We start from the raw sequence: 57,671 nt of genomic DNA on the forward strand, positions 1-57,671 counted from the left end.
TGTAATCATATTTATTCATTGATCTAGGTGCGAATGTCAATGGATTGTAATCCTTGATTTGGCCAATTGTCGCTTCTAGCTGATTCCGGAGCTCGTAGATTGGCAATTCGGCGGCCAGAGCCGATTGATATGCGCTTTTGACAAACGAAATCAATTTATCATACTCTTCATGAAAAGTAGAATATTTGTTTGCTCCCGCTTCATCAGACAATGATTGTTCGCTTAACGAGCTTTTATCGACAGCCGGTTTGGCGGTTCTTTTAGATTCGACTTCCCCCGTATCCACCTCGACATATTGCACCATAAAGGCACGCAAAATATCCAGTTCCCGCGGAAGCAAAACTGTACCTTTGCGGAATAACATGCCTCCCAGCGGAGTATACACTTCTTTTGACAGCTTAACACCCGGTTTCAATTCTACAATCGATATACTGGCCATAACAATGATTCCCTCGCTTAGTTCCACTTATGAATAATGGCAATTTACTCCATTATATTACTTATAGTAGACCTTATCCACATTAGTACGGAAGAAAAATTTCGATCGATGTACTCTCTATATAAACGGAACGCTTTTAACAGTAGTTTCACTTACTAAATCGGGGTGGGCCTAGGATCATACTTCTTTATCTATAAAATAACCCCACAAAGTGGAGCCTATGCTTCGATGCTTATTCCAAATACTTTGCGGGGACCCCCAAAAAAACTTATAAATTCTATACTGCTAAAAAAAGAGCACAGCTCTTGAATATTCAAAAGCTATGCCCTTTAGGATCTATTTCTTATTCGTCTTCGGAATTTCCGTCATTGCCGCCTTCATCTACATGCTCTGCAGGCTCATTTTCATCTGTTGAAGGTGTTAAGCCATTCTCTTCAATCTCGGCTCCTTCTTCCCCTTCATCAGGCTCTTCGCTCTTATCCGCGCGGCAGACGGTAGCAACAGAATCATCGTCGCGGATATTGATCAGTTTTACGCCTTGCGTATAACGGCCCATAATGGATATTCCCTCAATGCTTGTACGGATCAAGGTACCGCTGGATGTAATAATCATAAGGTCTTCATCCGGTCTTACTACCTTCAAACCGACGACAGGACCATTTTTCTCGGTCACATTCAGCGTTTTAATGCCTTTACCACCGCGGGTTTGGGAACGATAATCGCTAAGAGGCGTCCGTTTACCGTAACCCTTGGCCGTAACGATCAAAGCATCCAAATCTTTGTCAACGACATCCATTCCGATGACCTGATCGCCATCATCAAGCGTAATTCCTTTGACACCGGTCGCGCTTCGGCCCATAGAACGCACATCATTTTCGGAGAAGCGGATCGACATACCTTGAGCCGTACCCATAATTAGCTCTTGCTGCCCGTCTGTCAGCTTCACTTCAATTAGCGCATCATCTTCACGGAGATTAATAGCAATCAAACCGCCCTTGCGGATGTTAACGTAATCCTCAAGCGGCGTCTTTTTGACGATCCCGCTCCGTGTAACAAAGAACAGATATTTATCCGCTTCGAATTCCTCTACAGGGATAACGGCGTTGATCGTCTCCCCTTGTTCGATTTGAATCAGGTTGATGATCGCCGTTCCGCGGGCAGTCCGGCTGAGTTCAGGGATCTCATATGCCTTGAGCCGATATACCTTACCTCGATCGGTAAAGAACATCAGATAGTGGTGAGAGTTGGTTACAAACAGATGCTCAACAAAGTCCTCATCCTTGGTATCCATCCCTACAACCCCGCGTCCACCGCGTTTTTGGCTGCGATAGGTGTTAGCCGGCAGGCGTTTGACATAACCTGTATGCGTAATGGTGACAACTACTTCCTCACGCGGAATCAGGTCTTCGTCCAAAATGCTTTCTTCACCGATCGTAATTTCAGTACGGCGTTCGTCGGCATAACGTTCCTTGATTTCGAGCAGCTCGTTGCTGATGATTTCCAACACCAGATGCTCATTAGCCAAAATTTCCCTATATTCCAGAATTTTAGCCATTACTTCCTCATATTCACTTTCGATCTTCTCGCGTTCGAGTCCGGTCAGGCGCTGCAAACGCATTTCGAGAATCGCTTGGGTCTGCTCATTGCTGAGTCCGAAGCGCTCGATCAAACGCTCGCGAGCAATATCAGTCGTCCGGGAAGAACGGATAATCGAAATAACTTCATCCAGATGATCCAGAGCTACGCGCAAGCCTTCGAGAATATGGGCGCGGGCTTCAGCTTTTTTCAGATCATATTCCGTACGCCGGCGGATGACTTCAATCTGATGCTCCAGGTAGTAGCCCAATACATCCCGCAAGCTCAGAACTTTTGGTTCATTTTTCACAATCGCCAGCATGTTGATTCCAAAAGTGGACTGCATGGCCGTATGTTTGTACAAATTGTTCAGCATGACGCTTGGATTGACATCGCGGCGCAGTTCAACCACAATGCGCATACCGGTACGGTCCGATTCATCACGCAGGTCGGTAATGCCGTCAATTCTTTTCTCACGCACCAGTTCAGCGATTTTTTCAACCAAACGCGCTTTGTTGACCTGGTACGGAAGCTCAGTTACAACGATGCGTGCCTTGCCGTTATTATCCTCAATTTCAGCTTTGGCCCGCATCGTCACGGACCCACGTCCGGTCTCGTATGCCTGGCGGATGCCTTGGCGTCCGAGTATATAACCACTTGTCGGAAAGTCCGGGCCCTTAATATATTCCATCAAATCCAGCGAGGTCAGATCCGGATCTTTGATCAGGGCAAGTACTCCGTCAATGACTTCTCCCAGATTATGAGGTGGAATATTGGTTGCCATCCCGACAGCAATACCGGATACACCGTTGACCAAAAGGTTAGGGTACCGTGCAGGAAGCACAACCGGCTCCAGTTCTTCGCCGTCATAGTTTTCCGTAAAATCAATGGTTTCTTTGTTGATATCGCGCAGCATTTCCTGGGCAATCTTCGAGAGACGCGCTTCGGTATAACGCATAGCTGCCGGTGCATCGCCGTCAATGGAGCCGAAGTTACCGTGGCCTTCAACAAGCATGTAACGCATCGAAAAATCCTGGGCCATACGAACCATCGTTTCATAAGCAGGCGCATCACCGTGTGGATGGTACTTACCGATGACTTCACCAACGATTCTCGCCGATTTTTTAAACGGCTTATCCGGTGACAAGCCAAGCTCAGACATCGCATAGAGCACACGCCGGTGAACCGGCTTGAGTCCATCCCGCACATCCGGCAAAGCCCGGCTTACAATGATGCTCATCGCATAATCCATAAAGGATTCGCGCATTTCCACACCAATGTCCCGCGCCTTAATCTGGGGATTTTTTTCTTCCGCCATGGTGGACCTCCTCCATTTCCCTCACAAACAACATACTCAATCTATCTAAAAGGGGACTAAAGATAAATGAATCTTAGTCCCATACGGGCATAAAACGGCAAGCCGCAATTCACCGACTTCGCGGAAGAAAAGCAGCACCGTCCATGAGCTAAAAATATGATAAAACCGCTAATCTTTATTATATTACTTTCACAAAAATAGCACAATTAAACGTTTAGCCTTTTTCTTTCGGTCAATCATCGCCCAAACTTGCCCTTGAATTGGGGATTCGCCCTCCCCTCTTTGCTCAGTGAACATATACTGATAGGCAAAAGGAGGTTCTTCACAAGCCCCATATTCAAATATCACATATCTTCACATTATACCATTCATTCAGCTCCTTGTCCTATGTTTTGTGCATTACCCAACCTATGACCAACCTTTCAGGCTGCCCAGCAGCCCCTTCGGTATACTCCTTTTAAAGAAAGGATGTGATAACTTGTCCATACAGCGTGTTTCAAGCAAATGGGCTAAAACCAAGGTCCTTTTACGCAACAAACAGATCATGCACTTTATCCCCACGACTTTAAAATATTCACTGGAAACGCTGAGCGATATGCTGAGGGACAACATGCTTGTATATATTAAACCCGATACCGGTACTTACGGTAACGGCGTTATGTGTGTTGAACGTCTGAATGTATTGATATCCGAGGTCAATGAACCCGTTGAACATTACAGATTGCAGTACGGAACCCTCAGCGAATCCTTTGATTCCCTAAACCATCTGCACCTCGCCATCATGCACCGTATTGAAGATAAACCCTATCTCATACAAAAGGGCATTTTCAAGCTAAATTATGACAACCGCCCGTTTGATTTAAGGATTTTAACGCAAAGAACCCCCAGTGGAACCTGGGAGTCGACTGGAGTTGTCGCCAGGGTGGCTGGCCGCAATAAAATCATTACCAACTACCATAGCGGCGGTACGGTCAAAATGCTGAATGAGGTGCTCAGCGAACATGCCTCCCAGCGAAAAATCAGTGCGCTCGAAAAACAGCTTTATACGCTTGGCGAGGATACGGCCAGACAACTGCAAAAAACCTATCCCCGATTGAAGGAAATTGGACTGGATGTCGCGATCGATCAGGATTTGTACCCATGGATATTGGAAGTGAACACTCTCCCTGCTCTTTTTCCTTTCAAAAAGTTTATTAAAAATAAAGACGTATACCAGCGGATCGAACGTTATGCCATCGCCTATGGGCGGCTCTCCGCTTCTACCAAAGGCAAAAGGAAATCCAAAGCTTAAATTCTATAATCGTAAGAAAAACGTCTATCGACGTACTCTCATAGAAGACAGACCGCGTTTAGCGGTAATTTTTCTTGCGATATAAGGATGTGAGATCTCCGAAGTTTATACTTTCTTATATCTTAAGAAAAACGTCTATCGACGTACTCTCATAGAAGACAGACCGCGTTTAGCGGTAATTTTTCTTGCGATATAAGGATGCGAGATCTCCGAAGTTTATACTTTCTTATATCTTAAAAAAAGAAGGTGCCTGCTATTGGACACCTTCCCGCTTTGTTTAAATATCCAGATTCTTAACATGTTTGGCATGTTCATGGATGAAATCACGACGAGGTTCAACATTGTCCCCCATCAAAGTATCGAACAACATATCCGCCTGCATTGCATCTTCGATGGTCACCTGCAGCATGGTACGGCTTTCGGGATCCATGGTCGTTTCCCAAAGCTGTTCAGGGTTCATCTCGCCCAGACCTTTGTAACGCTGGATCGTATATTTCGCATTTTCCCCAAACTCGGCGATGATTTCATCGCGTTCCTTCTCGGAGTTTGCGTAACGAATCGTTTTGTTGCGTTCGACTTTGAACAGTGGCGGCTGCGCGATGTACACATAACCCGCTTCAAGCAGCTGCCGCATATACCGGTAGAAGAACGTCAAGAGCAGTGTCCGGATATGCGCGCCATCGACGTCGGCATCCGTCATAATAATGAGTTTATGGTAACGGGCCTTGCTAATGTCGAAGTCTTCGTCACCAATCCCCGTTCCCATCGCCGTAACCATGGCCCGGATTTCCATATTGGACAAAATGCGGTCCAGTCTGGCTTTTTCTACGTTCAAAATTTTACCGCGGATCGGCAGAATCGCCTGAAAATGACGATCCCGACCTTGCTTCGCCGAACCACCCGCAGAGTCGCCTTCGACGATGTAAAGCTCGCAGATGGATGCGTCTTTAGAAGAGCAGTCTGCCAGCTTACCCGGCAGGGCGCTGATCTCAAGCGCACTTTTACGACGTGTCAGCTCACGGGCTTTGCGTGCGGCTTCACGCGCACGGCTTGCCTGCAGAGCTTTTTCGAGTACCCGCTTGGATACAGCCGGATTTTCGCCCAGGAATTCCTGCAACTTCTCGGAGAAGAGAGATTCCACAATCCCGCGGACTTCGCTGTTGCCCAGTTTCGTTTTGGTCTGGCCTTCGAACTGTGGCTCCGGAATTTTAACGGAAATAATCGCCGTCAATCCTTCACGGACATCATCACCTGTCAGGTTTCCGTTGCTGTCTTTGATCATACCGCTCTTGCGGGCGTAGTCGTTAATAATCCTCGTCAATGCGCTCTTGAAGCCGGATTCATGCGTGCCGCCCTCATGCGTATTGATATTATTGGCAAAAGAATAAATATTCTCGGTATAGCTGTCGTTATATTGCAGGGCAATTTCCACCTGAATCATGTCGCGCGAACCTTCAACGTAAATCGGCTGCTCATGAAGAGGTTCTTTCTTCTCGTTCAAATACTTGACGTATTCAATAATGCCGCCCTCGTATTTGAAGTAGTTGGATGCTCCTGTCCGTTCATCCGTTAGAGTCAGGGCAATCCCTTTGTTCAGGAAAGCCAGCTCCCTGATCCGGGTAAGCAGCGTATTATAGTCATATTCGGTCGTCTCGGTGAAAATTTCCGGATCAGGCAGGAACGTTACCGTTGTACCGTGGTCGTCGGAGTCACCGACAATTTTGATATCATATTGCGGAACGCCGCGATGGTACTCCTGCTGGTAGATATGGCCGTCAAGTCTAACCTGCACGACCACCTTGGCCGACAGCGCATTAACAACGGACACGCCCACGCCGTGCAGACCGCCGGAAACCTTGTATCCGCCGCCTCCAAATTTACCACCTGCGTGCAGGACAGTCATGACAACTTCAAGCGTGGATTTTTTCATTTTGGGATGTTCTCCGACCGGAATGCCCCGCCCGTTATCGACAACTGTAATGCTGTTATCCTTGTGAACGATGACCTCGATATGATCGCATATGCCGGCCATGGCTTCGTCGATACTGTTGTCAACGACTTCCCATACCAAATGATGAAGGCCTTTGGCGCTTGTGGATCCGATATACATACCAGGACGTTTGCGGACGGCTTCCAGACCCTCCAGAACCTGAATCGAATTCTCATCATATTGCGGTTGATTCATAGACATGCCTGTCACCTACTTCTATAAATTCTATATCCCTGTTACGAATCACTGCGGTTTATTTTGCAAAACTGAACATTCTTTCTTGCTATCTTCAAAAGAAAAGTCCGCAAAGGTGCGGCCTTCATTACGCCATACGAACGTCGGTTTACTTTATCTTACGATACCAGAAAGTAAACTCAAGGGAAATGACTCCTGATACAGCAGAAAGAACTTCCGTCAGCATCCGGAGCCTCTCTACCAGCCGTCGATAGACGTTTATATATATCAAGCGTTGGCTACGAATACCTTCGCCCGTTTTTTGAGTGTGGATGAGGAAATCGGGGAATAATACACCGTACTTTTCGTAACGACGATCGACTTCGGTTCTTCTTCGCCGATATATTCCACGTTTTTTTGTTGGCAAGCGTGGCTGACAAATTGCTTGGATATCTTCGATGATTTTTCAATCGATACGTCAAAAATAGCGACCAATTCCGAGGAGCGGATAATTCTTTCACCGCCCAGATGAATATACATAGTCCCAACTCCTTAAGAGCCAACCTGCCCGCCCTGGACGTGGTAAATGCTGGCCTTTTTCAGTTTATCCGCATTCAGGCTCTCGATTCCCGTCGCCGTAATAAAGGTTTGTACCTTGCTCTGAAAGGTCTCAATCAGTTGTGTCTGGCGGTAAGGATCCAGTTCGGACAATACATCATCCAGAAGCAGGATGGGATACTCCCCAATCTCTTCCCGAATGAGTTCAATTTCCGCCAGTTTCAGTGACAACGCCGTCGTGCGCTGCTGCCCCTGAGATCCATAGGTATGCACTTCCTTGCCGTTGATGTAAAAGGCAAAATCATCACGATGAGGCCCGGCAAGAGTCATACCGCGCCGAAGCTCCTGATCTTTCAGTTGTGATAATTTTAACATAAATTGTTCAAAAAGATAAGCTTCATCTTCCTCCGCCTCTTCACCAAACGATGGGAGATAGACAAGTTTCAGGTCTTCGCTGCCGTTTGTAATGCCGTGGTGGATCGTTTCGGCCCAGCTTTGCAGTTTTATTATGAATTGTTTCCTCTTTTTAATAATTTTAACACCATGCTCCGCCAACTGCTGATCCCATATTTCCAATAGCCCCTGCGCAGGTTTATCCTTGCCCCATAACTGCTTCAGCAAATTATTGCGCTGATTCAGCACCTTTTGGTATTGCTGCAGATGATACAAGTATCCAGGCTGAACCTGGCCGATTTCCATGTCAAGAAAACGCCGGCGCACGCCAGGCGTTCCCTTCACAATTTCCAAATCCTCTGGCGCGAACATAACGACATTAAGCGATCCGATAAAATCGCTCAGCTTCCGCTGTTCGAGGCCGTTGATTTTAGCCCTTTTTCCTTGAGGCGATAAATTCAGGTCGAGCGTCAGCGGTCCGTATTTCTTCTCCACGACAGCCGACAAATGCGCGCTTTTATCCTGAAAGGAGATCAGTTCGCGGTCCCTGGAGGTCCGATGACTTTTGGTCAATGCGAGGACAAAAATTGCCTCCAGCAGATTGGTTTTTCCCTGGGCGTTTTGCCCGATCAGCAGATTGACATCGCCGAAAGAATCGAGCTGCAGCTCTTCATAGTTGCGATAATGCCGCAGGCTGATGCTTTTAACAAACACCTTTGCTTCCTCCTCATCTCCCGCCTGTCGTCAATGTAAGCCGCAGTTTAGCGAGGAGCGAATTTCAGGACTGCTTGATGACGGTAAATTCGCCGCAGTCCTCCACATTGATCCGGTCTCCGGGATAAAGCTTACGCCCCCGGCGTTCTTCGGGCTCTCCGTTCACAAGCACCTGGCCTTCCGCCAGCAGCGCCTTTGCCATTCCGCCTGTGGATACGCAGTCAGCCAATTTTAAAAACTGGTCAAGTTTAATATATTCACTGTGGATAACTATTTCTTTCATCGTTTACTCCCTTCCTGTGTATAAGTTCGGGAAGCTTCTAGTTGGTCGTCCGGTATGGAAGAATGACGTACGAACTTTGGCTGTCATCCATCGGCTTGAGGATAATTGGGCTCATCATGCCGGTAAAGGCGATCATCAGCTGTTCGCTTTCCACGATTTTCAGCACATCCAGCATATATTTGGAGTTAAAGGAAATACGCAGAGGTTCCCCTTTAAAATCAATGACGTCGAGTTCTTCACGCACTTTACCCAGTTCGGATGAGCTGGAGGAGATTTCAATCCCGCCGTTTTCCATCGTCTGCAAACGCACGATATTCGTTCTTTCCTCACGGGACAGCAAATAAGCGCGGTCGATCGATTCGCTGAATTTTTTTGTGTCCAAAATTAGTTCTGTTTTGTAGGTTGTCGGAATAATTCTAGAAGTATCCGGATATACCCCATCCAGAATACGGGAATAGAACAATACACGATCCAGTTTGAACAACACCTGGTTGTCCGCTACGACAATATCCACAAGCGCATTTTGGTCGGGAACGATTTTGCTCAGCTCGTTTAGCGTTTTACCTGCAATAACGACATTGCTGAACTTGACATCATCCGTGCCATCCAGCTTCGCGGAACGTGTCGCAAGACGGTGGCGGTCCGTTGCTGTAAATTTCAATTGATTATTTTCCAAATTCCACAACACGCCCGTCAAAATAGGGGTCGTTTCATGCGTAGAAATGGCAAATACCGTCTGGCGGATCATATTTTTCAGCAGTACTCCAGGAAGGGAAATGGTTTGGTTGCCTTCAATGGCCGGCAGTACAGGGAATTCTTCGGGATCAAGGCCCACCATTTGGATTTCCGTCGCTCCGGATGAGATGAAGGTCTGAAACTGGTCTTTAACCTCCATTTGAACTTCTTGGGAAGGGAGCTTTTTGATAATTTCCACGAAAAACTTGGCTGGCAGTACGACGCTGCCGGTTTGCTCCACCTGCACGATCGTACGGTCTCCGTCTTCAATTGGAATAAACGATTGGATGGAGATGTCAGTGTCACTGGCCGTTAATGTAACGCCTTGGTGCGTAACATCAAGTTTGATACCTCCCAAGATCGGGATGGTAGTACGGCTGGAAATCGCTTTGGATACATGCTGAATGGATTCGTTAAGAACATTTTTAAGAATGTTGATTTTCATCTTTTCACTCCTAGCAGGAAATTCGGGCAGGCAAGCGAGTATGCCTTAGACTCGCAGGTATGCCTCTTTATATGAATATATTTTTTAAAATTCTTTAATAGCAGTAGCAGTAGGGGCCCTGAATATGTGGATAAGCCCTGGAAGCCTCAACAAATTAAGCCTATCCACATGTGTATAGATTGTGCATAGGCTTTGAACTTGTTCAGGTTGGATTTTTTATTTTTTCTGTAATGTTATTGATTACTTTGTAAAGCTCCTGGTCATTTTGCAGCGACTGGGAGATTTTCTCATGGGCATGAATGACGGTGGTATGGTCTCGTCCGCCAAAAGCTTCCCCGATTTTGGGCAGCGAAAAATCAGTCAACTCGCGTGAAAGATACATGGCAATTTGCCGGGGAAAAGCGACGGCTTTCGTCCGTTTGCGCGCTTTGAAATCCTCCAGCTTCAAATTGTAGTACTCCCCGACCTTTTGCTGAATGTCTTGGATGGTGATCATTTTAGGTCTGCTCGAAGGAATGATATCCTTCAGCGCTTCGGCAGCCAGATGCGTTGTCACATCTTGATTGGTAAGCGACGAATAGGCGACGACGCGAATAAGCGCACCCTCGAGCTCGCGAATGTTGGTGTCGATCTGATTGGCGATATACATCATCGCTTCGTTCGGGATGTCGAGATTTTCGGCCTTCGCTTTTTTGCGTAAAATGGCGATCCGCGTTTCCAGATCCGGCGGTTGAATATCGGTGATGAGCCCCCATTCGAAGCGGGATCTTAGCCGGTCTTCAAGCGTCGGAATTTCCTTGGGGGGCCGGTCGCTGGAGATAATGATTTGCTTCTGTTCCTCATGCAGCGCGTTGAATGTATGGAAAAATTCCTCCTGAGTCGATTCTTTCCCAGCCAGGAATTGAATATCGTCGATCAGCAGTATATCCACGTTGCGGTATTTGTTGCGAAAGCTTTCCGCCCGGTTGTCCCGGATGGAGTTGATGAATTCATTCGTGAATTTCTCGGAAGAAATGTATACGACGCGGCTTGCAGGGTTGTGCTCCAGAATATAGTGGCCGATGGCATGCATCAGATGCGTTTTTCCCAGTCCTACCCCTCCGTATAAAAACAAAGGGTTATAAGCTTTGGCCGGCGCCTCTGCTACGGCGAGCGAAGCCGCATGGGCGAACCGGTTCCCGGATCCAATAACGAAAGTATCAAAGGTGTATTTCGGATTCAGCATATGGTTGAATGCTTCTTCTTGGGTCACCTGAGGCATTGGAGTGGGCTGCTGGGGAACGACATCTGCCGGCTTGTTCTCTTCGATGACGAATTTCACGTCAACCTGTTTGCCAAGCACTTCATAAATTGTCGAGCTGACAAGCTTGGTATAGCGGCTTTCCAACCATTCAACAGCAAAGGTCGTAGGCGCGGAAATGACAACGGAGTGGTCACTCATTTGGATCGCTTTCGTTGCTTTAAACCAGGTGTCGAAGCTTGGCTTGCTAAGTTTGGTATGAATAATAGATAGGATTTCCTGCCATAATTCGGAAGTATGGCTGTCCACAGACTGTCACTCCTTTAAATCTTCCAAATGCGGCCTTGGCCTCCGCTACTTGAGTGGAATTGTCGAAAAAAAATGAAATCTGAAGTATTTTATCCCCAGTTTCACCGTTTTAGAAAATAAAAAAAAGTGGATAAATTAAAATTGTTCACAAGTTTATCCACAGCTTGTTGATAATTTTATGGGTGAAGACACATATTCACAACCAAAAGTAATATAATCATAGCAAAAGAATCCCTTTTTATCAATGTATGCGGCCAATTTATCCACAAATTCAATAAGTTGTGTATAATTAATACTCACAACACTATATATTGTTTATAATTTGTTTAAGTTTCGACAGCATTTCCAAAAACGGAAAAATAGTTGTGCACAGCTTATGCCGGAAAAAAGAGATGTACGGCAGTTTTTGTGAACAAGTGGATAAGTAGCTATTGTGGATTTTTACATTAGATGAGAGTGAAAGGCTGTGGAAAAGTCAGCTGGTCCCCTGGATCGCAAAATCTATATACGTTGAATTAAGAAAAGAATAAGGAATAAGCAAGAGGGGGCAAGATTTTAAAGAAGGAGCGTTTTAGAATATCGAACTTAGGAGAAATGATTTCTTGCGAAGCTGAGGGCTTTTGAAAAAAAAAGCTGCTTCGGAGGCGTATTTATCCGTTCAATCATTAGTTCGACTTATATAGAGGGGAAAATGCTGCTGCGGCGTTCTTAGAAATTCGAGGTTTCGGGTTTGGAATAAAGAGGGCAGGGATTCGGAACAAAAAAGAGGAAGGAAGCAGGCTTTGGCGGCAGCGATTTCAATGCGAAATAGAGGAAGGGTTTAGTTGACTTTTGGGCATTGACATGGTTAAATGTATAAAGGCATTTTCTGTGTAGATGAAAATGAATTAACCATAAAGGTTATGAAATCCTGTAAGGGGGTGCGCAATACATGAGACCGACATTTAAACCAAATGTGAGCAAACGCAAAAAGGTTCATGGTTTCCGGAAAAGAATGAGCACGAAAAACGGCCGTAAAGTGCTGGCTGCTCGTCGCCAGAAGGGCAGAAAAGTATTGAGTGCGTAAATTTCGTGCATGAAGACCACTGCGGTGGTCTTTTTTTCTTCAATTTGGATGGAGTCGCGTGAAATAAGAGGGGGATGACCCCCGGATCGTACTTTGAATGATGTAAAAAGAGGGACGAATGCATGCCTGTCGGTTTATGATGAAGCGGGATTGACAATAATGTTGATGCATTTCCCTTATATATATGAAGCAAAAATTTTTAACGTCCTTTATCTCAGGTGGGAAACGGTTGCAGTGCTACTCTAAAATTGCCCGCTTTACCCAAATGATCATTTAGAGGATGCTGATGATAAGAGTCTTAATCATATTTTGACTCTTGCGAATTTGTCAAGAAATGACCGCTTGGTATTACCGAGCGGAGGAGCAGGCAGGGGATAGGGTTGCAAAAAAGTTTGCGATTACGAAACCGCGCTGACTTCAGTCGCGTATATCGTCATGGGAAGTCTTTCGCGAACCATCAGTTCGTCGTGTACTGGTTTCGTAAAAAAGATGTAGAAAAGTTTCGAGTAGGAATTTCCGTCAGCAAAAAAGTAGGGAATGCTGTTGTTCGCAACCGAATGCGCCGACTCGTCAAAGAAATTGTCCGGCATCATGAGGACAAGCTGATCGAGCACGTGGACCTTGTGTTTATCGTCCGCAAAGGCGCGCTCGATATGCCATACAAGGACTTGGAAAAGAGCATTCTTCATGTGCTCCGTAAAGCATCGCTGCTGCGGCCGCCGGGGCTTTGAAAGTTGGTTTCTTTGTCCTATTAATTATGGTATGATTTACGTTGAACGCCAGTAGTCAGAGAGGGGTTATGAAGTGTCGCTATTCAAGACGAGACGAGGCAGGAAGTGGATCCTCCTCATTGCTGTAATGCTGCTTGCTGTAATGGTGTTAACAGCATGTGGTTCGAATTCGGTAACGTATACGACCGAGGATATGAAAAGCAGCGGCAGTTTCTGGCAGAGAAACGTCGTTTATTATTTCTCGCTTGCACTAGATACGTTCGCACATTGGTTTAATGGTGCATATGGATTGGCCGTCCTTGTGATGGTGATTATTGTACGTACGCTTATTTTGCCACTGTCCATCAAACAGGTTCGAAGCTCCAAAGCGATGCAGGCGATTCAGCCTGAGCTCGCAAAAATCAAGCAAAAATACAAGGATAACCCCGAGAAGCAGCAGCAGGAAACGATGCGCTTGTTCCAGGAAAACAAGGTTAATCCGATGGCAGGATGTCTGCCGCTAATTGTGCAGATGCCTGTTTTTATCGCTCTCTATAATTCGATTATTCACAATAAGTATTTGTATGAACATTCTTTCCTGTGGCTCCAGCTTGGTAAGCCGGATCATACGTTTATTCTTCCTCTGCTGGCTGCAGCGACGACATTCCTGCAAACACGTATGATGATGAAGATGAACCCAAGCCCGCAGCAGGGCGCCATGCAGTTTATGATGTTTGTGTATCCGGTGCTGATCTTCTTCATGTCCTATCAGTTCCCGTCCGCACTGCCGCTGTATTGGTTCTTGAGTAATCTGTACACGATCGTGCAGAACTATTTCCTGTACCGCAACAACAACTCCACCGCTAATGTTGCGGCCGTGTCCACGGCCGGTGACGGCAATGCCAAAGGCGGCAAAAATAACGGCGGCCAAAGCAACAAAGGCGGCAAAAACAATAAGGCCAATGCGGGAAAAGGTAAAAAGGAGGCCAAAAAAACTAAATGAGCAAAGTCGTCGCTTCAGGAAAAACCATTGAAGAAGCTGTAAAAAAAGGGTTGGCCCAGCTTGGTGTAAGCCAGGACCGCGTTTCGGTCAATATCATATCACAGCCGTCAAAAGGATTCCTGGGACTGATTGGCGTCAAGGAAGCGAAGGTCGAGCTGACATTGCTGCCTGAGCCAGATCCTAAGCCAATCCAAGTCAAGACGGCATCAACATTGCCTTTAGATCCGGTACTGCCGGAGGCCGAAGAGATACAACCTGGGCTGGATCCTTATGAGGAAGCCGTAAAATTCATCAAGGATGTCGGCAATAGCATGGGATTGGAAGTCACCGTAGACGTGCAGCATGCCAAGGATGTTACAACACTTCATATTTTCGGACCCGATTTGGGCCTGATTATCGGCAGAAGGGGGCAAACCCTTGACGCCTTGCAATATTTAGCTAATATCGTAGCCAATCGCTATTCGGATAGCTTCATCCGCATCGTACTTGATGCTGAAAATTTTCGTGAGCGACGCAAAAAAACGTTGGAAGATTTGGCGGATCGCCTTGCCGGGCGCGTAATCCGGTCCCGCAAGGAAGTTGTGCTCGAGCCGATGTCCCCACAGGAGCGGAAGGTCATCCACTCCAGACTGCAGGATCATCCGCAGGTAAAGACGTACAGTAAAGGCGAAGAGCCTAACCGCCGTATTGTCATTACATTAAAGTAGATGAGATAAGAATCTGGCAGCGTCCTGTGGATTAATAATGATCCTTAAGATGATGTGCAATGACTTTATTTAGCTCTCGCAGCTGATGAAGTCATTGCTTTTTTCGTAGATATGGAGCTGCATCCCAAGTCTTGGTCTTTCCCGGGTTGGATAAGATAGAGATGGGGGCAACGGAAGAAGAAAGCATGAAGAAGAGGTGAGTAAAGTTGCTTAGTGATACAATTGCAGCTATCTCAACGGCAGTAGGGGAAGCGGGGATTGCGGTTATACGCGTAAGCGGACCTGATTCCATTGCCGAGGTGGATGGTGTTTTTCATAGTAAAACCAAGCTGGCCGATGCAGCGACGCATACCGTTCATTATGGTCATATTGTTGATCCGGACAGTAACGAGCGCGTGGAGGAGGTTTTGGTTACGGTCATGCGGGCTCCGCGTTCTTTTACGACAGAGGATGTGGTGGAGATCAGCACGCATGGCGGCGTCATATCCGTAAAAAGAGTGATGGACTTGCTGCTGCAGCAAAATATCCGTCTGGCCGAACCAGGGGAATTTACTAAAAGGGCTTTTTTGAATGGTCGCATCGATTTGTCGCAAGCTGAAGCTGTGATCGATTTGATCAGGTCCAAATCGGATCGGGCATTCTCCGTGGCACTCAAACAGGTGGAAGGAAGTTTGTCCGAGCAAATCAGACAGCTTCGCCATACGCTGGTGGAGACCATGGCTCATATCGAGGTCAATATCGATTATCCTGAACATGATGTAGAATCCCTCACAGCCGAGTTTATTAAAGAAAAAAGCAAGGAAGTTATGCATGGCATTGCCAAATTGCTGAAAACAGCGGAACAAGGAAAAATTTTGCGTGAGGGGATAACGACGGCTATTGTCGGACGGCCTAATGTAGGCAAGTCTTCGCTGCTGAACGCTTTGGCCCACACGAACCGTGCGATTGTTACGGATATTCCGGGAACGACACGTGATGTGATTGAAGAGTTTGTTACGATTAATAATATTCCTTTGAAGCTGCTGGATACCGCCGGTATACGCGAAACGATGGACGTCGTGGAGCAGATTGGGGTGGAACGTTCCAAACATGCCGTGACAGAGGCCGATTTGATTTTGCTTGTGCTGAATGGCAGCGAGCCGCTGCATGAGGATGAATTGGAATTAATGGAACAAATCCGCGGTAGACAATCCATTGTTATTATGAATAAAATGGATTTACCTCAACAACTGGATAAGGATATCCTTGCCCGTTATTATGCGGAAGATTTGATCGTGCCGATGTCCGTAAAAACACAGGAAGGGATCGATGCGCTGGAAAAAGCGATATCGGAGCTCTTTTTCAGCGGCAGCATTGAAACAGGCGATCTTACGTATGTCAGCAACGTGCGTCATATCGCCTTGTTGAAAAAAGCGAATAAATCGCTGCAGGATGCTTATGAAGCTGCCGAACAATTCATTCCGATCGATATGATCCAGATTGATGTTCGTTTGGCATGGGAGCAGCTCGGCGAGATCGTTGGCGATACGGCGTCTGACTCGCTGTTGGATCAAATTTTCTCGCAGTTCTGCTTAGGCAAATAAGGAATATCTTATAGAGCCGGTTAAATCATTGATGCTTGATTATGAGGCATACCATCCAGAATTCCTTTTGAATAGTTTCGGTAGTATTAGTTTTATCTTCTAACCTGAGTATTAAGCCAGGTCGCTTATATAGAAATTTATTTTTTTAAAATTAAAGGAGGTTATATTATGAGTTACGATGGCGGCAGCTATGATGTCATTATCATCGGTGCGGGTCATGCCGGTTGTGAAGCTGCCCTCGCCGCAGCCCGGATGGGCTGCAGCACATTGATGATAACGATCAATTTGGATATGGTCGCTTTTATGCCATGTAATCCCTCGATTGGAGGACCGGCCAAAGGCCATGTCGTTCGTGAAATCGACGCATTGGGCGGCGAAATGGGACGCAACATCGATAAAACTTTTATTCAAATGCGCATGCTGAACACAGGAAAAGGGCCGGCCGTGCATGCATTGCGCGCCCAAGCCGATAAATTTTTGTACCAGCATACAATGAAAGAAACGATGGAGAAGGAACCTAACTTGACCATGCGCCAAGGTATGGTGGAAGAGTTGATTGTAGAAGACGGTGCATGTGTTGGTGTGATCACCAAAACCGGAACGGCATACCGCGGCAAGTCGATCGTGCTAACAACAGGCACTTATCTGCGCGGCAAGGTCATTATGGGTGAGATGACGTACGAAAGTGGTCCGAATAACCAACAGCCTTCAATCAAACTGGCTGAAAATCTGCGTCAGCTTGGTTTTGATCTCGTCCGCTTTAAAACAGGAACGCCTCCGCGCGTTCATAAATCGACCATCGATTTCTCGAAAACGGAAATTCAGCCAGGGGATGAAAAACCGAAGTTTTTCTCGTATGAGACAGAAAGTTCCGATAACGAGCAGCTTCCTTGCTGGCTGACCTATACGTCGCTTGAAACGCATCAAATCATTAATGCGAACCTGCACCGTGCGCCAATGTTCTCAGGCATTATCGAAGGAACAGGGCCGCGTTATTGCCCGTCTATTGAGGATAAAATCGTTCGTTTTAGCGATAAGCCGAAACATCAAATTTTCCTCGAACCGGAAGGCAAAAACACTTCTGAATATTATGTCCAAGGCCTCTCCACCAGTATGCCTGAGGATGTTCAGCTGGCGATGCTCCGCTCCATTCCAGGTCTGGAAAAAGTGGAAATGATGCGTAACGGATATGCGATCGAATATGATGCGATTGTGCCCACCCAGCTATGGCCTTCACTTGAAACAAAAATGATTCAAGGCTTGTTTACGGCCGGACAAATCAACGGCACCTCGGGTTATGAGGAAGCCGCCGGTCAAGGCATTATGGCGGGAATTAACGCCGCGCGGCGCGTACAAGGCAAAGAGCCTGTTATTTTGGATCGTTCCCAAGGGTATATCGGTGTATTGATTGATGATTTGGTCACAAAAGGCACCAATGAACCCTATCGTTTGCTCACATCGCGTGCCGAATACCGGCTGCTTCTGCGCCATGACAACGCCGATCTCCGTTTGACTCCGGTCGGGCATGAAATCGGTTTGATTACCGATGAACGTTTCGCCAAATTCCTGGATAAGAAGGAAAAGGTAGAACGGGAAATTGAACGACTGCAGGCAGCGAAAGTTGGACCATCGCATGTCAATGAACTGCTGGAACGTTTGGGTTCCGCTCCGATCCAGGATGGAAGCAATTTGCTTACTATTTTGCGCCGGCCTGAAGTAAGCCATGATCATGTGGAAGAGATTTCTCCATCTCCATTTGAATTAACCGAAGAGATGAAAGAGCAGGTTGAGATTCAAATCAAATATGCCGGATATATCGAAAAGCAGCTTGCACATGTGGAACGTCTGAAAAAGATGGATAAGAAAAAGATTCCGGAAACAATTGATTACAATGAAATTGAAGGCATTGCCATTGAAGCGCGGCAGAAGCTCTCCAGTATCCGTCCGATTTCCATCGGTCAGGCTTCCCGTATTTCGGGCGTTACGCCTGCGGATATTTCTATTCTGCTCGTTTACCTGGAACACTATAACCGGGTAACGGCTGCAAGAGGTTAAGCGATGGATCAAATACAAGAATCATTTACAAAGCGGCTGCATGAGAAAGGCATTACCATCGATTCATCCCAACTCGATCAGTTCGAAACCTATTACAAAGAACTGGTGTCATGGAATGAAAAAATGAACCTAACAGGAATTACGGAGCGGGAACAGGTGTATACGAAGCATTTCTACGATTCGGTATCCCTTGCATTTTATGTGAATATGAACAATGTCAAGACGATAGCCGATATCGGTTCCGGGGCCGGTTTCCCCGGAATTCCGCTTAAAATTTGTTTCCCTCATTTAAAGCTAACCATTATTGATTCGCTTAATAAGCGAATTAACTTTTTGCAGCATATTGTGCAGGAAACCGGCCTTGAACATGTTCAGTTACTGCATGGGCGGGCCGAGGATTGGGCTCGGAAACCAGAGCACCGGGATCATTATGATCTCGTTACAGCCAGAGCTGTTGCGAAGCTTGCGGTTCTGAATGAATTTTGTTTACCCTATGTTAGGGTAGGGGGCATATTCGCGGCGATGAAAGGAAGCAGTCCGGATGAAGAAATCAAGGAAGCTTCGCACAGTTTGAAGGAGCTCAAAGGAAAACTTCAACGGGTGGAACGTTTCACTCTCCCAGTGGAGGATTCGGAGCGGCATATCGTCGTGATCGATAAAACGGCCGCTACCCCCAAAAAATATCCGCGCAAAGCGGGTACAGCTCTGAAAACACCGTTGTAATAAAACTCATGACCTCGGACAGCATAGAGGAAATGATAGATTGAAAGATAGAATGAAGGGGATGTTTCACGTGAAACATTCCCTTTTTTTATCCTAAGCCTTATAGTGATACCACTATCAAATGAAATAATAGTTTATTGCCCAGGGCGGAAATTTATACTTAGGGGCATATCCATACATCGCGAAAAGAATCTACAGATAAATAGTATGTATAACTCTTGAATGTTACATAAGTACGAATGTTTCACCCACCTTTTAAAGCTTCCTTTATATAACATTGGAGAATGTATCCTGCAACCTACACAATTCCATTTTTAATGCCACCACTGGAAATGAGATAATTCAATAGCATAAAAACATGCTTCAAACGTTGTAACTTCTAATAGATTGAGAGCTTTCATATTTAAAAAAAATAGTGTTTGGCAGGAAAAAAAGGGGACTTTGGAGAATAGGATTATATGAAAAAAAGTGGTAGAATAGAGAGAGTATTATGACTTGATTCAATACGAATAAAATTGCCTCTGAAGGACGATTTTTTATGCCGTTTTATAAATTGAACTGAAGTGTAATTTTCCATCTCTTTCAAAAATTCTATTTAAAAGAAGACTGGTTTTTCTTTAATTCAATTTATATTCGCATGCTGATTTTTGTGCAAGCAATGGTCAAAGTGCAGGTGACTAAAAATCAGTTTTATAACATATTAACCTGTACAGCGATAATGGATGGTTTCACTTTAGAATCCGTCGATGTTAAGGGCGGTCTGCAAGACGGATTGAATCATGGTTTAGATGAACAAGCAGTCAAATGCAATATCAATGCTGGCCAAGCGCTTTGCCAAAGTGCTATTACGAAATTAGGTGGTAGTGTACGGAATGAAAGAACAATTTTCTAAATTGTTTGGTTTGACGGAGCGCAACAATAATGATGAGGTAAAACAAGTTCCGGTGGGAGAGATTGTCAGCAGCCCTTATCAACCCCGTACGATTTTTGATGACGAGAAGATTGATGAGTTATGCCAAACGATCAAAACCCATGGCGTTATCCAACCTATTGTTGTTCGAGTCCGCAATTCCAAATATGAAATCATTGCCGGAGAACGTCGCTGGCGTGCTGTAACTAAACTCGGCATGGATACGATCCCCGCGATTGTTCGCGAATTTAATGACTCTCAGGCGGCTTCGATTGCGTTAATCGAGAATCTGCAGCGGGAAGGTCTGACGTCGATCGAAGAAGCTGTCGCTTACCAAAAGCTGATTGATCTCCATCAATTGACACAAGAAAGTTTGGCGCAGCGCCTTGGCAAGAGTCAGTCGACCATAGCGAATAAAATACGTTTGCTTCATTTGCCTGAAGAAGTGAAAGCAGCGCTTATGGAGCGTAAAATTACGGAGCGTCATGCCCGCGCGCTTTTGTCTTTGGAGACAGAGGAGCTTCAACTGAAGTTGTTATCGGAGATTATTTCCAAGGAATTGAATGTGAAACAAACCGAAGCGAGAGTCGCTTTTTATAAAGAAAAATCGAAAATTAAAAAGTCCAAACGAATTTCTTTTACCAAAGATGTACGTTTGGCCTTAAATACCATTCGTCAATCGATTGATATGGTGTCTGATTCCGGATTGGCGATCAAAACGAAGGAAAATGATCATGAAGATCATTATGAAATTGTGATCCAAATTCCGAAACGTTAATAGATTGGTTTGGCTGCAGGCGGCTTGTCGGGCCGCTTTTTTAGCCGAAGGATAGCAAACGGCCTCTATAAACCCTGAGCTAAGCTGGGAAAGAGGCGGTTTGCATTTTGCTGTATAAGCCGTATTGATAGGAAAATGGTGGAAAAACCGATGCTTGTGGTTCCGGGCTCAGGATTTCTCTTTTAATAGGGATAATGCACTTGTGCAGGGCGAAGCCGCTTTCAGTTTGTACCTGGAAGGAATGAAACCGGACGGTCAGTAATGACTCATCTTGGATTCTTCTTTCAGAATGTATGCAGCCGAATGTTTTGCTGTGTAATACAATCCAGTGACCTACAAGAAGAGTTTTCATACACAATGAGGTGAATTTGAGTGTCCAAAATCATTGCCATAGCAAATCAAAAGGGCGGGGTCGGGAAAACCACAACCTCCGTCAATCTCGGTGCAGGCCTGGCTTCGCTCGGTAAAAGAGTGCTGCTTGTAGACATTGATCCGCAAGGCAATACCACGAGTGGCGTTGGCATCAACAAAGCCGATGTAGCCAATTGCATCTATGACGTCATTATCAATGAAGTTCATCCCAAGGAAGCGATTCTTGAGACACAGGTCGAAGGATTGCATATTATTCCGGCTACCATTCAATTGGCAGGTGCGGAAATCGAACTGGTGTCGACCATTTCCCGGGAGCTTCGTTTGAAAAAATCGCTGCAGCTCGTAAAAGGGAATTACGATTATATTTTGATTGATTGTCCGCCTTCTTTAGGGATTTTGACGATCAACTCTTTGACTGCCGCCGATTCGGTAATTATTCCGATCCAATGTGAATATTATGCGCTTGAAGGATTAAGCCAACTGCTCAACTCTGTTCGTTTGGTCCAAAAGCATTTGAATACCTCGCTGAAGATTGAGGGTGTGTTGCTTACTATGTTGGATGCCCGCACAAATCTCGGGATTCAGGTCATTGAGGAAGTCAAAAAATATTTTCAAGAAAAAGTATACCGTACGATTATCCCGCGGAATGTCCGTTTAAGCGAAGCGCCTTCCCATGGTCAAACAATCATGACTTATGATCCGCGTTCCAAAGGTGCAGAAGTTTATTTAGAGTTGGCAAAGGAAGTGATGTCTTATGAGTAAACGGTTGGGCAAAGGACTTGATGCCTTAATTCCATCCCTTTCTATCAACGAAGATGATAAAATTGTGGAAATTCCGCTGAGCCAACTTCGTGCGAATCCCTACCAACCGCGTAAAGATTTCAATGAGGAATCCATTCAGGAACTGGCGGAGTCCATTCGTCAGCATGGCGTCATTCAGCCGATCATTGTCCGCAGTGTATTAAAGGGATATGAAATTATTGCTGGTGAACGTCGCTTCCGTGCTTCGCAATATTGCGGAAAGGCAACAATTCCGGCGGTTGTCCGCAGCTTCAGTGATCAACAGGTTATGGAAATAGCATTGATCGAGAATCTGCAGCGTGAAAACCTGAATGCGATGGAGGTTGCGGTTGCATATCAGGGACTGATGGATCAGTATTCGCTCACGCAGGAGGAATTGTCTCTTAAGGTAGGAAAATCAAGATCGCATATTGCTAATTTCCTGCGTTTGCTTTCGCTTCCTGACGAAGTTAAAGATTATGTTTCACGTGGAACATTATCTATGGGGCATGCCCGTGCCATCGTTGGATTAAAAGATCCTGTGCTTATGAAGCAGTTGGCCAAACAGTGCGTGGCTAATGAGTGGAGCGTCCGTGATTTGGAGGAAGCTGTTAAAAACCTGGATCGGAAGACGGATGAAAATAAAAGTAAGCCAAAAGCGAAAAAACGCGATCCTTATATTGATAGTTTGGAAGAATCATTGCGTGAACGCTTTAGAACGACTGTGAAAATCAAACAAAACAAAGATAAGGGGAAAATCGAGCTGAATTATTACAGCAAGCAGGATTTGGAACGACTGCTGGAGCTTTTACAATAAGAGCAATCTTATGGTAGTGCGAGGTGACATGTCCGGTTTGTTCCCTGATATGGGGAAAGGATATGTCATTCTCTTTTTTAGGGTGAGAAAAGCTTGAGAGGTAGAGGAGTAGATTCCCATCTAAAAAAAGCCTGTCTAATGTGTCAAATGTAAGTTAGGCAGAGATGCTTTTTGTAATCCAACTTGATCGGAAAACGCCAAGGAGTACCAATGATTTATGAAACAAGTTGAAATGGGTCGCTGAGCGATGCCGATTGATATTGATTGTTTTATGAGCGCTGTCAAAACCTTAATTGAAATTCGAATGTTAAAGGAACAGTCTGACCGGAAAGGGGGAAGATTGTGAAGTCGCTTATTTACTTGGATCATGCAGCCACTTCCTGGCCCAAGCCTCCCGAAGTGATGCAAGCCATGCAGCATGCGATGGTAGAGGCCGCAGCTAACCCGGGACGTGGAAGTCATTACATGGCAGTTCAAGCCAGCAGAGTACTCTTTGATACCCGGAAAATTTTGTCGCGTTTGTTTCAGATTCGTAACCCCAATGACTTGATTTTTACGTATAATACAACGGAAGCGTTAAATTTAGCCATTAAAGGCTTGCTTCGTGAAGGGGATTCGGTTGTTGCGACAATGATCGAACATAATTCCGTCAGACGGCCGCTGGAATATCTGAAACGTGTCTTAGGTATTCAAGTTGAATATATCCCGGTGAATAAGTGCGGAGAACTGGATATGATTAGGATGAAGGCGGCTATATCGAGACGCCCTAGATTGGTTGTATGCAGCCATAGTTCCAATTTGCTCGGGAGTATTCTGCCGATAACAGAAATCGGGGAATTGGCCCGCCGCTTTAATGCGGTATTTTTGGTGGATGCGGCCCAGAGCGCAGGTTGCCTGGATATCGATGTCTCTGCGATGAATATCGATTTGCTGGCTTTTCCTGGACATAAAGGGCTGCTTGGACCTCAGGGGACGGGCGGATTATATATCTCCCCGGCGATTGAATTGGAGCCACTCCTGCATGGCGGAACCGGAAGTCAGTCGGAGGAGAAGGAGCAGCCGTTGGTGCGCCCGGATCGATATGAGGCCGGTACGCCGAACACGATCGGCATTGCCGGTTTAAAGGCTGGTGTCGAGCAGGTGCTGGCGCGGACCCCCAAACGAATCTATCAGCATGAATGGGGATTGGTACAACAAATGATGGATGGGATCCAGGGCATACCGGGTCTTCAGCTCTTAGGGCCAGAAGCAGGCCAACCGAGAACCGGAATAACTTCTTTCATTTCGGCGAAGGTGGATGCCAGTGAGCTTGCTTTTCGTTTGGACAGGGAATATGGCATTGCCGTACGCGCAGGCATGCATTGTACACCATTGGCGCATGAAGCCGCAGAGACGCTTCGGACAGGTGCGGTGCGTGCGAGCGTGGGCGTGGATACCACAGCCGTAGAGGTAGACGCTTTTATTGAAGCAGTAAAGGAAATATGCGGTAGGGCATAAGGGATTGTATCGGACAAGTCTTTTAATGATTGAAGAAAAATGAACTGAAGCGTGTTTGATCAAGATTGAGGAAAAGGAATGAACAGCAATGTCGGATTTGAATAGTTTAATCATGGAACAGCTGCAGTGGTTTATCGGCGGGGTAATGCTCCTCATTTTGATCTTGCTCGTGATGGCGATTACTCAGGGAGCGAAGCTCCGCAAGATGCGCCGCAAATATGATTTGATGATGGAGGGCAGCGGAGTAGAGAACCTTGAGACCCTGCTGGTTGATTTGAAAGTGCAAATGGATGCCATTGAAGATGAACAAGAACAGCAGCGCAAAGCCCAGGAAATGCTGTTAACGAAGCTGCAGCAGGTCAAAGGAAAAGTGGGCATCAAACGTTATAATGCGTTCAGCGATCAGGGCAGCGATTTGAGCTTTTCATTCGCCATTGTTGATGAAAAGAAAAATGGAGTTGTCATTTCAGCTCTTTACAGCCGCGACAGCTCCTATGTATATGCCAAGCCGCTTGCGGCAGGCGAATCAACCTATGCATTATCTCCGGAAGAAATAGAAGCGATCAGTCTAGCCGGGCAACAAGGGTAGAACGTGTTTTCCATTCCTGGATTGCTCCCTGAAGGGTGGATGCAATAATCTCCGATAGACGCATAACCAGACTTAAGCGAGTGTTTTGCAATACGAAATATTCCATGAAGCCGCCGACGTTAACGATACCAGTCAAATGGATATCGCCAACCGGCGGTAATTCTTTATGTACGCCTGCCCCGGGTTTTAGCGGGCCGCTGGCGACCTGAATACAGCCGACGCTGGAAGATTGCCCGAGACAAGCATCAATACCGATAACAAAGGGGTTATCGTACAGAGTATAAATAGAGGAGAGCGTCTCTTGCAGATTGACGGCATGAACAGGCTCATCCAAAGTCCCGAACAAGTGATACCATGGACTTTTATAACGGGCCAGGGCTGTTCCGACCAAAGGTCCAAGGCAATCACCGGTAGAACGGTCGGTGCCGATGCAGACGATAATAACCTGCTGCTTGTCCTCAGCTTGGGATAAGTAAAACAAAAGCCGATGAATGATAGCGGAATGGATTTCGGGATCGGTATGTGGTATTTTTAAGCAAGAAAGCTGTTGTTGCTTGGAAGGTTGAGACAGCTGTGTCATAGAATCTTCCTTTCAAATGCGATTGGTAGTACTAGTATATGGATGCATGCATGTTTTTATACTTCCTGGAGACAAGCAATTTATTTGAGGGGAAGGCTGGCGGTGAAATATGGATGATTGGATGTTGATCGCCTTCGATTCGACGCAGCAGGCGCTGCGGGCCGAGATGCTTTTGGAGTATGCGGATATTGAAATCGATCTTTGTCCTACACCCAAAACGATTACGGCAGGATGTGCTTTATCCATTCAATTTCCAAAGGAGGAGCTTGCGTCCGTACAGCAAATCATCGTTCAGGAGAATGTGGAAATCAGAGGAATCTACTATAACAACAAGGAGAAATATATAAGCATCTAGAAATAGGAGATGAGATTGGTGCACCCATATTGGCTTGAAACAGCAACTGGAGAACTGGATGGGGCTGTGGACAAAGCGGTAAAGTTTAGTGATATGATTATGAATTGGCTGACGGATGTGGATATGTGGACAAATGTTTTGTTCTCCGGTATCCGCATTATTGTATTATTTATTGTGACCCGGATTGTCATCCGGGTAGTTTCGAAAATTATAGACCGCTCGCTCGCGCGCCATGAACAGAGCCGGATTAACGTTAATCCACGCAGATTTGCCACAGTCGGCGAGCTTTTGAAAAATGTAACCTCCGTCACCTGCAACTTTGTCATGGTTCTGCTCATCCTATCCGAATTTAATTTCAAGCTCGGGCCGCTGCTGGCGGGAGCCGGAGTGCTTGGACTTGCCATCGGTTTTGGCGCGCAAAGTTTGGTTAAGGATGTCATTACCGGGTTCTTTATTATATTGGAGGACCAATTTGCGGTAGGGGATGTCATTCAGACGGGAACCTACAAAGGAACGGTGGAAGTGATCGGGCTTCGTTCTACGCGTATTGTGAGCATGAATGGAGAGACTCATATTTTGCCGAATGGATTGATCACAAGCGTAACGAACTATTCGTTTTCAAATGCGTTGGCCATGATCGATTTGCCGGTAAAAAATGAACGCTCGCTGGAAGAAGTCGTCGGTTTGGTTAAACAGGCACTGGCAGGGATTCAGGAGCAGAATGAAAACATTATTGCTGTTCCCGATGTTCTTGGCATCCAATCCATGAGTACGAGCGAATTCGTCATCCGGATCGTAGCCCAATGTGCACCGAATACAAGGGCGGAAGTCGAACGGAATATGCTGGAAAATATTAAGCAGGCCATGGAATTTGATGAAAGGGAGAAACAAGCGCTGACTGAGCTTGCAGCGACCGAAGAATAGAAGGGGGAGGCATCAACATGGAACGAAAGGTATTTCAATTGGGCGATATCGTGCAAATGAAAAAAAATCATCCTTGCGGGAGCAATGAAATGGAAATTATCCGCATGGGGATGGATATCCGGATTAAATGCGTCAAATGCCAACATAGCGTATTGATTCCACGCGCCAAATTCGAAAAAAACATGAAAAAAGTGCTCCGTTCCAAAGAAGCGATTGAAGAGGAAAATGGAAAGTAATATTATAATAATGTATTGCAAATTTGGTTTTGGTATGATAAAATAAATCTTGCTGCGGAAAGGTACCCAAGAGGTCTAAGGGGGCTGACTCGAAATCAGTTAGGCGTCGCAAGGCGTGCGAGGGTTCGAATCCCTCTCTTTCCGCCACATTCCCTTTTTTATCAAATATACTTCATAGAATAACGTAATACGACCAAACCTTTGGCCCCGTCATCGCCAAAGGTTTGGTCGTTTTTAGTATGTCTGAGGATTATTCCCGTTTCTAACAGGCGAGTAGAATTCGCAGCAAAGCGGGAAGGGCAGCCGAAGATATGGGAAGATAAAAAGATAAGATTATCATCATATAGTGGTCAAGTTTTACTGATCGTTTTCGCGTAAAATTTGTTCTTAAAACCAAAGGAGAACCCGAAGGTTCTCCCATTTGGCAGACGATTACTTCATGGATTTTGGAATTCGTTCTACAACAAACATATTTCTTGAAACATTGGTTTAAGCCAAGGAGCAATGCGACATTGCTCCAGACAAAATGTCTTTGGCACGTCCCTCCGCTTCTCTAATGTTTTGCTGTTTCACACTTCCAGTGATTTGTTACGCAGCTTAGGCCCAACGGAACCACACCTCTCTCGTAACCGTCTGATTGTATCATCTGCATTCCGGCACGTAATTATACATGCTTCGCAAAAAAATTAGTGAACCTTGGCCTTGGTTTTCTTTTTCCACTTCCGGTCCTTGTTGGTCGTTTTCGGGAAGGTTTCGCCGCGCTCCAACGTGATCATTTTCGGATTTTGGATTTCGGTATGGAAGCTGGCTTCCCCGACCTCCATATATACCCCAGGGTTCGGCGCCTTGTCACCAGGCTCGAATTCAGTTTTTTCGCCCATCGGCATAAACCTCCTTATCGATTAAAAATGGACTGCCTTTGTAGTGTTTACACATCGGAAGGAATCATGTGTGCCGTTATTTTTGCCAATTGAAGCATGGCTTGCATTCGAACAGATGATTTGATATATTAATATGGTGCGAGTTTAGACTCGCTCCTTGTTCCTGACCTTGATCAGGGGCCGAAGTCCATAAGGAGGTGAAAGAAATGCGCAAATATGAAGTGATGTACATTATTCGTCCGGACATTGAACAAGAAGCTGTTCAAGCTGCAGTCGAAAGATTCCAAGGCATCATCTCCAACGGTGGAGAAATCACGAAGCATGAAGTGATGGGTAAACGCCGTCTTGCGTATGAGATCAAGAAATTCCGTGATGGTACTTTTGTTCTGGTAAACTTCACTGCAACTCCTGAAGTTGTTGCCGAACTCGAGCGTATCATGAAAATTTCTGACGAAGTCATTCGTTATCTCATCACTCTTGACGTTGCTTAAGTTCAAGCTTTTGGTTTAAGTGATGATCCATTCGATCGAAGGAGGGGAATCGATTGTTGAACCGTGTAATTTTAATTGGCCGTTTGACCAAGGATCCTGAGCTTCGCTACACGCCCGCAGGGGTTGCGGTAACGCAGTTCACGCTGGCTGTAGACAGACCGTTTACGTCGCAAGGCGGAGAGCGGGAAGCGGATTTTATTCCAGTGGTGACTTGGAGACAGCTTGCTGAGACCTGTGCAAACTATTTGCGCAAAGGCCGTTTGACGGCTGTTGAAGGTCGCATCCAGGTGCGGAATTACGAAAATAACGAAGGTAGACGCGTATATGTCACCGAAGTCATTGCCGATAACGTACGTTTCCTGGAATCGAACCGCGAAGGCGGCAGCGGCGGTGGTCAAGGACCGCGTGAGGACTCCTCTTTTGGAGGCGGAAACCGCGAAAATAACAATTACTCCCGGAACAATTCCAATCAAGATCCTTTTTTCGATGACGGAAAACCGATAGATATTTCGGATGATGATTTGCCATTTTAATTATGGAAAGGACTGAAACAGCATGGCTTTTAAACAAAGAGAAGGCGGAGACAACGATAAAAGACCGGCTCGCCGCGGCGGCCGCAACAAACGTCGTAAAGTGTGCTACTTCACTGTGAATAAAATTACTCACATTGATTATAAAGACACGGATCTGCTCAAAAAATTTATTAGCGAACGCGGAAAAATTTTGCCTCGCCGTGTAACCGGCACAAGCGCAAAATACCAACGCATGTTGACGATTGCTATCAAACGCTCCCGTCAAATCGCATTGCTGCCTTACACAACGGAATAATTTCCGGGTAGGTGCAAAAGAAAGCCAGTATTCTGGGAAACCAGAGTGCTGGCTTTTTGTTTTTGCTAAGATTGTAAAATTTATAGGTTTTATACGGAGCTTAAGTCATTCTATAGTATGCTCGTGTTCATATTCCATTTGAATGTTGAGTTATGAGATAGTTGTCATAATATTATCTGATTAAAGTAAAAAGTATAAGCGAAAATTTGGTGGCGGCCAGCGCAGAAGAACGATCCGTAGCTGCATTGGTTACCTCTCATAATTTAAAGTGTTAATTTGTATTTAGGCCAAGTTGAACAGAGGTTTTTACCCAAAGTACCTGCCATTATGCAATTTCCCGGGCAATGACTTAGGCTATATAAGTTGAACTAAAGAAAATGAAAAGGGATAGGCAAGAGGAGGAAAGATTTACGGAGAAGCGGAAGCGTTCGCCTTTGTGAGCGGATTTCTACCATAGATAGGTTCAAATCAAAGAAATCTGAGAGCAACAGCGATCGAAAGAACATTTCATCCGGCTGCCCCCATCCGTTCATAATCATTGGTTCAACTTATATAGAACGATTTTTTTGTTTTGGAAGAAGAGGCATGTAATGGTACAGCGAGAGGAACTGCAGCGATATGATATAATTAAAATTGAGAATTAAATCAGTTATTTATGGAGGAACGACTTCAGGAGGGTTAGCTGCATGGCCATTGGAAGAATATACAGGAACTACATTAAGAACAATATGTTCATGAGGATTCTGTTGATCTTCACTTTTATTGCAATTTTGACGATTGTAATATTATCGTACTTAATGTTCTCCTCCTTATCGCAATCGATTATAAATAAAGAGGTCACTAACCAAAGAGCCGCTATGGAAAGCGTAAGCCAGTATATTGACAGCCGGTATGAATCCGTTGAGAATCTCGCAAGGGATATGTACCGCAACGAGACGCTGTTTTCCAATATCACTTTTTTGATGGAACATCCATATAACGAATATGTGCAGCACCGAATGGACCAGTTTACGAATGAATCCAACGCTTATGCAACGGATGTGCTTCAATATTTTCAAAATGCAATGGATGAAAACAGCGATATCCGCAATATTATGTTGTACAGCTCGGAGCGTCAATATTTATCCATGTTCATGCCCAATAAACAGTTTAAACAATTGTCCACCAATGTTGCGAATTCCTTTATTCCAGAAGTGATGGCGATGGAATCCAAAGGCATATCGGCGCCGAACTATTGGGTTCGCAAAGCGGCGGGACAGTGGGATCGAGCCTTATATGCTGTCCGGATTCCCATTAATAACAAGCTGTTGAAAAATTCCGGTCAGTTTTTGGTTTATTTGGACTCAAACAAGATTTCAAAGGCTCTCGCCACCTATAAAAATAGCTATAAAGGCAGTATCGTTGTTCTTTCGGCAGCGGGAAACGTGATTTTTGACTCCGAAGGGAAATATTATGGCAAAAAATATCCTTACGTGGACATTTCCGATTCTTTTTTTGATGATCCTCATGCGGGACTAACGGAAAGCGGGAAGGACATGTATATAAACAAGCTGATTTCCACGGAAGGCGGATATGTCGTCATTGGGGCGGTTCCTAAAAATGAAATTGCGTCAAGTTACGCAGGCACGCGCCAAGCGATCATTACGATCAGCGCCATCTGTATTCTGTTTGCCATCCTTTTCCCTGCTTTATTTGTCGCTAATTTTGCCAAGCGGACCAACCGGATTATCCGGTTTACCCGCAAGGTGAAAAACGGCGATCTCACAGCCAGAATCGACGATCCGCGCGAGGATGAGCTGGGACAAATATCGCGAAGTTTTAATGATATGCTGGATGAGCTGAATTTGTACATTGAACGGGTATACAAAGCGGAAATCAAGCAAAAGCAAACGGAGTTGGTAGCGCTTCAGGCCCGGATTAATCCTCATTTTTTATACAATACGCTTGAGGTAATCCGCATGAGAGCGATCTCGCAGGGGGCTAAGGACGTTGGCGAGATGATTTACAGTTTATCCGTGCTGTTTAAAAGTCTGGTCCAGCAGAAGAAAAACTACACGCTTAAAGATGAATTGGAAGCCTGCCGTCTGTATCTTGAATTATTCCGAATTCGCTATAAGGAAAAGTTCAGTTACACGATTCATTATGATCCGGCGCTTGCCGGCAGAGCGGTCATGAAACTTTCGCTTCAACCGATCATAGAAAATTATATTATTCATGGCATACAAAAAGAGCGGTTCGATAACCATCTATCCATTCAAATAAGGGAGGAAGACGGTATATTAATCGCCGTGATCGCCGACAATGGCAAAGGGATTGATCCTCAGCGCCTGAAGGAAATACGCGAAGAGCTGGAGAAGCCGGAAGAGACCGGTCACATGTTTGGACTGCGAAGTGTTCACAGCCGTCTTCGTTTTCTGTACGGGTCCGCTTATGGAATCGAGATTCAAAGTCGGCCTGGAGAGGGGACGGTAATTATCGTCCGTTATCCAAGCCGGGAAGGAACGGATGCCGAACATGTATAAAGTATTTATTGTTGATGATGAACCATTTATTATAGAGGGATTATACGATATTTTGGACTGGTCGTCTTTTGGTCTGGAGATTGTCGGATATGCGGAAAATGGGAGGCAGGCGCTTGATGCATTAGCCACAACACCCGTGGATTTGCTGATTAGCGATATTTCCATGCCGGTGATGAACGGCCTCACGCTGATCGCAGAAGCACGGAAGCTCCACCCGGAGTTAAAGGTAATCATCCTTAGCGGATTTAATGAATTTGATTATTTAAAGGAAGGCATGAAGCTGGGGATCGAAAATTATTTACTCAAGCCAATCAACGTGGAAGAGCTGGAATCTACGCTCCGCAATACCGTCGAGAAAATGAACAGCATTAGCTCCGGCGAGCTGTACAGCGCGTTTGACGTGCAAATTTTAAAGGATAACACGCTTTATCGCTGGTTGACGGGGCAAATTGAGGCAAGCGAATTTCGGGAACGGATGGAATTGCTTGAACTTGATTTTGAAAATCCGTATTTTGTGGTTGCCATTGTGAGATCCGTAGGGAAGACCGCCGACGGATTAAATCGCCTCGGGGCTCTGCTTCAGGAGGAGAGGGAAGTCACATCATTCCGCGACCGGGACGGGGACTTGGTGTTGATCGGCAATCTCCGGCATTGGACCGAGGGGAAAAAGAGATTTTTAGATCTGCTTGAGCGGCTTTCGTATGAGTTGATCCGATTAAACGAACCCGCCCAAATTGGGGTGGGCAGCGTTGTTCAGCCTCGGGAAGAAGCTGCGGCGAGCTATAAGGAAGCCAAACAGGCTTTGGAGTATTTTATGGTGCTGCCGGATCGTTTGATCATTGATTATAAACTGCTTGAAGAGAAGGGGAAGACGAGCCGCATTGAACTGCCGTTCCAATGGGAGGAATATGCCAAGCTTATTTTAGCGAGGGATAACGAAGGTCTGACGCACAAAATCAAAGATGATTTTGAGCAGCTGCAGAAGCTGGACGGCATCCGGCCGGAGGATCTGCGCAACGCCGCTTTGGAGCTCGTTATCCGGTTCAAGATGGAACTTGAGCAAATTAAACATACCGATGAATCCGATATCTTCAAAAAAGGGCTCGGCAACGTGCGCAGCAGCGACACCTTTGATCATTTGGTTCACTCCCTTCAGGAAGTTGCCAAGGCGACGGTCGAATCGCTGCTGCAGGATGTGAAAAATCCGGTCGTTAACCAGGTTCTTGCCCATATTCACGAACACTATGCGGATGAGCTATCGCTGAAGACGCTTGGCGCGCAATACCATATTCATCCCGTCTATTTGGGGCAGCTGTTTCATAAAGAAACCGGTGACTCGTTTGCAGAGTATATCAACAAATACCGGATTGAAAAAGCAAAGGAACAATTAAAAAATACGAATTTGAAAGTGCATGAAATCGCAAGGAATGTAGGATATTGGGAAACCGGATATTTTTACAAGCAATTCAGGAAATACGTCGGCATTTCTCCAACCGATTTTAAAAGTTTGGGTTAATCCGGCATGTCGGATACTCTGGGTCATAATGGTCTTTTGAAGCGAAAGACGTTATGATTTCAGGGTATTTTTTGTTGGCTTGTCGCAATATAAAAAGATGCAACGCAAGCAAAAAAAGAAAACGTTTTACTTTAATTTGAAAATATAACCAGACCATATGATCATTTCTTTAATTTGTACCCTGATTTATTAAGTTTATCTTCTTTTTGAAACTGCTTACATCCGGTAAGGTTAACTTAGTTAGTAGAGACAAGCCGGAGTAAATAGAAAGAATCTGGCTTGAAGCCAATTTACATGATAGGCAAAACATATGAAAGTACTTCAAAAGGGAGGACTACAAATGAGTAAGACTAAAAAGAGATTCTCATTCGCACTGGCTATGTTGACAGCCTTGACGGTTGTTCTCAGTGCCTGCGGAAGCGGAAGCGACGACGCGAAAGGAAGCGATTCCAAGTCCGGCGGATCAGACAAGCCGGTTAATCTGATCTGGTACACGATCGGAACGCCTCAAAAAGACGTAGACAAGGTTATGGCTGAAGTCAGCAAATATACCCAGGAGAAAATCAATGCCACGGTTACGATGAAAATGATCGATTGGGGCGATTATCAACAAAAGATGCAGGTTAACGTAGCATCCGGCGAACCAATGGATATCATGTTTACATCGGCGGGCGGATTCGATTACGTGCAAAACGCAAGAAAAGGCGCGTTCATGGAACTCGACGATCTCCTTGATAAATACGGTAAAGGCATTAAAGACACGATCAACCCTGCATTCCTGGAAGGTTCCAAGGTTGACGGGCATAACTACGGCATTCCTGCCAACAAAGAGCTTCCTCAGCAGGAAGTATGGCGCTTCAACAAAAACCTGGTTGATAAATACAAATTGGACACAGCGAATGTAAAGTCGCTGGAAAGCATCGAGCCGCTTTTGAAAACAATCAAGGAAAAAGAGCCAAACGTAACGCCGTTTGCAATGGATAAAAACTACGTTCCATATGTTCCATATGATTATGTGATTCAGAATCTGCCGATGGCAGTAAAGCTTGATACTACAGATTATAAGATCGTAAACATTTTGGAAACGCCTGAAATGAAGCAAGCCCTGACTACGATGCACAAATATTATCAAGCAGGTTATATTGCGCCTGAAGCAGCAACGACCGGTTCCACGAACGACCTGATGACATCCGGCAAGTGGTTCATGGACCGTGCCCAAACTCAGCCGCTGGCTGATAATGCTTGGTCTGCAAGCTATGGATACCCTGTGTTCTCGACACCTGCAGGCGATCCGATTGTTACGAACACTTCCGTGCAAGGTTCGATCATGGCGATTTCAGCAAACTCCGAACATCCGGAAAAAGCAATGGAATTCCTGAACCTGTTGAATACGGACCCTGTGCTCCGCAACATGGTTGACAGCGGTATTGAAGGCGTCCACTACAAGAAAACTGACGACAAGCATATGGAAAACCTTCCGGAATCCAAAAACTATGATATGCCTTCGTATTCCTTGGGCAACAATATGCTCCTTAACTTGAATCCTGGCGACCCGGACGACAAATGGGAGCAATTCAAGAAATTTAACGAATCGGGCAAAAATTCGCCAATCCTGAGCTTTAACTTTGACAGCACGAAAGTTGCTACTGAAATGGCGGCAATTCAAAACGTGAAAGAGCAGTTCTGGGCATCCCTGATGACTGGTACCGTAGACCCTGAAAGCTATCTTCCAAAAGCAATCGCTGCATTCAAGCAAGCTGGTCTGGACAAGGTCATTGCTGAAGCCCAAACTCAGCTCGACGCCTGGAAAGCTGAGAACAACAAGTAACAATTTTAAAAGAAATAGAAGGGGATCGGGCGGGTGATTTTTGCGCCCGATCCCTTTTCGATATGTAAGATTATAAAGTTCCGGAGGGCCCTGCAAAGTAATCGGAATAAGCTTCGAAGTCGACACGTCACTTTGTGGGGTTATTTTAATTTTTCATAACCTATTGTCAGGAGGGAACATGATGGGTGCATTTTTTAAAAATCTTTTAAAGAATAAAGTCATGCTGTTCATGGTGCTGCCAGGCGCCATTTGGTTTTTCTTCTTTTCCTATCTGCCGCTCGTAGGCACCATCGTGGCTTTCAAGCAGTACCGTTTTAGTCGCGAAGGATTCTGGGCCAGTATTGCCAAAAGTAAGTGGGTAGGCTGGGACAATTTCAAGTTCCTGTTCAGCACAAACGATGCCTATGTCATTACGCGGAACACGTTACTATACAACCTTGCGTTTATTTTTATCGGACTGGTCCTTTCGGTAGCCATGGCGATTTTGCTGTCCCAACTGGTCAACAAAACGATGGCTAAAGTTTATCAAACCGGTATGTTCCTTCCGTATTTCCTTTCCTGGGTTATCGTCGGATATTTTGCGTTCAGCTTCTTGAGCATGGACCGCGGGATGTTTAACCAGATTCTGGGGTGGTTCGGGATGGAGCCGGTTCAGTGGTATTCCGATCCTAAATATTGGCCTTATATCTTGATATTCGTCAGTCTGTGGAAATCGATCGGTTATAACAGTGTCGTATATTTGGCTTCGATTATGGGTATCGACAAATCCCTCTACGAAGCGGCGATGATCGATGGCGCCAGCAAATGGCAGCAAGTCCGCAGCATAACGCTTCCGATGCTTTCGCCGATTATCATTATCATGACGCTGCTTGCGGTGGGCCGGATTTTCTACGCTGACTTTGGTCTGTTCTATCAGGTTCCAAGAGATTCGGGTACGCTTTATTCGGTGACGAACGTTATCGACACTTACGTTTACCGCGGTCTGAAAACAACAGGCGAAATCGGCATGAGTACCGCTGCTGGACTCTATCAATCAGTGGTTGGCTTTGTGCTTGTTATCGTGTCCAACTTTGTCGTACGGAAAATCGACAAAGACAGCGCCCTGTTCTAAAAAGTTGAAAGGAGTGTCAATTATGGCGGAGCTCACCAGAAAAAAACGGGATTTTCATAATGTGTCGCGGGGGTCGAACGTTGTTCTCAACATCATCGCGGGCTTATTTTCTTTCATATGCGTGTTTCCTTTTTTATTCGTCGTCATTATCTCTTTGACGGATGAAAAAACATTGGCGACGGACGGCTACCGGCTGTTCCCGGCAAAATGGAGTTTGGAAGCCTATCGGTTCGTATTTCAAAGCGGGGATACGCTCCTTCGTTCCTACGGCGTAACGATTCTGGTCACCGTCGTGGGTACCATTGTCAGCTTGATTATGATTTCGCTTTACGCTTATGCCATTTCACGGAAAAGTTTCCGCTACCGCAGATTTTTCTCCGTGTTTGCCATTTTGACTATGTTGTTCAATGGCGGTATGATTCCAACATATATGGTCGTATCGCAGCTGCTTGGTCTTAAAGATACACTTTGGGCGCTTATTTTGCCGCTGGCCATGAACGCCTTCTATATCATGATTCTTCGGACGTTTTACAGCACCAGCGTTCCTGAGGCGATTATCGAATCGGGACGGATCGACGGAGCAGGCGATTTTTATATTTTTCTCCGAATCGTGCTGCCGTTGTCTCTGCCGGGCCTGGCAACGATCGGGTTGTTCAGCACGCTCGGTTACTGGAACGACTGGTTTAACGCCCTGCTCTACATTGAGAATCCGAGCCTGGTACCGCTGCAATCCATGCTGATGCGGATTGAATCCAGCATCCAGTTTATTCAGCAAAATTCGGCTAACAGCTCCATCAGTATGGCGGCGCTGCAATCCATTCCGCAGGATACTTCCCGGATGGCGATGGTAGTTCTGGCGACACTGCCGATTATTTTTGCATATCCGTTCTTCCAACGTTATTTTGTTCAAGGTTTGACAGTAGGTGCCGTAAAAGAATAACAACATCATTATAAACGGACAGGGGAGAAGTCGAGATGTTGCTTTACAAGGACAAGACGAGATCCGCCGAGGAAAGGGCCGAGCACTTGCTGGGCATGATGACCGTGGAAGAAAAGGTGGGTCAGCTGGTACAACCGTTCGGCTGGCAAACCTATGATTATAAAAATGGCGTCGTGACATTGAAGGAAACTTTTAAACAGCAGGTGGAAAACGGCGGCATCGGATCCCTCTACGGGGTCCTGCGCGCCGATCCATGGACCGGTGTCACACTGGAAAACGGCCTTTCTGCAAGAGAAGGGGCAGAGGCCGTCAATCAAATTCAGCGTTACGCGGTGGAACATTCGCGTCTCGGCATTCCGATTCTGATCGGGGAAGAATGCTCGCATGGGCATATGGCGATCGACGGCACGGTATTCCCGGTTCCGCTGCTGCTTGGCAGCACCTGGAACGTGGATTTATACCGCGAAATGTGCCAGGCCGTAGCGAAGGAAACCCGCGCCCAGGGCGGAGCGGTAACTTATTCGCCGGTGCTTGATGTCGTTCGCGACCCGCGTTGGGGACGGACGGAGGAGTGCTTTGCGGAAGACCCGTACCTGATCGGCGAGTTTGCCGCCGCTGCAGTGCATGGCCTTCAAGGGGAAAACCTGAACAGCGACAGCAGCGTAGCGGCAACGCTGAAGCATTTTGTTGGTTATGGCAGCTCCGAGGGAGGACGAAATGCCGGTCCGGTGCATATGGGCTGGCGTGAACTGCTGGAAGTGGATCTGTATCCATTCAAGAAGGCCGTCGAAGCCGGTGCGGCTTCGATTATGCCTGCTTATAACGAGATTGATGGAGTGCCATGCACAGTAAATACCGAACTGTTGAACGAAGTGTTGCGGAAACAGTGGGGATTCGACGGCATGGTGATCACCGATTGCGGGGCGATCAATATGCTGGCTGCCGGACATGACGTCGCGGAAGATGGCCTTGACGCATCCGTACAAGCGATCGAAGCGGGAATCGATATGGAAATGTCCGGCGAAATGTTTGGACGTTATTTGCTTGAGGCTTTAAACCAAGGACGGCTGGATATCGAAGTGCTGGACCGGGCGGTGCGCCATGTGCTGACCCTGAAATTCAAACTTGGTTTATTCGAAAATCCCTATGTGGATTCGGATCGGGCCGAGCGCGTCATTGGCTGCGATGGCCACGTCGGGTTGGCGCGTAAGCTGGCAGAGGAAGGCATCGTGCTTCTCAAAAACGAAGACGGCGTTTTGCCGCTTGATGAACGCAGCGGCAAGATTGCGGTCATCGGACCAAATGCGGACTCCGGGTATAATCAATTAGGCGATTATACGTCGCCGCAGCCGCCGGAAAAAGTAGCAACGGTTTTGAAGGGAATTCGGGCAAGGTTAGCGGAGGAGTCCGAGCGCGTGCTGTACGCACCGGGGTGTCGAATTAAAGGCGATGACCGCGAAGGATTTGAATACGCGCTCGCCTGTGCATCGCAGGCAGACACCGTCGTCATGGTAGTCGGCGGCTCCAGCGCCCGTGATTTCGGTGAAGGGACCATCGACCTCAGAACAGGGGCTTCCAAGGTTTCGGACAACTCCTGGAACGATATGGACTGCGGCGAAGGTATCGACCGCATGACATTGGGGCTTGCTGGCGTGCAGCTCGAGTTGATGCAGGAAATTCATAAGCTGGGCAAACGCTTAATCGTCGTTTACATTAACGGTCGCCCTATAGCAGAACCATGGATTGACGAACATGCCGACGCGATTTTGGAAGCGTGGTACCCCGGGCAGGAGGGGGGACATGCCGTGGCTGGGATTTTGTTTGGAGACATCAATCCATCCGGCCGGCTGACTGTATCCATTCCGAAGCATGTTGGACAGCTTCCCGTGTATTACAACGGCAAGCGGTCGCGCGGAAAGCGGTATTTGGAGGAAGACTCCAAAGCGCGTTATCCTTTTGGATATGGACTCAGTTACACGACGTATAACTATGACCGCCTCACGATAACCAAGGATTCCATTGCCGCAGACGAATCGGCGGTCGTGTCGGTGGATGTAACCAACACTGGAAATATGGCCGGTGCGGAAGTTGTACAGCTTTACATTTCGGATGCTGTCAGCAAAGTTAGCCGGCCGCAGTTGGAACTGAAAGGGTTCGCCAAGGTGGAACTAGATCCGGGAGAAACCAAGACGGTTTCCTTTGAAATAGGAAAAGAGCAGCTGCAATACATTGGACGGGACCTGAAACCTGTCGTAGAGCCGGGATTATTCCACATTCATATCGGAAGAAACGTGAACGATACGCTTAGTACGTCTTTGATTGTACAGGAGGAAGAATAATGGAACGGATCAGACGTTTTATTCGTGAACTTTCGGAAAACCAGTGGCTGGAGCAAATGGATTACGGTCTCTGGGATATTACGCGTTCTTATTATAAGCTGCCTGGTGAATACGAGAATGAGGCATCTTATCCGGAAGGGTTGGCATTAAACCCATTTCCGAGTGTGCAGGGAACTACCTATTTTTTCAAAACCAAGCTGCAATTACCGGCCGAATGGACGCAAGAGCCATTTGGCCTTGTGTTCAATTCGGGCGGGGAGGGCTTGCTGCGCGTTAACGGGACTTCTTTTCAAGGACTTGACCGCAACCACACATATGTTACGCTGGATCCAAGAGTTATCGGCGAATCCCCGGAGCTGGAGATCGAGTTGTTTGATCCTGTGCCTGAGCCTGTGGATCCACTAAATCAACAGGCCGTCATCAATCCGCCGATCACTTCAATCACAAGCCAATTCGTAAAGCCGAATTTCGCCGTGCAAAGTTTGATGTATACCGTAACGGTCGTTCGCGATTCCATCGCGCTGCTCCCGCAGGAGGATTTCCGCCGGGTGCGGCTAATGGAAGCGCTGTACAGGGCCATGGACCGATTCGTGAATCTGGATCAGGCTTCGATCCGAGAAGGCAGCGAGATTAAACAAATCGAAGCTAGGTTAAGCCAGGAAGTCCGTGAAATCGGGGGGAACGCCGAAGGACTGGAGCATATGATCGGCCAATCGCATATCGATATTGCCTGGCTGTGGCCTGTGCGGGAAACGGTGCGGAAGGCAAGTAGAACGTTTTCGACCATCGACAGGCTGATGGCCGAATACCCGGAGTTCCGGTATGCGCAAAGCCAGCCGCTCCTGTTTGCTTTTTTGAAGGACAACGACCCCGAGCTGTTTGAGCGGGTGAAGGCGCGCGTTGCAGAAGGACGGTGGGAGCTTGTCGGCGGCATGTGGGTTGAACCGGACCTGAACCTTCCGAGCGGAGAGTCCCTGATCCGGCAGATGCTGTATGGACAGCGCTTTTATTTGAAGGAGTTCGGAAAAACGTCGAATATCGAATGGCTGCCCGATACGTTCGGGTATTGCGCTTCGCTGCCGCAAATATTAAAACACGGCAAAGTGGAATATTTCATGACGACCAAGCTGGGCTGGAACGACACGAACTTGTTCCCGTACGATTTGTTCCGCTGGGTGGGGATCGATGGAACGCCGATTTTGTCTTATCTGAATCATGGCGTGAATGAAAACACGCTTCCGAAGGATATTCATGACCATTGGCAGTCTTACCGTGAAAAATCCAGACATAACGAGCAGATGCTGCTCTACGGGCATGGGGATGGCGGGGGCGGCGTGACCCGCGAAATGCTGGAATACGTCGACCGATCCGAACTGATGGTTGGACAACCCGCAAGCCGCTACAGCACAGCTTCGCAGTTTTTTGAGCAAATTGCCGAAGCAGATCCGGTGCTGCCAAATTGGCGGGGCGACCTGTATCTGGAACTGCACCGGGGCACCTATACGACCCATGCTCGCAACAAACGAAATAACCGTAAAGCAGAAGTATTGTACCGGGAAGCGGAGATATGGAATTCGCTGGCACGGCCGGACATGGATGCTTCGAAGCGGGAAGATGCGCTGCAGCAGCTGCATGAAGGCTGGAAGCTGATACTGTTAAACCAGTTCCACGATATCATTCCCGGATCTGCGATCACCGAAACATACCATACTTCTGAGAAAGAATACAAAGAGATCTTTAGCAAAGGCGAAATGGGTCTTCGGAAAGGACTGGAGGCGATCGCGGCCGCGATCGACACGACCCGCCATGAGGGAATACCATATGCCGTGTTCAACAGCCTGGGCTGGAGCCGCAGCGCCACGATTCGCATCGAAACGGAAGAGAGCGATTTGGCGGCTTATGATGAACATGGCTCGAAGCTTGAATCGGATCGGGTGAATGGAGGCCTTTCCGTCTATGTTCCGGAAGTTCCGGCATTCGGTTATAGAACTGTATGGTTGAAGGCAGTTCCCGAAGAGGGCGCCATTCCAAAAACGCAAGATGCTGCGGCATTCGAGAATACGTGGGAAACCGCCTATTACGTTGTCCGTTTCAATGAACGGGGCGAAATCGCAAGCCTGTTCGACAAAACGGCCGGTCGAGAGATCGTAAAACATGGTGAGCGGGCCAACCGATTCCACTTTTTCCATGACCGTCCGACCCTGTGGGATGCATGGGACATCGACGACCGATATGAACAGCAGCCGGCAGGGGAAGCAGAGCTGCTTGAGAAACGGCTGATTCTTTCCGGCCGCACCAAGGATGTGCTCCGTTTCCGCTGGCGGATCGGCCAATCCGAAATTACGCAGGATATGATTTTTTATCATCATGATCCGCGGATCGATTTTGAAACGCATGTCAGCTGGCATGAAGCACATAAGCTCCTGAAAGTAGGGTTCCCGATCGACGTGGTGACGGAAAAGGCAACCTTCGAAATTCCGTTTGGGTCTCTGGAACGCGCCACGCACCGGAACACGAGCTGGGAGCAGGCACAGTACGAGGTATGCGGGCACCGCTTTGCGGATGTATCCGAGCATGGTTATGGCGTCAGCCTGCTGAACGACTGCAAATACGGCTATGACGTACAGGGCAGCACGATCCGTTTATCCTTGCTGCGAGCGCCAAAATGGCCGGATACGACAGCCGATATTGGCGAGCATGACTTTACGTATTCCCTGCTTCCGCATCAAGGTGACTGGAGAAATGCCCATACGGTCCGTTATGCGGCCGAATTGAACCATGAGATGCCTGTGCTGCCGTTAGAGACGGGCCAACCGGGAACGCGCCCGGCGGTGCAATCGCTGATATCCCTCGATAGCCGACATGTCGTGCTTGATACGGTAAAACCGGCGGAAGACGGAAAAGGAATGATCCTGCGTTTCTATGAATCTTCCGGCGGCCGGGAGCAAGTAGAACTACAATGGCCGTATGCTTTCCAAGACGCATATCTTTCGAATGCGCTTGAGGATCCGGTGCAGAAGCTGCAACCGGAAGAAGGCCGGTTGATGCTGTCATTCGCTCCGTACGAGATTAAAACGATCCTTCTCCGGCAGGCCGAATTATAGATTTTTGGTGCGGGAAATGACATGTTTGTATATGAATACGATGTGTATTTTTTGCTATCATGCCGGCTGTTATTGACTTAATTCGTGAACGATAAGATAATGCTATTATTTCATTTGCGCTTATAATGGAGGTTCTTCAAAATGGAACAATTCAGATTGCCAAAAATACCTATGCCTAAGCTGGAACTGCCGCAGGCAATCCAGGACGTAATCAAAGAAGCGGAGCAAAAGCTGGCGCATCGGCCCAAGCTTTTGCAGCTGTTCAAGAACTGTTTCCCGAATACGCTGGAAACGACAACGAAACTTATGGAGGACGGCACGACTTTTGTCATTACGGGCGACATCCCGGCCTCTTGGCTGCGCGACTCCGTGGAGCAGGTTATTCACTATGTGCCATTTGCCAAAGAAGACGCTGACTTGCAGCGTATTATCGGCGGCCTGATCAAACGGCATGTCAACTATGTGCTGATCGATCCATATGCTAACGCCTTTAATGAATCGGCCAATGACTGGCATTGGAATACGACCGATCAGACCGAAATGTCCCCTTGGGTGTGGGAGCGCAAATTTGAGATTGATTCCCTTTGCTTTGTCATCCGTCTGGCCTACATGTATTGGAAAGAGACGGAACTTACGGATATATTCGACGCCAATTTCAAAAAGGCTTTGCGGACCATTATTGACGTATTTAAGACCGAGCAGCATCATTTCGAAAAATCTCCTTACCGCTTTACCCGGAACAACGGCATTCTATGCGATTCGCTGCGCAATAATGGACTCGGCATGCCGGTCAACTACACAGGCATGATCTGGTCGGGCTTCCGTTCCAGCGACGATGCATGCGATTTCCATTACAACATTCCGGGCAATATGTTTGCGGTTGTGGCTCTGCGCCAAATGCAGGAGTTCGCCGAATGGGTATTCCGCGATATGGAGCTGCTTGAGGAGCTTAAGGAACTTGAGATCGAAGTTAATCATGGTATTCAGCTGTACGGAATTTACCGCCATCCTGAATTCGGACCGATTTACGCTTATGAAACGGACGGATTCGGCAACTACTGCCTGATGGATGACGCGGGTACGCCAGGACTGATGTCTATCCCTTATCTGGGGTATACGACGGCTGATGATCCAATCTATCAAAATACAAGACGGTTTGCGCTGAGCAAAGAAAATCCGTTCTATTTCGAAGGAAAAGCGGCTAAAGGCATCGGCAGCCCGCATACGCCGGAGGATTATATCTGGCATATGGCATTGTCCATGCAGGGGCTGACTGCGCAAACGGCTGAAGAAAAACTGGAAATGATCGCGATGCTGGAAGCTACCGACGCGGACACGGGTTATATGCATGAAGGTTTCCATGCCGACGACCCGACGATTTTCACGCGGAAATGGTTCGCGTGGTCCAATAGCCTCTTCTCCCAGCTGGTGTATAAAGCAATGAAGGAAGGTTTTCTATGAGGCAAAAAATCATTATTTTATGCGATCCTGATTTCCCGGCGGCGGGTACGCTCCCGCCGGCAGGGGCTTTCAAGGAAGCTGCCGGAGTCAAGGCCGTACATGCAGGGGAGCTGGCGGAAGCGCTTCGCGGTCTGGATCACGGCTGTTTCGTCAATTTGCATGCCCCGTACTTCCCGAAATCGGCATGGACCGAAATCTCCGCCTTTTTGCATAGGGGAGGCAGTATGATCAGCGCGGGGGGAGCGCCGTTTAAATACCCGGTTGCGCTGGAAAACGGCGTTTACAGCCCCGAAGTGGAACAAACGGCTTACCATCAGGAGCTGTATATTCATGAAGCGCTGCGGGTAGATACATCCAAAGTAGCTTCCCTTACAGTTTTCGACAGCATTCCGCTGCTTCAAGGCCAGGAAAAGCTGTTTGAACTGGCGGATGTCTGGAATTTGGTGCCGCATACAACCAAAAGCAGCGATTTGCCGCATCAGATGGGCTCTGTCGGTCCGATGAGCACGCAGATTTATCCGCTGCTGAGAGGCGTCAGCCATGAGGGGCGAGATATTGCCGCTCCGGTTGTTTTATGGGAGAATTCCCGCGTTACCTTTGCCGGCTCGCGCTGGATGTTTATTTTCCTGCCGTTGACGGAAGCTTTTTGGCAGGGCGGCGGCGCATCTCATTTAACCGCCTGGGCGCGTTTTTGCGCGAAAGGGGTTACGGAGCTGTCGCTGAAGCCGAATTATGCTTCTTATGAAGCCGGCGAGCATGCCGTGCTTACTTTGCAGACGCAAATTTTGCAGCGCGGGGAGTCCCGCGGGCTCGCTCCTGAAAAATGGAGTTTTGAGCTTGAAGTCCGTCATGACGGAGGAAGCGGGGAAACCTGGAACCATCAAGTCGAGACGCTGGTTACCAAAGAACAGAATTTTGTCCGTATTCCGGTTCCGCTTGCAATAGAAAGCGGGTTGTACCGGGTCGTTTGCCGCGCTGCCGGGCCGGATGGCGAGGTACGCGTGTTGCGCCATGGCTTCTGGGGACGTGACGATCGGCTTTTGGCTGAAGGTACGCCTATTGGCCGCAGCCGCGACTACTTTATCAAGGATGGGCGGCCTTTGCCTGTCGTAGGCATGACGTACATGACTTCGGATGTGGCACGGAAGTTTCTGTTCCTGCCGAATGTGGATGTCTGGGAGCGGGACATGGCCCAAATGGCCAAAGCCGGCATCAACTGGATTCGTACGGGGATCTGGACGGCATACCGGAATATTATGCAGGTTGACGGGCACGCATCGGAGGAAGTGCTGCGCGCCATCGATGCTTTCTTCCTGACAGCCAAACGCCATAATCTGCAAGTGACCTTTACGTTCTTCTCTTTTACGCCGGAAACATGGGAAGGATTGAACCCTTACCTTGACCCGCAAAGCGTAGAGGCGCAGAAACGATTTATCCGCAGCATTGTCAGCCGCCATACGGAAACAAAGCATGTGGATTGGGATTTGATCAACGAACCGTCGATGTTTGATCCGCCGCGTATTTTCTCGGATGGTCCGCGGTCAGCGCGAGATCCGTTTGAACGTCAAGCTTTCATTAAGTGGCTTGAAAACCGGCATGGCAGCATCCGCAAACTGCAGGAAGCCTGGAATATGTCGCCGGATCAGCTGCCGGATTTCGCATCGGCAACCATTCCAGAGGCCGAAGAGATCAATTTCGATGTACAGGACATGCATAAGGCGAAAAAAGGTACCAGATGGTTGGATTATTGTCTGTTCTCAATGGATATGCATAATGTCTGGGCAGAACAGCTTGTGGGCACCATTAAGGAGTTATGCCCGGATCATTTGGTTACGGTCGGCCAGGATGAGGCGCTGGGCGCCCAACGTCCTTCACCGTTTTTCTATGAAAAGGTGGTGGACTATACGACGGTGCATTCCTGGTGGCTTAATGATTATTTGGTTTGGGACGGCATTTTCGCCAAAACGCCGGACAAGCCGAACCTGATTCAGGAAACGGGCATTATGTACGTCGAAACGCCGGATGGACGCGCCAAACGCTCGGAAGCGGAGCTGCGGAACATCCTGGAACGGAAATACGCCTATGCTTTCTCCACAGGAGGAGCTGGAGCAATCCACTGGGTTTGGAACACGAATTTTTATATGGACAACGCCAACGAGTCGCATATCGGCGCACTGCGGGCGGATGGAACGGAGAAGCCTGAAGCGGACGTATCCTATGACTTTGGCCGCTTCATCGCGCAAAGCCGTGATTTGTTTACGAACCGTGAGTTGGAGGAGATCGTTGCCGTTTTCCCGTATTCGAATGACTTCTCGAATCGTGCTTTGGCATTCCAATCTACAACGCGGTTGACGCGCCTTCTGTCGTACGATCTGAAGCTGCCGTTCAGAGCTGCATCCGAATATCATCTGGATTCGCTGCGGCAGCAAACGCCAAAGCTGATCATCGTGCCGAGCCCGCATAACATGGACAGCAAAGCGCTGGATGAACTGCTTGAGCTTGTGAAGGAATCCGGCTCGACACTGCTGGCTACGGGGCCTCTGGGCATTGATGCTTACTGGCGTTCAAGCGACCGGCTTGATGGCGTACTCGGCAAGCGCAAGCTGGTTAACGTCCGCAGAGAAGAAATGCTCGGCCTGAACGGGCGCGTTCTGCCGGTGTCCTTCGGAAACCGCCGGATTGCGGAAGTGGCCAAAGAAATCCCGGCAGAGGCCGAAGGAACGAACGGCTTCATGGATGAAGTCGTGGATGTGCCGCTCGGCAAAGGCCGCTTGATTTGGAGCAGCCTTCCGCTTGAGCTGAACGGCCGCGATGAAGCCATTATCGAATTGTACCGCTATGCGGCTGCTGCAGCGGGTGTGGAGCAGGATATGCAGTGGATCGCCGGCGGAGAGCTTCCGGGCGTATATGGACGGAAATTAAGCTTTAAAGACGGCAGTCTCTTCGTGTTTGTGTCCGAGTTCGGCTGGGACGCCCCGGTACAGGTTAAGGATCCGCAAACCGGAGCTTCCTACAGCTTTATGCTGGAAAGCGACCGCAGCGTCTTGTTTACCGCTGACCGCAATGGACGGATTACGGCCGTGTATCGTCCGGATGAAGTCCAAATTAAGGTAGAAGGCGTTAAAGAGGTTGTTCAAAAAGTTCGCTTTTGAATCGAGGCCAATCAAAGATGAGCGACCAACGATTCAACGGTAGGTTTTCTTGCGATATAGAATTTCATCAGCGTAGCTAGATAACGAATAAATTCTATATCTAACACGAAGTGAATCAAGAGGCGGAAATCAATCAATGTTTGGAATTGTCAGGTAATCGGGCATTTTGTCCAAGTGTAAAAATGAGCATTTCCGAGTTAAACAAATGTCCACCCATAGTGGACATTTGTTCTAATACCGGCTACAGCACTCGTCTGGCAGCAATAGAAGCAAAAAAGGTATGGTAGATTTTTGGTCGATCTAAAACAGGATAAAAATTAAAATATTTTGGGATAAATTGGAAAATAATTCGCTTATCCCATGTTTAAAATCCGAGTTTCTACTATTATAATAGGTGCGTGATTAAATACGTACCAGATTCCCATCGGAGTGATATAAACCACCCGAGATTTATTCCTTCGGAACAGTGTTGCAATATCTAACATGTTCACTGGGAATGGACAATTCGAATCTTGTCTTCATGTGGCCCGAAAGGAAGCTTACTCTTTTTAAATCGACGATTCCATGTAACTTTAACCAAACCCACACTTCTGACTTACAGGGTTCCCTGAGCGGGACTTACCCGGAGCAGGAGCCGGACATATAGAAAGGGGATTAACTCTTATGACATCGCAACCTAAAAGAACTGCGCATATTATTTCGCATACCCACTGGGACAGAGAGTGGTATCTTCCATACGAAAAACATCACATGCGTTTAATCCGCCTGATGGATGTGCTGATGGATACCCTTGAAAAAGATACGGAGTATAAAAGCTTTTATCTGGACGGGCAAACCATCATTTTGGAAGATTATTTGCAGGTTCGTCCAGAGCAAAAGGAACGTTTGGAGCGATATATCCATGAAGGACGCATTTTCATCGGACCATGGTATATTTTGCAGGATGCATTTTTGACCAGCGGCGAAGCCAATATCCGCAACATGCAGGTTGGGCATAAAGACGCTGCGCGTTATGGACAGATTTCCAAAGTCGGCTATTTCCCGGATACGTTTGGCCTTGTGGGACAAACACCGCAGCTGATGCGCCAATCCGGCATCGATAACGCATTATTTGGCCGCGGCGTCAAACCGACGGGCTTTAACAATACGGTGGCCGATTCCGAATATGAATCTTCGTTCTCCGAGCTGATCTGGGAAGGGCCTGACGGTTCGCAAGTGCTCGGAATTTTGTTCGCCAATTGGTACAGCAACGGTAACGAGATTCCGACAGATCCGGAGGAAGCGAAGATTTTCTGGGACAGAAAACTGGCCGATGCCGAGAAATATGCTTCGACTTCGGAGCTTCTGTACATGAATGGCTGCGACCATCAGCCGATCCAAACCGATCTGGCTCAAGCAATGGAGACGGCCCGGAAACTGTATCCGGATACCGAGTTCGTACATTCCAATTTCCCTAAATATCTGGATGCGGTGAAAAAAGCGAAGGAAGGCGAGTTGTCCGTTGTCCGCGGCGAGCTGCGCAGCCAGCGTACCGATGGCTGGGGAACGCTTGTGAACACGGCTTCGGCGCGCGTGTACCTGAAACAAATGAATCAGCAGGGGCAGGTTTTGCTGGAAAAGGTGGCCGAGCCGCTGGCTTCGTTTGCCCGTCTTGCGGGTCAAGAGTATCCGCATGATAAGCTGACGTACGCTTGGAAAACGTTAATGCAGAACCATCCGCATGACAGCATTTGCGGCTGCAGCGTGGATGAGGTCCATCGCGAGATGGTTACCCGTTTTGCGAAAAGCCGCAACGTGGCCGAGTCCATCATCGAGGAAAGCAAACAAGCGGTTGCCGACAGTGTAAACACATCCGTATTCAGCGCGTATGGAGACGATGCGGTTCCGTTTGTCGTGTTTAATACGACAGGCTGGAAACGCAGTGGCACCGTTTCGGTGGATCTCGATGTCGCACGCGTGTATTTCCGCGATGGAGGTACACTTGAAGAGATGAGCCGCCAAATGAAGGAGCTGAACCTTGGCGCCCGCGCCGTGGTCGATGCGCAAGGAAAACCGCTGGCATTTAAGCTTGAGGATCTCGGACTCCGCTTCGGTTATGATCTGCCTGACGACAAATTCCGTCAACCGTATATGGCTCGCGCCGTTCGGGTGACGTTTGAAGCGGAACAGCTTCCGGCGCTCGGTTTGAAGGCTTTTGCGCTCGTTGGAGGCAAAGCGGCCGAAGGAATGCAGGTTGCAGGCAATTCCCTTGTAAAAGATGACCATGTCATGGAAAATGACAACCTCCGCGTGGAGACCGCGGCAAACGGCAGCATTACCATTACAGACAAACATACTGGACGCGTATACAGTGATCTGTTGATCTATGAGGATACCGGAGATATCGGTAACGAATATATGTACAAGCAGCCGGAAGGTGAAGAGGCGCTGACGACCAAAGATCTGAAAGCCTCCATCCGCATGATCGAGGATACGCCTTACCGGGCCGTGCTCGAAATCGTTCATGACTGGGCCATTCCAGCCTCCGCCGACAAGCTGCTTGACCAGGAGCAGGTGGAATTGATCTATTTCCCTCAGCGCAAAGCGCAGCGGGTCAAAGAGACGGTTCCGATGAAAATCCGTACTTTGGTCAGTCTGGAACGGAGCGGCTGTGGCGTCCGCATCGAAGCCAGCTTTAACAACCAGGCGAAGGATCATCGCGTACGCATGCTCATGCCTACCGACATCCAGGCGTCAAAGCATAATGTCGACTCGATGTTCGAAATTGCCACCCGTGACAACATTCCTTCCAAGGAATGGGAAAATCCTAGCAATGCGCAGCATCAGCAGGCTTTTGTCGATGTCAGCGGCGAAGAGGCAGGGCTTACAGTGGCCAATTTCGGTCTGAATGAATACGAGGTTCTGCGTGACGGCCGCAATACGATTGCCGTAACGCTGCTTCGCTCTGTAGGCGAGCTTGGGGATTGGGGACACTTCCCTACGCCGGACGCTCAATGCCTTGGAGATCATACGGTCCAACTGGAGATCATACCTCATAACGGCAAGGGCATCGACGCCGGGGCATACCAGGAGGCTTATCAGTTCCAAATTCCTTGGACGGTGACCCAAACCGGATTGCATGAAGGCGGCATTCCTGCCGAATACGCTCCTTATGCGTTTGAAGCCCCTAATTTGGCTTTCTCCGCTTGGAAGGTGAGCGAAAACACCGGCGACGACATGCTGCGTTGGTACAACATGAAGCAGGAGGAATCCGGCCTGCAATTGCAGCTTCCTGCGGAAGCTGAGCAAGCATACAAGACGACCATTTTGGAAGAAGCAAGCGATGATCAGCTTACCATCCGTTCCGGACGGGCAGAGCTGACGGCGGGTCCTTGCGAGATTGTGACGATCGGAATCCGACGCCAGTCTTAATTTAGGAGCAGCTTAGAAGGGGTCTGAATCAAGGCCCCTTTCTTTGCTGTTTCAACATTTTTGAATAGTTCATCTCCTCTCCTCAAGAGTAATACATCCCCTATTTTTCGCTAAAAATCCCCAAATTTTTTAATAAACAAGAAATGTGTATCTTTGTGTCAAATAATATAACATAATCATCAATATTTTGAAATGTAAGTGTTTTTATGAATTTCTCTCTCATCCAAACATATATTTTAAAATTTTATGAATCAAGTTCTAAAAACATATTGACGCGGTTCAAAAGTCCAATTATTATTTTCTTTAAATTAACATAATAATGTATCATACATAATTTATTCCATTATTGCCAATCTCAATTGACCGACGGTTATTTAATTCGTTAAATGCGTTATATATTGGGACTTTGTTTAATACACCTGGCGATGATGGATTTATTTTTTTGTAAGGGAGTGATATCCGGAACGTTTATGTTTGGATTTCGGCTTTTCGGCGGTTTATTAAAAAGTTGAAGGGGGATTTATTTTGAAGAGAAAGCTGTCGCTATTTCTGGTGAGCCTTATGATGTTTGGCGGACTTCTGGCCGGCTGCGGAGGCGGGGACAAGGGAGCAGACCCTGCGCCAACGGAGCAAGCCAACAAAGACAATGCCGGTGAAAAGAAAACGGATGATGCGGAGAAAAAAGATGATGAGAAAAAAGATGATGCGAAAACAGACGATGCCACCCAAAACGAAGGAGTGTTCCCGGCAACTGATCCCGCAGCGAGCCCAGCCGCAGCAACGAACCGTAAGGATACGCTGATCGTGGGCATGACCGCGCCGAAAGGAATATTTAACCCGTTTTATGGGGAAACGGCCTATGACAACTATGTGATCAAAGCATTGTTCAATAGTTTTACGGAGGTTCAAAAAGACGGGACATATGCTAACTCGCTGGCTGAAAAGATTGATGTGTCAGATGATGGTTTGAAATACACGTTCCACCTGAAGCCAGGCATTAAATATAGCGACGGTACGCCGATGACCGTTAAAGATTATGTTTTTGCCGTAAAAGTATTGTGTGATGGAGCATATGACGGCCCTTCCGACATGATGAGCGTGAAAATCAAAGGAGCCCAGGAATACCATGACGGCAAAGCCAAGGATATTTCAGGAATTAAAGTTATTGACGATAATACTGTTGAAGTGACTGTACTGGAGCCGCAGGCCATGACGAAAGACAGCCTTGGCACGGTCTGGATGGTACCAGAATCGTATTATGGCAAGGGCTATAAACAAGGCGATCTGGAATCGATCAAAGCCTTGAACAATAAGCCGATTGGCAGCGGCCAATATGTACTGACAAAGTTCGCTCCAGGTCAAGAGGTGGATCTGACTGCCAATCCGAACTACTTCTTGGGCGCCCCGAAAGTTAAAAATGTCGTGTTCAAAACCACAACGGATGAAACCAAAATGGCGATGCTGCAATCAGGTGAAACCGACATGGATTTATTCACCACGAATATGGAAGATAACTTAGGTGAAATACAGTCTTCAGGATTTTTTAATACCACTATTTTCCCTACAAACGGGTATGGATATGTTGCATTCAACATCAAACAGAAGAGATTCCAGGATGTGAAGGTGCGTCAAGCTCTTGTATATGGTCTGAATCGTAAAGAAATCGTTGAAGGCGTATATGGAAAATATGCCGATGTCATCAATATTCCGCAGTCCAAAGTATCTTGGGCATATACGAATGAAAATATTAACCCCTATGAATTCAACATGGATAAGGCAAAACAGTTGCTCGATGAAGCCGGCTGGAAAGTTGGGGCTGACGGAATCCGTGAGAAGGACGGAGAGAAGTTCAAAATTAATTTCTCCGCACAGGCTGATAACACAGTTGTAAACGCTCTCATACCAATTATGACCCAGAACTATAAAGAGCTTGGCATTGATCTGGTTTCCGAAACCCTCGATTTTAATGCCATTATGGATAAGAAGAATAAGGGCGATTACGAAATGTACTTTGCCGCATGGGGACTAACGGCAGATCCGGATACAACGATTTATATCACGAACGGTGCTCAGAACAAATCAGGCTACTCCAACAAAAAGGTTGATGACTTGATGGAAAAGGCCAGAAAGGAACTTGATCAAAATAAACGTAAAGAACTATACAAAGAGATGTATCAAGTGATCAATAATGATGTTCCATGCATCTTTATGTACCAGAGAAGAGATATGTGGCCAATAAATGCACGGGTGAAAGGCTTTGACCTGGCTCCTTACAAAGATTTCTCTTATGGATTGTATAACGTGGAAATTCCGCAATAACCGATCAAATTCAAGTGCTCAGTTCCCGGAGAAGTTCGGGGGCTGGGCATGTCCGCTTATGAAGCCAGGAGGAATCTGTATGAAACAATACATTATCCGCAGACTTCTGCAGATGATCCCGACATTGATCGGGATATCGATTATTATTTTCGCGATCTCTGCGCTTGTGCCCGGAGATTATATCACTGCGCAGGATAACCCGAATATGACTCGGGAGAAGGCCGAGCAGCTCCGCCACATTTACGGGCTGGACCAGCCGGTGGCGCAAAGATACTTTACCTGGGCAGGAAACATGATTAAAGGCAATATGGGCGACTCGCTTGTACATAAGGAACCTGTGACCAAGGTAATGAACAACTATGTATGGAATTCAGTGATCATCGCTTTTTTCAGCTTGGCGTTAAGCTGGCTTATTGCGATATTTGCGGGCGTATTTTCGGCTAAATATAAATACTCTTTTTTTGATAAAATCGTGACCCTGCTCATCTTTTTATGTATGTCGCTACCGTCGTTTTTTGTAGGGCTGATGCTGATCAAGGTTTTTGCTTTGCAATTAAAGCTGTTCCCTATCGCCGGCATGACAACCGCCGGGCTGAATGCCGAAGGCTGGGCTTATATCAAGGACGTGCTTAGACATTCGATTTTGCCCATCATTGTTTTAACAATGCTTAGCACCGGCAGTTTAACGCGTTATTTCAGAACAAGCATGCTTGAAGTTATCCATATGGACTATATCCGAACGGCACGGGCCAAAGGGCTTCACGAGCGGGTCGTTATCTTCAAACATGCATTACGGAATGCGATGCTGCCTGCGATTACGCTTTTAGGCTTTGAACTGCCTGCACTTTTTGGGGGAGCAATTATTCTCGAGAAGGTATTTATATGGCCGGGGGTCGGTCAAGTTTACCTTGAATCCATCAATATGCGGGATTACCCGTTTATGCTCGGCTTTACGGTGTTTCTCGCGATGCTCACGCTGCTTGGGAATCTGCTATCGGATGTGCTGTACGGCATCGCAGATCCAAGAATTCGCTTGAAGTAAGGGGGGGATCTGGTGTCCGTTATCAATGTAACCAAGGCGGAACATGTAGCCAATACGGGGCGAAAAGCTCCGGCTTCTCCGTGGAGAATGGCACTGCACCGTTTTACCAGAAATAAATTAGCGCTTATCGGCCTATTTATATTGGCGATTATGTTTTTGATCTGTTTCTTCGGCCCGCTTTTTTCGCCGTATAAACTATATGATTATCAGTTATCAATGAAAAACAAACCGCCAAGCAGCGCACACTGGCTGGGTACCGACTCTCTTGGGCGCGACATACTGCTGCGGATGATGCTTGCCGGCAGAATTTCGCTTCTGGTAGGGATCATTTCTACGACCATCGCGGTCATTATTGGCGCAACTTTAGGCTCACTGGCCGGTTTTTATCGAAAAGCTACCGATACGATCATTATGCGGATCACCGATATTTTTATGGCAATACCGACCTTGCCGATCTTGATTATTTTGGGTGCCGTATTATCCGACTTAAAAGTCGACCCTAGATACCGGATTTATTACCTGATGCTGATCATCGGCGTTCTGGCATGGACCGGCTTGGCCCGCTTAGTTCGGGGGCAAATCCTTGCATTGCGTGAGATGGAATATATGCAAGCCGTAGAAGCGCTCGGAATTCGTGACAAACGCAAAATTTTCCGGCATCTGCTGCCGAATACCATCCCCATTATCATCGTATCTGCGACACTCGGAGTGGCCGGAGCTATTTTGTATGAGTCAGCGTTAAGCTACCTCGGGATTGGTGTTGTTCCGCCAACGCCTTCATGGGGGAATATGATTGCAGAAGCGAATGATATGATTGTTTTCAGAAAAAGACCGTGGCTTTGGATTCCTCCAGGCATTTGCATTCTCATCACGGTGGTGGCGATTAACTTGATCGGCGACGGGCTTAGAGACGCCCTGGACCCCAAAACCAAAAAGTAGGAGAATTCGGATATGGCGAAAAATCTGGTTGAATTTCGGAACTTGCAAACACATTTCCATACTTCTACTGGCGTCGTTAAAGCGGTTGACGATGTCAGCTTCACCATCCGTGAAGGGGAGACGCTTTGCGTCGTCGGCGAATCGGGCTGTGGAAAAAGCGTAACCGCTATGTCGCTTATGCGGCTTATTGAATCGCCTCCAGGCAGAATCGCCGGGGGAGAAATTATGTTTGATGGCAAGGACATCCTGAAACTGAACAATAACGATATGAGGAGAATCCGCGGCAATGATATCTCGATCATTTTTCAGGAGCCGATGTCATCCCTGAACCCGGTCCTCACCATTGGCGAACAAATCACCGAACCAGTCATGCTGCATCTAATGCTGGACCGCAAGGCGGCGAAGGAACGGGCTTTGGAGCTGACCAATCTGGTCGGCATACCGCGGGCGGAGGATATTTTCTATTCCTATCCGCATGAGCTTAGCGGCGGCATGCGCCAGCGGATTATGATCGCCATCGCCCTCAGCTGCAACCCTAAACTGCTTATTGCGGATGAACCGACGACAGCGCTGGATGTGACGATCCAGGCTCAAATTCTGGACCTGATGCGCGACATTAAGAAAAAGCTGAATACGTCCATCATGCTGATTACCCATGACCTGGGAGTCGTAGCCGAAATGGCGGATTTCGTGGTTGTGATGTATGCGGGCAAGGTCATAGAAGAGGCATCGGTGTATGAACTGTTCAAAAATCCCCAACATCCGTATACCAAAGGCCTTCTGAAAGCAAAACCGGTCATTAATCAAACGAGCGAAAGACTGTATACCATTCCGGGCCAGGTTCCCAATCCGATCGAGCTCGGGGATAACTGCCATTTTCATGACCGCTGCGAGTTCTGCATGGATATTTGCAAAATGCAGGAGCCGCCCCTGCGGGAGCATGAATCCGGTCACAAAACCGCGTGCTGGCTATTTGAGAAAGAGGGGGAATAGACCGATGAGCGAGCCGTTGATGAAGGTGGCCAACTTAAAAAAATACTTTCCGGTTACGGGAGGGGTATTTCAGCGTACAGTAGGGTATGTCAAAGCGGTAGATGACGTTTCTTTTGAAATAAACCGCGGCGAATCCTTCGGTTTGGTGGGCGAATCGGGATGCGGCAAAAGCACGATCGGGCGAACGATATTGCGTCTGAATGAGAAAACCGCCGGCGACGTGATATTTAAAGGCCAGGATATCTATAAACTTACGAAAGATAAACTCCGGGAGCTTCGTCCTGAACTTCAGATTGTATTTCAAGATCCATACAGTTCATTAAATCCCCGGATTAAAGTTGGCGAAGCGATCGGAGAAGCGTTGCTCAGCCATGGGCTGGTTCAAAGAAGCGAATTGAAGGAGAGGGTTATAGAAACCTTGAACATCTGCGGGCTAGCCAGTTATCACTATGATCGTTATCCGCATGAATTTTCCGGTGGCCAAAGACAGCGTATCGGCATAGCGCGCGCATTGATATTAAATCCCGATTTTATTGTGGCTGATGAACCCGTGTCCGCACTTGACGTGTCCATCCAAGCACAGATCATCAATCTGCTCAGCGATTTGCAGGAGAAGCGGCAGCTAACCTACTTGTTCATCTCCCATGATTTGAGCGTGGTAGAGCATTTATGCAATCGGATCGGAGTCATGTATTTGGGTTCGATGGTAGAATTGGCCGAAAAAAAAGAATTGTTTCGCAATCCGCTACATCCGTACACCAAGGCATTATTATCCGCAATTCCGATACCGGATCCAACGTTAAAAAGAGAGAGGATCGTGCTTCAAGGGGACATCCCGAGCCCGGCAAATCCGCCTGCAGGATGCAAATTCCATACCAGATGCCCGCTCGCTTCAGACATTTGCAGGGAGGAAGCCCCACAATACCGGAATATGGGACAGGATCATTTTGTAGCATGTCATTTTGCTTGAAATAGGAATATGGTTAATATTTCATATGAATTTTTTGATGCAAAAGCCGCTGTCCTGATATCTTTGCCATTGACAGATTAATGCGTTTCCAGTAAATTTGTACGTATTATATTTATTTCTCGCTCATGTCAACTAACATAACATTTAATAAAAAATAGAAACGATGTAAGCGCCTTAATAGTTTCATTGCTCCCAATTCAACCATTTCTTGATCAAGCATCCTCTGCTTTTAACATTAAAATTCGATCAGAAATGGCTTCCTTTTTTTGTTGAATCCATTGCTGGCACTAGATTTGAATCATTAAAAAATTTTAATTCAGAGTACTTAAAAAAAATATTGACGTGATATAAATTTACACGTATCATTTACATTAAATTTACCCAAGGAAGTTTTAACCAGCGCGTGAATACCCAGTTTGCTGAATTCAATTGACCGATGGTCATTTAAGACATTAATGCTTTATTGCGTTATTGGGTATTCGCGAATGTGTCCGGTTTGTTCACAATTTCAATGTTTTGAAATGTGATCGCCGGAACTATGCATTTCCTAACATTTGGATATATTAATTTTTTAATATATTGTTTCACCTGTTGCCGTCATCTTGTTGTTAAGAATGGTTGATTACAAGAGGGGGAATCGTCGCTACTAGGGAAATTCGGGGTCACTAGAACGAA

The 57,671-nt window shown here is 47.1% G+C and carries 44 protein-coding genes and 1 tRNA gene (1 of these 45 running past the window's edge); 35 read left to right on the plus strand and 10 right to left on the minus strand.

The genetic code is table 11. The features are described 5' to 3' along the window. Window positions 1–439, minus strand: the 5' end (the start) of a protein-coding gene (locus L6442_RS32425) for an HD-GYP domain-containing protein (RefSeq protein WP_212980454.1). The gene continues 659 nt to the left of window position 1, outside the view; only the first 439 of its 1,098 coding nucleotides appear in the window; its start codon is at window positions 437–439; the stop codon falls past the left edge of the window. Between the two features lie 343 nt (window positions 440–782). Then, window positions 783–3,332: a DNA gyrase subunit A gene (gene gyrA, locus L6442_RS32430; protein ID WP_212980455.1), complete on the minus strand. Its 2,550-nt coding sequence runs from the start codon at window positions 3,330–3,332 to the stop codon at window positions 783–785. Window positions 3,333–3,810: 478 nt separating this feature from the next. On the opposite strand from gyrA, the gene L6442_RS32435 reads away from it, so the two are divergent. Beyond that, window positions 3,811–4,623, plus strand: coding sequence for a YheC/YheD family protein (locus tag L6442_RS32435; RefSeq protein WP_212980456.1), 813 nt, complete (start codon window positions 3,811–3,813; stop codon window positions 4,621–4,623). Window positions 4,624–4,900: 277 nt separating this feature from the next. Here the strand turns inward: L6442_RS32435 and gyrB are convergent, their stop codons facing one another. The 6 genes from gyrB to dnaA form a co-directional block, all read right to left on the minus strand. Next, complete coding sequence (gene gyrB, locus L6442_RS32440; protein WP_194230877.1) at window positions 4,901–6,814, minus strand: DNA topoisomerase (ATP-hydrolyzing) subunit B; 1,914 nt, start codon at window positions 6,812–6,814, stop codon at window positions 4,901–4,903. Window positions 6,815–7,075: 261 nt separating this feature from the next. Beyond that, window positions 7,076–7,327 carry an extracellular matrix regulator RemB gene (gene remB, locus L6442_RS32445; protein WP_194230878.1) on the minus strand — a complete coding sequence of 84 codons (252 nt, stop codon included), beginning with the start codon at window positions 7,325–7,327 and terminating at the stop codon, window positions 7,076–7,078. Window positions 7,328–7,339: 12 nt separating this feature from the next. Then, a complete protein-coding gene (gene recF, locus L6442_RS32450; RefSeq protein ID WP_212980457.1) occupies window positions 7,340–8,452 on the minus strand; it encodes a DNA replication/repair protein RecF in 1,113 nt (370 codons plus the stop codon). Between the two features lie 64 nt (window positions 8,453–8,516). Further along, on the minus strand, window positions 8,517–8,735 hold the full coding sequence (gene yaaA, locus L6442_RS32455) for a S4 domain-containing protein YaaA (protein WP_212980458.1): 219 nt from the start codon (window positions 8,733–8,735) through the stop codon (window positions 8,517–8,519). A gap of 37 nt (window positions 8,736–8,772) precedes the next feature. After that, a complete protein-coding gene (dnaN, locus tag L6442_RS32460) occupies window positions 8,773–9,915 on the minus strand; it encodes a DNA polymerase III subunit beta (protein WP_212980459.1) in 1,143 nt (380 codons plus the stop codon). A 202-nt stretch (window positions 9,916–10,117) separates the two neighbouring features. Then, window positions 10,118–11,464, minus strand: a complete 1,347-nt coding sequence (gene dnaA / locus L6442_RS32465) for a chromosomal replication initiator protein DnaA (RefSeq protein WP_194230882.1) — start codon at window positions 11,462–11,464, stop codon at window positions 10,118–10,120. Between the two features lie 931 nt (window positions 11,465–12,395). Between dnaA and rpmH the strand changes: the two genes are divergently transcribed. The 12 genes from rpmH (at window position 12,396) to L6442_RS32525 (ending at window position 25,054) form a co-directional block, all read left to right on the plus strand. Beyond that, window positions 12,396–12,530: a 50S ribosomal protein L34 gene (rpmH, locus tag L6442_RS32470; protein WP_068778604.1), complete on the plus strand. Its 135-nt coding sequence runs from the start codon at window positions 12,396–12,398 to the stop codon at window positions 12,528–12,530. Window positions 12,531–12,910: 380 nt separating this feature from the next. Then, window positions 12,911–13,261, plus strand: a complete 351-nt coding sequence (gene rnpA / locus L6442_RS32475; RefSeq protein WP_212980460.1) for a ribonuclease P protein component — start codon at window positions 12,911–12,913, stop codon at window positions 13,259–13,261. 73 nt (window positions 13,262–13,334) lie between these two features. Continuing rightward, a complete protein-coding gene (locus L6442_RS32480) occupies window positions 13,335–14,243 on the plus strand; it encodes a YidC/Oxa1 family membrane protein insertase (protein WP_212980461.1) in 909 nt (302 codons plus the stop codon). After that, the gene (gene jag, locus L6442_RS32485) at window positions 14,240–14,950 is read left to right on the plus strand and encodes an RNA-binding cell elongation regulator Jag/EloR (protein WP_212980462.1); all 711 of its coding nucleotides are present in this window, start codon (window positions 14,240–14,242) and stop codon (window positions 14,948–14,950) included. The genes L6442_RS32480 and jag overlap by 4 nt, the downstream gene beginning before the upstream one ends. A 206-nt stretch (window positions 14,951–15,156) precedes the next feature. Continuing rightward, the gene (mnmE, locus tag L6442_RS32490) at window positions 15,157–16,533 is read left to right on the plus strand and encodes a tRNA uridine-5-carboxymethylaminomethyl(34) synthesis GTPase MnmE (protein WP_194230887.1); all 1,377 of its coding nucleotides are present in this window, start codon (window positions 15,157–15,159) and stop codon (window positions 16,531–16,533) included. Between the two features lie 168 nt (window positions 16,534–16,701). Further along, the gene (mnmG, locus tag L6442_RS32495) at window positions 16,702–18,588 is read left to right on the plus strand and encodes a tRNA uridine-5-carboxymethylaminomethyl(34) synthesis enzyme MnmG (RefSeq protein ID WP_194230888.1); all 1,887 of its coding nucleotides are present in this window, start codon (window positions 16,702–16,704) and stop codon (window positions 18,586–18,588) included. Between the two features lie 3 nt (window positions 18,589–18,591). Further along, window positions 18,592–19,311 (plus strand): 16S rRNA (guanine(527)-N(7))-methyltransferase RsmG, encoded by a 720-nt coding sequence (gene rsmG, locus L6442_RS32500; protein WP_212980463.1) that lies wholly within the window; start codon window positions 18,592–18,594, stop codon window positions 19,309–19,311. A gap of 872 nt (window positions 19,312–20,183) precedes the next feature. Further along, window positions 20,184–20,999 carry a nucleoid occlusion protein gene (noc, locus tag L6442_RS32505; protein ID WP_194230890.1) on the plus strand — a complete coding sequence of 272 codons (816 nt, stop codon included), beginning with the start codon at window positions 20,184–20,186 and terminating at the stop codon, window positions 20,997–20,999. Between the two features lie 372 nt (window positions 21,000–21,371). Further along, window positions 21,372–22,133 (plus strand): ParA family protein, encoded by a 762-nt coding sequence (locus tag L6442_RS32510; RefSeq protein WP_194230891.1) that lies wholly within the window; start codon window positions 21,372–21,374, stop codon window positions 22,131–22,133. Continuing rightward, the gene (locus L6442_RS32515; RefSeq protein WP_194230892.1) at window positions 22,126–22,968 is read left to right on the plus strand and encodes a ParB/RepB/Spo0J family partition protein; all 843 of its coding nucleotides are present in this window, start codon (window positions 22,126–22,128) and stop codon (window positions 22,966–22,968) included. The genes L6442_RS32510 and L6442_RS32515 overlap by 8 nt, the downstream gene beginning before the upstream one ends. A 342-nt stretch (window positions 22,969–23,310) precedes the next feature. Continuing rightward, window positions 23,311–24,465 (plus strand): aminotransferase class V-fold PLP-dependent enzyme, encoded by a 1,155-nt coding sequence (locus L6442_RS32520; protein WP_212980464.1) that lies wholly within the window; start codon window positions 23,311–23,313, stop codon window positions 24,463–24,465. An 88-nt stretch (window positions 24,466–24,553) separates the two neighbouring features. Next, complete coding sequence (locus L6442_RS32525; protein ID WP_212980465.1) at window positions 24,554–25,054, plus strand: DUF4446 family protein; 501 nt, start codon at window positions 24,554–24,556, stop codon at window positions 25,052–25,054. Here L6442_RS32525 and yyaC read toward each other — a convergent pair. Then, complete coding sequence (yyaC, locus tag L6442_RS32530) at window positions 25,029–25,634, minus strand: spore protease YyaC (RefSeq protein ID WP_194230895.1); 606 nt, start codon at window positions 25,632–25,634, stop codon at window positions 25,029–25,031. The two genes, L6442_RS32525 and yyaC, sit on opposite strands and share 26 nt — an antisense overlap. A gap of 109 nt (window positions 25,635–25,743) precedes the next feature. On the opposite strand from yyaC, the gene L6442_RS32535 reads away from it, so the two are divergent. The 4 genes from L6442_RS32535 to L6442_RS32550 all read left to right on the plus strand — a co-directional run bounded on the left by L6442_RS32535 (window position 25,744) and on the right by L6442_RS32550 (window position 27,296). Continuing rightward, the gene (locus L6442_RS32535; RefSeq protein ID WP_212980466.1) at window positions 25,744–25,989 is read left to right on the plus strand and encodes a putative Se/S carrier protein; all 246 of its coding nucleotides are present in this window, start codon (window positions 25,744–25,746) and stop codon (window positions 25,987–25,989) included. A gap of 9 nt (window positions 25,990–25,998) precedes the next feature. Then, on the plus strand, window positions 25,999–26,913 hold the full coding sequence (locus L6442_RS32540) for a mechanosensitive ion channel family protein (RefSeq protein WP_212980467.1): 915 nt from the start codon (window positions 25,999–26,001) through the stop codon (window positions 26,911–26,913). Window positions 26,914–26,930: 17 nt separating this feature from the next. Continuing rightward, window positions 26,931–27,149, plus strand: a complete 219-nt coding sequence (locus L6442_RS32545) for a DUF951 domain-containing protein (protein WP_212980468.1) — start codon at window positions 26,931–26,933, stop codon at window positions 27,147–27,149. Window positions 27,150–27,205: 56 nt separating this feature from the next. Further along, a tRNA-Ser gene (locus L6442_RS32550) sits at window positions 27,206–27,296 on the plus strand. A 539-nt stretch (window positions 27,297–27,835) separates the two neighbouring features. On the opposite strand, the gene L6442_RS32555 is transcribed toward L6442_RS32550, so the two are convergent. After that, window positions 27,836–28,030, minus strand: coding sequence for a YjzC family protein (locus L6442_RS32555; protein WP_194230899.1), 195 nt, complete (start codon window positions 28,028–28,030; stop codon window positions 27,836–27,838). A 206-nt stretch (window positions 28,031–28,236) separates the two neighbouring features. Here L6442_RS32555 and rpsF point away from each other — a divergent pair, with 206 nt between their 5' ends. From rpsF to L6442_RS32645, 18 genes are all read left to right on the plus strand, one after another. Beyond that, complete coding sequence (rpsF, locus tag L6442_RS32560) at window positions 28,237–28,521, plus strand: 30S ribosomal protein S6 (RefSeq protein WP_194230900.1); 285 nt, start codon at window positions 28,237–28,239, stop codon at window positions 28,519–28,521. Window positions 28,522–28,574: 53 nt separating this feature from the next. Next, window positions 28,575–29,054, plus strand: a complete 480-nt coding sequence (gene ssb / locus L6442_RS32565; protein WP_194230901.1) for a single-stranded DNA-binding protein — start codon at window positions 28,575–28,577, stop codon at window positions 29,052–29,054. Window positions 29,055–29,076: 22 nt separating this feature from the next. Further along, entirely contained in the window at window positions 29,077–29,349 is a 273-nt protein-coding gene (gene rpsR, locus L6442_RS32570) for a 30S ribosomal protein S18 (RefSeq protein ID WP_036710728.1), read from the plus strand. 686 nt (window positions 29,350–30,035) lie between these two features. After that, window positions 30,036–31,871 carry a sensor histidine kinase gene (locus L6442_RS32575; RefSeq protein WP_212980469.1) on the plus strand — a complete coding sequence of 612 codons (1,836 nt, stop codon included), beginning with the start codon at window positions 30,036–30,038 and terminating at the stop codon, window positions 31,869–31,871. After that, window positions 31,864–33,387, plus strand: a complete 1,524-nt coding sequence (locus L6442_RS32580) for a response regulator transcription factor (RefSeq protein WP_212980470.1) — start codon at window positions 31,864–31,866, stop codon at window positions 33,385–33,387. The genes L6442_RS32575 and L6442_RS32580 overlap by 8 nt, the downstream gene beginning before the upstream one ends. Before the next feature lie 340 nt (window positions 33,388–33,727). After that, the gene (locus L6442_RS32585) at window positions 33,728–35,215 is read left to right on the plus strand and encodes an ABC transporter substrate-binding protein (protein WP_212980471.1); all 1,488 of its coding nucleotides are present in this window, start codon (window positions 33,728–33,730) and stop codon (window positions 35,213–35,215) included. 181 nt (window positions 35,216–35,396) lie between these two features. Next, entirely contained in the window at window positions 35,397–36,326 is a 930-nt protein-coding gene (locus L6442_RS32590) for an ABC transporter permease (RefSeq protein WP_194231015.1), read from the plus strand. Between the two features lie 22 nt (window positions 36,327–36,348). Further along, window positions 36,349–37,266 carry a carbohydrate ABC transporter permease gene (locus tag L6442_RS32595; RefSeq protein WP_212980472.1) on the plus strand — a complete coding sequence of 306 codons (918 nt, stop codon included), beginning with the start codon at window positions 36,349–36,351 and terminating at the stop codon, window positions 37,264–37,266. Window positions 37,267–37,301: 35 nt separating this feature from the next. Beyond that, window positions 37,302–39,605, plus strand: coding sequence for a glycoside hydrolase family 3 N-terminal domain-containing protein (locus L6442_RS32600; protein ID WP_212980473.1), 2,304 nt, complete (start codon window positions 37,302–37,304; stop codon window positions 39,603–39,605). Beyond that, window positions 39,605–42,709, plus strand: coding sequence for an alpha-mannosidase (locus tag L6442_RS32605; RefSeq protein WP_212980474.1), 3,105 nt, complete (start codon window positions 39,605–39,607; stop codon window positions 42,707–42,709). The genes L6442_RS32600 and L6442_RS32605 overlap by 1 nt, the downstream gene beginning before the upstream one ends. Before the next feature lie 141 nt (window positions 42,710–42,850). Continuing rightward, a complete protein-coding gene (locus L6442_RS32610; protein WP_212980475.1) occupies window positions 42,851–44,170 on the plus strand; it encodes a glycoside hydrolase family 125 protein in 1,320 nt (439 codons plus the stop codon). Next, window positions 44,167–47,322, plus strand: coding sequence for a beta-galactosidase (locus L6442_RS32615; RefSeq protein ID WP_212980476.1), 3,156 nt, complete (start codon window positions 44,167–44,169; stop codon window positions 47,320–47,322). Before L6442_RS32610 ends, L6442_RS32615 begins: the two co-directional genes overlap by 4 nt. A 663-nt stretch (window positions 47,323–47,985) precedes the next feature. Next, complete coding sequence (locus L6442_RS32620; RefSeq protein WP_212980477.1) at window positions 47,986–50,733, plus strand: alpha-mannosidase; 2,748 nt, start codon at window positions 47,986–47,988, stop codon at window positions 50,731–50,733. A 561-nt stretch (window positions 50,734–51,294) separates the two neighbouring features. After that, window positions 51,295–53,052, plus strand: a complete 1,758-nt coding sequence (locus L6442_RS32625; RefSeq protein WP_212980505.1) for an ABC transporter substrate-binding protein — start codon at window positions 51,295–51,297, stop codon at window positions 53,050–53,052. Window positions 53,053–53,131: 79 nt separating this feature from the next. After that, complete coding sequence (locus L6442_RS32630) at window positions 53,132–54,094, plus strand: ABC transporter permease (protein WP_212980478.1); 963 nt, start codon at window positions 53,132–53,134, stop codon at window positions 54,092–54,094. Window positions 54,095–54,115: 21 nt separating this feature from the next. Next, window positions 54,116–55,033, plus strand: a complete 918-nt coding sequence (gene opp4C, locus L6442_RS32635; protein ID WP_237100442.1) for an oligopeptide ABC transporter permease — start codon at window positions 54,116–54,118, stop codon at window positions 55,031–55,033. 12 nt (window positions 55,034–55,045) lie between these two features. Then, entirely contained in the window at window positions 55,046–56,026 is a 981-nt protein-coding gene (locus tag L6442_RS32640) for an ABC transporter ATP-binding protein (protein WP_212980479.1), read from the plus strand. Between the two features lie 4 nt (window positions 56,027–56,030). Further along, the gene (locus L6442_RS32645; protein ID WP_212980480.1) at window positions 56,031–56,996 is read left to right on the plus strand and encodes an ABC transporter ATP-binding protein; all 966 of its coding nucleotides are present in this window, start codon (window positions 56,031–56,033) and stop codon (window positions 56,994–56,996) included. Window positions 56,997–57,671: the final 675 nt, after the last annotated feature.

The sequence above is a fragment of the Paenibacillus azoreducens genome, from assembly GCF_021654775.1.
Classification (GTDB): Bacteria; Bacillota; Bacilli; order Paenibacillales; family Paenibacillaceae; genus Paenibacillus_AQ; species Paenibacillus_AQ azoreducens.

What these genes read in the sequence shown, in the direction of transcription:
- L6442_RS32610 (WP_212980475.1), top strand. Translation starts at nt 42,851, where the DNA reads ATGGAACAATTCAGATTGCCAAAAATACCTATGCCTAAGCTGGAACTG.
- L6442_RS32645 (WP_212980480.1), top strand. Translation starts at nt 56,031, where the DNA reads ATGAGCGAGCCGTTGATGAAGGTGGCCAACTTAAAAAAATACTTTCCG.
- L6442_RS32595 (WP_212980472.1), top strand. Translation starts at nt 36,349, where the DNA reads ATGGCGGAGCTCACCAGAAAAAAACGGGATTTTCATAATGTGTCGCGG.
- rpsR (WP_036710728.1), top strand. Translation starts at nt 29,077, where the DNA reads ATGGCTTTTAAACAAAGAGAAGGCGGAGACAACGATAAAAGACCGGCT.
- noc (WP_194230890.1), top strand. Translation starts at nt 20,184, where the DNA reads ATGAAAGAACAATTTTCTAAATTGTTTGGTTTGACGGAGCGCAACAAT.
- L6442_RS32540 (WP_212980467.1), top strand. Translation starts at nt 25,999, where the DNA reads ATGAGATTGGTGCACCCATATTGGCTTGAAACAGCAACTGGAGAACTG.
- gyrB (WP_194230877.1), bottom strand. Translation starts at nt 6,814, where the DNA reads ATGTCTATGAATCAACCGCAATATGATGAGAATTCGATTCAGGTTCTG.
- L6442_RS32575 (WP_212980469.1), top strand. Translation starts at nt 30,036, where the DNA reads ATGGCCATTGGAAGAATATACAGGAACTACATTAAGAACAATATGTTC.
- rpmH (WP_068778604.1), top strand. Translation starts at nt 12,396, where the DNA reads ATGAGACCGACATTTAAACCAAATGTGAGCAAACGCAAAAAGGTTCAT.
- L6442_RS32545 (WP_212980468.1), top strand. Translation starts at nt 26,931, where the DNA reads ATGGAACGAAAGGTATTTCAATTGGGCGATATCGTGCAAATGAAAAAA.
- L6442_RS32640 (WP_212980479.1), top strand. Translation starts at nt 55,046, where the DNA reads ATGGCGAAAAATCTGGTTGAATTTCGGAACTTGCAAACACATTTCCAT.
- dnaN (WP_212980459.1), bottom strand. Translation starts at nt 9,915, where the DNA reads ATGAAAATCAACATTCTTAAAAATGTTCTTAACGAATCCATTCAGCAT.
- L6442_RS32515 (WP_194230892.1), top strand. Translation starts at nt 22,126, where the DNA reads ATGAGTAAACGGTTGGGCAAAGGACTTGATGCCTTAATTCCATCCCTT.
- L6442_RS32620 (WP_212980477.1), top strand. Translation starts at nt 47,986, where the DNA reads ATGACATCGCAACCTAAAAGAACTGCGCATATTATTTCGCATACCCAC.
- yyaC (WP_194230895.1), bottom strand. Translation starts at nt 25,634, where the DNA reads ATGACACAGCTGTCTCAACCTTCCAAGCAACAACAGCTTTCTTGCTTA.
- L6442_RS32590 (WP_194231015.1), top strand. Translation starts at nt 35,397, where the DNA reads ATGGGTGCATTTTTTAAAAATCTTTTAAAGAATAAAGTCATGCTGTTC.
- jag (WP_212980462.1), top strand. Translation starts at nt 14,240, where the DNA reads ATGAGCAAAGTCGTCGCTTCAGGAAAAACCATTGAAGAAGCTGTAAAA.
- mnmG (WP_194230888.1), top strand. Translation starts at nt 16,702, where the DNA reads ATGAGTTACGATGGCGGCAGCTATGATGTCATTATCATCGGTGCGGGT.
- L6442_RS32625 (WP_212980505.1), top strand. Translation starts at nt 51,295, where the DNA reads ATGATGTTTGGCGGACTTCTGGCCGGCTGCGGAGGCGGGGACAAGGGA.
- rsmG (WP_212980463.1), top strand. Translation starts at nt 18,592, where the DNA reads ATGGATCAAATACAAGAATCATTTACAAAGCGGCTGCATGAGAAAGGC.
- L6442_RS32605 (WP_212980474.1), top strand. Translation starts at nt 39,605, where the DNA reads ATGGAACGGATCAGACGTTTTATTCGTGAACTTTCGGAAAACCAGTGG.
- gyrA (WP_212980455.1), bottom strand. Translation starts at nt 3,332, where the DNA reads ATGGCGGAAGAAAAAAATCCCCAGATTAAGGCGCGGGACATTGGTGTG.
- L6442_RS32580 (WP_212980470.1), top strand. Translation starts at nt 31,864, where the DNA reads ATGTATAAAGTATTTATTGTTGATGATGAACCATTTATTATAGAGGGA.
- L6442_RS32535 (WP_212980466.1), top strand. Translation starts at nt 25,744, where the DNA reads ATGGATGATTGGATGTTGATCGCCTTCGATTCGACGCAGCAGGCGCTG.
- L6442_RS32585 (WP_212980471.1), top strand. Translation starts at nt 33,728, where the DNA reads ATGAGTAAGACTAAAAAGAGATTCTCATTCGCACTGGCTATGTTGACA.
- L6442_RS32615 (WP_212980476.1), top strand. Translation starts at nt 44,167, where the DNA reads ATGAGGCAAAAAATCATTATTTTATGCGATCCTGATTTCCCGGCGGCG.
- L6442_RS32555 (WP_194230899.1), bottom strand. Translation starts at nt 28,030, where the DNA reads ATGGGCGAAAAAACTGAATTCGAGCCTGGTGACAAGGCGCCGAACCCT.
- yaaA (WP_212980458.1), bottom strand. Translation starts at nt 8,735, where the DNA reads ATGAAAGAAATAGTTATCCACAGTGAATATATTAAACTTGACCAGTTT.
- remB (WP_194230878.1), bottom strand. Translation starts at nt 7,327, where the DNA reads ATGTATATTCATCTGGGCGGTGAAAGAATTATCCGCTCCTCGGAATTG.
- rpsF (WP_194230900.1), top strand. Translation starts at nt 28,237, where the DNA reads ATGCGCAAATATGAAGTGATGTACATTATTCGTCCGGACATTGAACAA.
- L6442_RS32630 (WP_212980478.1), top strand. Translation starts at nt 53,132, where the DNA reads ATGAAACAATACATTATCCGCAGACTTCTGCAGATGATCCCGACATTG.
- L6442_RS32600 (WP_212980473.1), top strand. Translation starts at nt 37,302, where the DNA reads ATGTTGCTTTACAAGGACAAGACGAGATCCGCCGAGGAAAGGGCCGAG.
- L6442_RS32525 (WP_212980465.1), top strand. Translation starts at nt 24,554, where the DNA reads ATGTCGGATTTGAATAGTTTAATCATGGAACAGCTGCAGTGGTTTATC.